Genomic DNA, 54,860 nt, shown 5'->3' with positions numbered 1-54,860 from the left:
CCGGTCGACAGGTTGATGCAGCCGTTGGTGACGTTGGTGTTGCCCTGCGCGCCCGCGCTCGCCGGGTTGGCGTGGATGAACTCGCCGTTGTTGGAGATCCGGACCGCCCAGCGTTCGTGCACGTGGCTGTAGCCGGCGGCGGGGTTGGACATGTAGAAATCCGCGTACTTCTCGGTGACCACGTGGATGCCGTTGCGGGTGACGTTGCGCGCCTTGTCGGCCTCGCCGTAGCTGCACGGGAAGTCCATGATGACGCCTTCGTCCCTGATCACCTGGATGCGGTGCGAGGTCACCTCGGCCTTGACCACCTGACGGCGGCCGATCTGGATGTTCAGCGAGATGTCGTCGGCGCCGTAGGCGCTGTCACCGAACGGCAGGCCGTACAACTTGGCGTCGACGTTGACGGTCGTGCCCGCGGGGTAGTACTCGCGGGTGCGCCAGTGCACCCGGGCGCCCGCCGCCTCGTCGGGCAGCCACGCCCAGCTGCCCTCGACGGGCGGATTCGTGGTGACCGTCAGCGCCTTCTCGACGGCGGCCTTGTCGCTGATCGGCGCGTCGAACTGGATGATGATCGGCGCCGCCACCCCGACGGTCTGCCCGTCGGCCAGCTGGAATGCCCCACTGATCTTCTTGCTCGGCGACACGGTGGTGAACTTGCCGGTGACCGGGATCGCCTTGCCGTCGTGCCCGACCGCCGAACCGCTCCAGGTGTACGTCGCGTCGTAGCCCAGCGGCTCGGTGGTGGTGTAGACGGTGCGGTCGGAGTTGAATCTGCCCGCCACGGCCTTGCCCGCCGAATTGGTCAGCGCGACGTGCTGGAACCAGCCGTCGCTGATCTCGACGCTGATCGGCGCGATCGGGACCACGTTCTCGGTGGCGTCGGCCGGTGAGAACTTCAGCTTCGGCGCGGGCTGCTCCTTCTTCTCGGCCTGTTTGGCCGTGGTTCCGCCGCACGCGGCGAGCAGGCTGGGGGCGAACACCCCCAGTCCGAGGGTCGCCAAAGCCACGCGCCGGTTGATCGGCGGCCGGTTCTGCGACGTGCTCACGAAAGTCAAAGATACCGGGCAAAATCCACCAACTCCGCCGCGTCAAATGGGCGTCGGGGCGGTCCTTGGGAGGATTCCGAGCTACAGCCTGCAGCCGAGCAGGACCGGCTCGGGCATCAATGTGACACCAAACACATCACGAACGCCGTCGCGGATGGTCCGGGCCAGCGCGATCACCTCGTCGGTGGTGGCGCCGCCGCGGTTGGTCAACGCCAGCGCGTGCTTGTCGGACAGCCGGCACCGGGCCGCCGGGTCGTGGGGATAACCCTTGGCGAAGCCGGCCCGCTCCACCAGCCAGCCGGCGGCCAGCTTGACGCCGTCCGGCGCCGGGTAGTGCGGAACCGGCCCGTCAGCCGCGCCGGCCAACCGCTCGTATACCTCGGGTGCGACCACCGGGTTGGTGAAGAACGAACCCACGCTCCAGGTGTCGTGGTCGTCCGGGTCGAGCACCATGCCCTTGCCGCCCCGCAGCCGCAGCACCGCCCGGCGCACCGCCCGCGGGTCGGCACGCTCGCCACCACCGGCCCCCAGCGCGGCGGCCAGTTCGCCGTAGCGCATCGGGGCGCTGCGGCCCGAGGCGTCCAGCGCGAACTCGACTTCCAGCACCACCCAAGGGATTTCGAGGCCGGCGCGCTTGAACACGCTGGTGCGGTAGCCGAAGCCGAGCTCGCCGCCCGGCACCCAGCGAACCTCCCCGCTGGCCCGGTCCAACAGGCGGACCCGGGTGATGGTGTCGGAGACCTCCGCGCCGTACGCCCCGACGTTCTGCACCGGGGTGGCCCCGGCCGATCCCGGGATCCCGGACAGGCATTCCAGCCCACCCAGACCGTGCTCGATGGCGCTGACCACGACGTCGTCCCACACCGCGCCCGCCTCCGCGCGCAGCAGGTTGCCGTCGACGGCGATGCCGGTGTTGGCCAGCCGAACCGCGGTCAGGTCGGTCAGCGTGTCGGCGATCACCAGGTTGGAGCCACCCGCGAACACCAAGACCGGGCGATGTTCTCCCCCAAGGCTTTCGGCATCCAGCTCCCGCACCACGTCGACCACTTGTCGCGTGCTGGTGCAGGTGATCAGGCGGCGTGCGACCGGCCCCACCCGCAGCGTCGTCAGCGGCGCGAGCGACACCGCCTCGGCGACGTGCGCGCCGGCGAATGTCGAACCGGCATCGCTGGATTTCATGGCCCGTAACGGTAGCCTCACCTGCTATGCCGCGTTCATTCGACTTGTCGGCCGACTACGACGGCAGCGTCGAAGCGGTCCATCGGGCGTTCACGGACGAGACCTATTGGCGGGCACGGCTGGCGGCATCCGGTGTCGACGTCGCCGTGTTGGAATCGATGCGGGCCGGTGGCGACACCGTCGAGGTCGTCACCGTCCAGGTGATCCACAGCCACAAGCTGCCCGGGATGGTCACGCAGTTGCACGTCGGCGACCTGCGCATCAGGCGCGAGGAGACGTGGGGACCGGTCGCCGACGGCGCCGCGCAGGGTTCGGTCGTCGGCTCGATCCTGGACGCCCCGGTGAATCTGGCCGGCACCGCGATGCTGTCGCCGATCCACGAGACGGGGGGTGCCCGACTCAGCTTCCGGGCCACCGTCCAGGTACGCGTTCCCATCATTGGCGGCAAGCTGGAGAACATCATCGGCACCCGGCTGGCCGAGCTGGTGGCGGTGGAACAACGGTTCACCGAGGAGTGGATCGGCGGAACCGCGTAACCCGTCGCGCCTAAGCTGGCGACCATGCGAATCGCGTTGGCGCAGATCCTCAGCGGCACCGATCCGGCCGCGAACCTGGACCTGGTGCGCGAGTACGCGGGCCGGGCCGCCGCCTCGGGCGCGCAGTTGGTGGTGTTCCCGGAGGCGACGATGTGCCGGTTCGGCGTCCCGCTGGCGCCGATCGCCGAGCCGGTCGACGGGCCGTGGGCGACGAGTGTGCGGCGCATCGCCACGGACTGCGGGCTCACGGTGGTCGCCGGCATGTTCACGCCGGCCGACGACGGGCGGGTGCGGAACACGTTGATCGCGGCGGGGCCCGGCAGTCCCAACGAACCGGACGCGCACTACGACAAGATCCACCTCTACGACGCGTTCGGATTCACCGAGTCGCGCACCGTCGCGCCCGGCCGCGAGCCGGTGGTGATCACGGTTGCCGGCGTCCGGGTGGGGCTGACGGTCTGTTACGACGTCCGCTTCCCGGCGCTCTACACCGAGCTGGCCCGCCGCGGCGCCCAGCTGATCGCCGTCTGCGCGTCGTGGGGGGCGGGCCCCGGCAAGCTCGACCAGTGGACGCTGTTGGCGCGGGCCCGCGCGATCGACTCGATGACGTACGTCGCGGCAACCGGCCAGGCCGATCCCGGCGAATCACTGACCGCGTCGGGCGCGCCCACCGGGGTGGGCGGCAGCCTGGTGGCCTCCCCGTTCGGCGAAGTGGTCGCGTCGGCCGGTCCCGGGCCGCAGTTGGTGGTGGCCGACATCGACCTCGACCGGGTGGCGAAGGCCCGCGAGAGCATCGCGGTGCTGCGCAACCACTCAGATTTCGTTCAGCTGGATAGGGCAGAATCGGTCGGGTGACGAACCCACAAGGACCGCCAAACCCCGACCCGTCGCCGTGGGGCCGTCCCGGCAACCAGGGCCCCTTCGGCCAGCCGCCCACCGAGCGGCCGACCGAGCGGATCAGCACCGGCGGCCCAGCACCCGCGCCGCCACCGGCTTCCGGTCCGCCGCCGGGCCAGACCGAACGGATCGGCACTCCCCCGCCGAACATGCAGCGCCCCGATTACGCGCCGCCCTCTCCGCCCGTCCCGCCCGCGGGACCCACGGAGAAGCTGGCCGCACCCGGCGGGGAGCCGGCGCCGGGCAAGAAGAAGCGGCGCTTCCTGCGCGACCCGCTCTCCGTCGTGCTGGTCTGCATCATCGTGGCGTGTCTGGTGATCGCCGGGCTGGTCGGGGCCGAGCTGTATGTCCGCCACGTCGCCAACAGCAAGGTCGCCGAGGCGGTGGCTTGCGAGGTCAAGGACCAGGCCACCGCGTCGTTCGGGGTGGCGCCGTTGATGCTGTGGCAGCAACTCACCAAGCACTACACCAACATCTCGGTGTCGACGGCGGGCAATCAGGTGCGCGACGCCAAGGGCATGAAGATCGACATCAACATCCGCGACGTCCGGCTCAAGAACACGCCGGACTCCAAGGGGACCATCGGATCGCTCGACGCGAACGTCACCTGGACGTCGGACGGGATCAAGGAATCGGTCCAGAACGCGATTCCGGTGCTGGGCCCGTTCGTGACCAACACGGTGACCACGCACCCCAACGACGGCACCATCGAGCTGAAGGGCATGCTCGACAACCTGACCACCAAGCCGGTGGTGTCGGGCACCGGCCTGCAGCTGCAGATCGTCAGCTTCAACGCGCTGGGCTTCACGATGCCGAAGGAGTCGGTGCAGTCGACCCTGGACGACTTCACCTCGCAGTTCACCAAGAACTATCCGCTGGGCATCCACGCGGACAGCGTGCAGGTCACGTCGACCGGTGTGACCAGCCACTTCTCCACCCGGAACGCGAGCATCCCCACGGGCAACAACAACGACCCCTGCTTCGCCAACCTGTGACGGTCTAAGCGAGCCCGTCGAGCACCGCCCGGGTGCCGGACAGGCCGAGCCGGGTGGCGCCGGCGTCCAACATCGCCAGGGCCGCGGCGGCGTCGCGGATGCCGCCGCTGGCCTTGACACCCAACCGGCCGCCGACGGTCTGGCTCATCAGGGTGACCGCGCGCACCGAGGCGCCGCCCGCGGGGTGGAACCCGGTCGACGTCTTGACGAAGTCGGCGCCGGCGTCCTCGGCCGCCTGACACACCCGCACCAGCGTGCGTTCGTCCGCCCCCGACAACAGCACCGCCGACTCCACGATCACCTTGAGCACGGCGCCGGGGACGGCGGCTCGCACGGCCGCGATATCCGCCCGCACCGCATCGATGTCCCCGGCCAGCGCGGCGCCGATGTCGATGACCATGTCGACCTCGGCCGCCCCGGCCGCCACCGCCCGTTCGGCCTCATGCGCCTTGACCGCCGAAATGTGCTTGCCCGACGGGAAACCGGCCACGCTCGCCACCGGGAGGCCTCCGCCGGTTCCCACGGCGACCGGGACCATCGGCGGCGAGACGCACACGGCATAGACGCCCAACTCGACGGCCTCGGCCACCAGGGCGGCGATGTCGGCGTCGGTGGCCTCGGGCTTGAGCAGGGTGTGGTCGACCATCGCCGCCAGCTGGGACCGGGTGGGTTTGCCGGCCACTAGAACCTTTCCTCGGGTCCGCCCGGGTTGCATCCGGACGCAACCATCTCGGCATCGTCGACGACGGGGCGCCAGGGCTCCAGGTTCCAGCTGGTCTTGCCGGGCTCCGCCAGCTCGGCGAACTGCCAGTGACAGACGAACTGGGCCCGCATGCCCGCGGTGTCGGCATCCGGTGACAGCGCCAGCACCTCGCCCCACGCCTCGTCGGCGAGGGTCGCGTTCCCCTGCTGGCGGGACGCCAGCCGACCCGACGGTGTCGGGAAAACCCGCAGGCTGCTCAGGCCGCGCCACTGCGCCCACGAGGTGTGATCGATGAAAGGCGGGGACGTCGAGGCCGGGTCCGCCGCCCCGGTGCCGGCCGGGCCCCACAACGCGACGACCACCGCGGCCGGCGCCGTCAGCAGGGCCCTCATCCCGCTAGCGCGACTTGCCTTGAATTTCCAGGAGTTTCGGCCGTACATCGACCAAATACACGCCGGCCGCACACGCGGCGATAGCCATCCCGAGTACCCCGAAAACAAAACTCAGGATGGATGTCAGGGCGACAGCCAGGCCGAGGATCACCAGCCACACCGGCTTGGTCAGCTTGTCGGCGGCGGTGTAAGCGTCGGGCCGCTGCAGCGCTGCGTGCACGAACGCGTATACCGCCGTGACCAAGACGGCGATCTGCAAGACCAACATGACGGTACCCACGAGGTGGCTCACGCCTTAAGGGTATGCGGGCGCCGTCCCAAACGTCGACTCAGAGTTACCCGTGGGCAACTCCGAGTCGACGTCCTGACTTACTTCTGGGTGACCTTCTTGGCGGTGGCCTTCTTGGCCGGAGCCTTCTTGGCCTGAGCCTTCTTGGCGGGCGCCTTCTTCGCGACGGCCTTCTGAGCCTTCTGGGCCGTCTCGTCGGACTTCTTGGGCAGCTCGATGCCGACCAGCTTGGCCGCGCGCTCACCGACCGCGCGGGTCTGCGATGCGACGGTGCCCAGCGCCTCCTGGGTCAGCTCGACGGCCTGGTCCACGTAGCCCTCGGCGCGCGCGGAGGCGTCGTCCAGGCCGGTCTGGCTGCGCAGCCGCTGCAGGGCGGCCTCGCCCCGCTCGACCAGCTCGTTGTAGCGGTTGGTCGCGGCGTCCAGGTAGCCCTCGGCCGCCTTGCGCAGTTCCTCGCTGGTGAAGCGCTCGCGGAGCTCGCCCAGCTGTTCGGGCAGGTCCTCCTGCAACTTGGTCAGGCGGGCGCGGCTCTCCTCCACCCGGCTGCGGGTGTCCGCGCGGGTCTCTTCGGCGCGGTCACGCAGGTTGGCGATCAATTCGTTGACCGTCGCCAGAGCCAGGTCTGCCGCACCGAGGGCTGCCAACAGGGGGGCCCTCAAGTCTTCGATGTTGGTGTTGTCCGCCATGGTTTTTCCTTTCATGGTTTTCCGTTATCGGCGTTCTTGGGTGTTGTGGTGGAAACTGAGGCAGAACCCTTTCCTGTGGCCGGCGACCGGCGGATTCTCGCCCCTGGGTACGACTAGCCGTTGAGTTCGGTTGAACACTCCTCGTCGCTTGGCTCGCTGGAATCGTTTTGTTGGGTGAAGGAGGTGTAGATCTCGAGCAGCACCTGCTTTTGGCGCTCGGTGATCGCGGTGTCGGTGATGATCGCGTCGCGCACCTGGCTCTTGTCGCTGGGCTCGAGGATCCCGGCCCGCACGTAGAGCACCTCGGCGGAAACCCGCAGCGCCTTGGCGATCTGACTGAGCACGTCGGCGGAGGGCTTACGCAGTCCCCGCTCCACCTGGCTCAGATACGGATTGCTGACCCCGGACTTCTCGGCGAGTTGGCGCACCGAGACCTGCGCGAGTTCGCGCTGGCTCCGGATGAAGCTGCCGATGTCGGAGGCCATGTCGGAGGCGGCGTTGGACACCTTGGCGGAGAGCTTCTCCTCGGGTGCCATGACGTGCTCCTGGGTCGGACGGTCGATTGTGACGGCCCTCAGACTACTACAAGTGCTTGCTTTTGCAAGCACTTGTTAGCACTGCTAGAAAAGCACCTGCGCGACGGCGTAGATGACCAGGCCCGCCAGCGAGCCCACGACCGTGCCGTTGATCCGGATGAACTGCAGGTCACGGCCCACGTGTAGCTCGATGCGCCGGCTGGCCTCCTCGGCGTCCCAGCGCTCGATGGTGTCGGTGATGATCGCTGTGATCTCCACCCCGTACTGCGAAACCAGGTGCTGGGCCGCCCGCACCATCCAGTTGTCCACCTTGTCGCGCAGCTCGGCGTCGTCGCGCAGCGACTCCCCGATGCGGACCACCGTGTCGGCGATGCGGGTGCGCAGCGTGCTGGAGGGGTCGTCCACGCCCTCGAGCACCAGCCGCTTCAGCGTCTTCCAGGCCGTCGCCGCGGCGTTGGCGATCTCGTCGCGCGCCATCAGCTGCTCTTTGATGGCGTCGGCGCGCGCGATGGTGTCGGCGTCGTTTTGCAGGTCGTCGGCGAATTCGAACAGGAAACGGGTGGCCGACCGGCGCAGCTCGTGATCGGGATTGCGGCGCACCTTGTCGGTGAAGTCCATCAGCTCGCGGTGGATGCGGTCGCCGACCAGGTGGTCGATGAAGCGCGGCGACCAGGTCGGCGAGTCCCGCTCGACCACCCGCTGGATGACCTCCCCCGCGTTCAGCGACCACTGGAAGGCCCGGTCGGCGAGCAACTGGATCAGCGCCTCCTGCCGGTTCTCGGCCAGCAGGGTCGCCAATACCCGTCCGACCGGCGGTCCCCACTGCGGCTCGGCGATGCGGCGCACGATCATCCGGTCGATCACCTGCTGGACGTCGTCGTCGCGCAGCAGCTCCACCAGGACCCGCAGCACCGTGGCCGTCTCGCCGGCCACCCGCTCGGCGTGCGCCGACTCCGACAGCCACTTGCCGAGCCGGCCGGACACCTGGGCGTCGCGCAGCTTGGTCTCCACCACCGGCGGCGACAGGAAGTTCTCCCGCACGAAGGTGCCCAGGCCCTCGCCGAGCTGATCCTTCTTGCGCTTGATGATCGCGGTGTGCGGGATCGGGATGCCCAGTGGGTGCCTGAACAGCGCCGTCACCGCGAACCAGTCGGCCAGCGCGCCCACCATGCCGGCCTCCGCGGCGGCGCCGACGTAGCCGACCCAGGCGCCCAGGTGGGCGTGGGCCTGCGCCCACCGGCAGGCGAGGAACAGGACGGTCGCCCCGACCAGGAAACCCAGCGCCACCGCCTTCATCCGGCGCAGCGCCACCCGGCGCTCCGCGTCGGCCTGCGGATCGGCGCCGGCGAAGGATTCGGCCAACGACGGGTGTGAGCGCGCGGTTTCGCTCGACGGCGTCACCGACTTCGGCCCGGCCGCTCGCGGGCCCGACGCTTCGCCTCGGGGCGAGGCTCTGTGTACCACCTCTCCATCATTCATCGTCCCGGCCGATTGGTGTGACGACACCGTTCGGCGGGCCTCCCCGGCCGCGCGGTCGAAGCCCCAATCAGGCCCGCACGCCGTAGTATCGAGGGCGTCTAGTGAATGGGATTCGGCGACAGTGGCAGAGCGAACATTGGCTGCGGCGGCCAAGACGGATGGTCGCAAGCGGCGCTGGCACCAACACAAGGTGGAGCGCCGTAACGAATTGGTAGACGGCACGATCGACGCGATTCGGCGGCGCGGCGGCACCCTGAGCATGGACGACATCGCCGCGGAGATCGGGGTTTCCAAGACGGTGCTCTATCGCTATTTCGTCGACAAGAACGACCTGACCACCGCAGTGATGATGCGGTTCACCCAGACGACCCTGATTCCCAACATGGCCGCGGCGCTGACGTCCAACCTGGACGGCTTCGACCTGGCCCGCGAGGTTATCCGGGTCTACGTCGATACCGTCGCGTCCGAGCCCGAACCGTATCGCTTTGTGATGTCCAACAGTTCGGCCAGCAAGAGCAAGGTGATCGCCGACTCCGAGCGGATCATCGCCCGCATGCTCGCGGTGATGATGCGGCGCCGCATGCAGCAGGCCGGCATGGACACCGGCGGCGCGGAGCCGTGGGCCTACTTGATCGTCGGCGGCGTCCAGCTGGCGACGCACTCGTGGATGTCATCCCCGCGCATGAGCCGCGACGAGTTGATCGACTACCTGACGATGCTGAGCTGGAACGCACTCAAGGGCATCGTCGAGGTCGGCGGATCGCTGGAGAAGTTCCGCGAAGAGCCCCATCCGTCGCCGATCGTCCCGCCCCGGGATGATGCGGATCAGTCCGTGCTCTAGATCGGCTCCCGACGCGGCGCAGCTGGCCTTTTTTGTCGATTCGGCTCGTCTCGTGTGACGCTTATGACGCGCTAGGCAGAACGACGTGCAGAGCCGCAGCGACTAGCATGCAGGGGATGCATCGGGGGTGACGCAGGGTTGCGTCGTGCTGGCCGGCTACCCTGCCTCCGCATAACGAAAGGCTCTTTCTCGACATGTCCGTGCAGCTCACACCGCATTTTGGAAACGTGCAAGCCCACTACGACTTGTCCGACGATTTCTTCCGGTTGTTCCTGGACCCCACCCAGACGTACAGCTGTGCCTACTTCGAACGTGACGACATGACCCTGGAGGAGGCGCAGCTCGCCAAGATCGACCTGGCGCTGGGCAAGCTGAAGCTCGAGCCGGGGATGACGCTGCTCGACATCGGCTGCGGCTGGGGTGCGACCATGCGACGGGCCATCGAGAAGTACGACGTGAACGTGGTGGGCCTGACGTTGTCGGAGAACCAGGCCGAGCATGTGCAGAGGACGTTCGACGAGATGGACACCCCCCGCACCCGGCGGGTGCTGTTGGAGGGTTGGGAGAAGTTCCACGAGCCCGTCGACCGCATCGTCTCCATCGGCGCCTTCGAGCACTTCGGCCGTCAGCGCTACGGCCGCTTTTTCAAGATGGCCTACCAGGCGCTGCCGTCCGGCGGAGTGATGTTGCTGCACACCATCGTTCGCCCGTCCTTCAAAGACGCCCGGGCGCGTGGCATGACGCTGACCCACGAGATCGTGCACTTCTCGCAATTCATCTTGACCGAGATCTTCCCGGGCGGCTGGCTGCCGACGCCTCAGACCGTCGGAGAGTACGCGGTCACGGCCGGCTTCGAACTGACTCGGGTCCACTCGCTGCAGCTGCACTACGCGCGGACCCTGGAGATGTGGGCGACCGCCCTCCAGGCCAATCGCGAAGAGGCCATCGCCATCCAGTCACAAGAGGTCTACGACCGATACATGAAGTACCTCACCGGTTGCGCAAAGCTGTTCCGCCAGGGTTACACCGACGTCGACCAGTTCACGCTCGAGAAGTAGTCAGCGGCTCACTTCACCAACGTGAATTGCCCCACGTTGCTGATCCCTTTGCGGAAAAAGTTCTCGCATCCAGTCAGGTAGTGCATATAGCGGTCGTAGACCTCTTGTGACTGGATGGCGATCGCCTTGTCCTTGTTGGCTTCCAGGTTGGCCGCCCAAAGGTTGAGCGTCCGCTCGTAATGCTCGCCCAGTAGCTGCACCTTTTCCACCGAGAACCCGGCGGCCTGCGCGAACGTGAAAATGTCCTCCTGCGTCGGCAACTGTCCGCCTGGGAAAATCTCTTTGCCGATGAATCGCGCGAATCGGACATCGCTCATCGTCAGCTTGATGCCGCGTGCGGGCATCTCTTGCCAGTGATAGGTCAAAATTGTGTGCAAGAGCATCCTGCCGTCGCTGGGAAGGATGCTGTGGGCGCGATCAAAAAAGGCGGCGTAACGCTCCATCTTGAACGCTTCGAAGGCGCCGATGGTGACAATTCGGTCGACCTTGTCCTCGAATTCTTCCCAGCCCTGCAGCCGCACCTCGACGTTGCGGTTGGTGGGGATCGTCGCCAGTTTGGCTCTGCTGTACTCGAACTGGTTGCGGCTCAAGGTGATTCCGATGACGTTGACGTCGAACTTCTCGATCGCCCGCTTCAGCGCGCCGCCCCAGCCGCAACCGATATCCAGCAAGGTCATTCCGGGCTCAAGGTTCAGCTTTTTCAGCGCCAGGTCGAACTTCGCATTTTGGGCTTCTTCCAGCGTCATGTCGTCTTGCTCGAAGAATGCGCAGGTGTAGCCCATGGTCGGGTCTAGGAATAACGCGAAAAACTCATCCGAAATGTCATAAATAGATTGCGACTCTTCGTAGAACGGCCTCAACGTAGTCATGGATTTGCCCGATTATCCTCTCGTTATTGATCGCGAGCATAATAACCGAACCACGCGGGGCTGTCATATGCAGTCACCGACCGTGTCGGAAGTGGCGTCAGTACGTGTAAAAGCCCTGACCGGTTTTCTTACCGAGCCGGCCCGCCTCCACCATGCGCAACAGCAGCGGCGGCGGGCCGTACTGCGGTTCCTTGAATTCCTCGAACATCTTGTCCGCGATCAGCTTCAGGGTGTCCAGGCCGACGAGATCGGACAGCCGCAGCGGCCCCATCGGGTGTGAGAGCCCGGCGACAACGGCCTTGTCGACATCTTCGATGGTGGCAAAACCGGCCTCCACCATACGAATTGCGGACAGCAGGTAAGGAACCAGCAGCGCGTTCACGACAAAGCCGGACCGGTCCGAACAGCGCACCACCTGCTTGCCGAGGACCGCGCTCGCGAATTCCTCGGTGCGCGCTGCGGCGGCCTCGTCGGTGACCAGCGTGCTGACCAGCTCGACCAGCGGGAGCACCGGCACGGGGTTGAAGAAGTGCAGGCCCAGCACCCGCTGCGGATTCTTGGTTGCCGCAGCGATCTTCATGATCGGAATGCTGGAAGTGTTGGACGCCAGGACCGCGTCCGGATCGCCGATGGCGCGGTCGAGTTCGGCGAAGATCTCCGCCTTGACGGCCTCGTCCTCGACGATCGCCTCGATGACCAGTTGGCGGTCGGCGAGGTCCTTCAGGTCGGTGGTGAAGGTGAGCTTGCTCAGCGCGCGGTCGCGCTCCCGCTCGGTGACCTTGCCTGCGCTGACGCCGCGCTCCAGCGACTTGACGATGCGGTTACGTCCGGCCGTGATCAACGCCTCGGTGGTTTCGAACACCGTCACGTCGACACCGGCGCGCACCGAGACTTCGGCGATGCCGGATCCCATCTGGCCGGCCCCGACAACCCCTACCCGCTGAATCGCTGCGTCACTCACTGTCATCTCTTTCGGTGTCGTATCGTCTTGCACCGCAATAGGCCCCGCCCAGGTTCGCTGGGCGGGGCCAATGCTACTTCACGGGGAGTAGACGCAGACTCGCACGATCTGGATCGCAGCCGCGCGATCTCGCGTCTGCTCAGCTCGTCCTAGTGGAACTGCCCCTCTTCGGTCGAGCCGGTCAGCGCGGTGGTCGACGAGGTGGGGTCAACCGTGGTCGCGATGCGGTCGAAGTAACCCGCACCGACCTCGCGCTGGTGCTTGGTCGCGGTGTAACCGCGCTCCTCGGCGGCGAATTCGCGCTCCTGCAGCTCGACGTACGCGGTCATCTGGTTGCGGGCGTAGCCGTAGGCCAGATCGAACATCGAGTAGTTCAGCGCGTGGAAGCCGGCCAGCGTGATGAACTGGAACTTGAATCCCATTGCGGCAAGCTCCTTTTGGAACTTTGCGATGGTGGAGTCATCCAGGTGCTTGCGCCAGTTGAAGGAAGGCGAGCAGTTGTAGGCCAGCATCTGGTCGGGGAACTCGGCCTTGACGCCCTCGGCGAACTTGGCCGCGAGCTCGAGGTCCGGCGTGCCGGTCTCCATCCAGATCAGGTCGGAGTACGGCGCGTAGGCCTTGGCCCGGGCGATGCAGGGCTCGAGGCCGTTCTTGACCCGGTAGAAGCCCTCCTTGGTCCGCTCACCGGTGATGAACGGCTGGTCGCGCTCGTCGACGTCCGAGGTGATCAGGGTGGCCGCCTCGGCGTCGGTGCGGGCGATCACGACGGTCGGCACTCCTGCGACGTCGGCGGCCAGACGCGCCGAGGTCAGGGTGCGGATGTGCTGCTGAGTCGGGATCAGCACCTTGCCACCGAGGTGGCCGCACTTCTTTTCCGAAGCCAGCTGGTCCTCCCAGTGCGACCCCGCGACGCCTGCGGCGATCATCGCCTTCTGCAGTTCGTACACGTTGAGAGCGCCACCGAAGCCGGCCTCGCCGTCGGCGACGATCGGCGCCAGCCAGTTCTCCACCGAGGTGTCGCCCTCGACCTTGGCGATCTCGTCGGCGCGCAGCAGCGCGTTGTTGATGCGACGGATGACCTGCGGCACCGAGTTGGCCGGGTACAGGCTCTGGTCGGGGTAGGTGTGGCCGGACAGGTTGGCGTCACCGGCGACCTGCCAACCGGACAGGTAGATGGCCTTCAGGCCCGCGCGGACCTGCTGGACGGCCATGTTGCCGGTCAGCGCGCCGAGCGCGTTGATCCATTCCAGGTCGTGCAGCTGCTCCCAGAGCACCTCGGCGCCGCGGCGGGCCAGCGTGTGCTCCTCGACGACGCTGCCCTGCAGGGCGACGACGTCCTTGGCGGTGTAGGTACGGCTGACGTCTTTCCAGCGCGGGTTGGTGTCCCAGTCCTTCTGGATCTCTTCGGCGCTCTTGGGGGTGCCCACGGCAGACATTGCGCATGCTCCTTAACGATCTTCACTACTGAGTTGGTGAACGCTTCACCAGCGGCAGCTAAAGGCTCAACTTCGCTGGTGTGCTAACTCGACGATGGCACAGCCGTTGGCGCAGGTCCACACGTTTCATTTGCCAATTTCGGCCACGACTCCGCGCGAATTAGCAAATCTTGCAAAGATGAACGGGAACTGAACCGTTTCAGAAACTACCCGCCGGTAACCGGAATCTGCAGGTCAGCCCGCAAATTAATGGGACGCTTGTCCGGTTAGAGATTGAACAGGGCGGCGACCGCTTTGGTCTCGTCGCCGACCGCATATGTGAGCGTTGTAACAGGCCGATCCGTGAGCCCGGGACCGAACTGTTCGGTCGACCCGGCCGGATGGATGTGCGAGATGATCTCCAGCTTGTCGCCCAGTGCCACCGGCGCCTCGTGCTCGATGGTGATGCGCAGCGGCCGCGCCATCAGTGCCAGGTGAGACGCCAGGTAATCCTCGATGACGCTCCAGTACACCGAGTTGTTCATGTGGTCGAACAAGTCGATATCGGTGACGCGGACGGGAAACTCGTGGATCTCGACCGCGTCGTCGCGGCTGCCCGGCTTCAGGTAGGCCTTCCACCGCAGCCGGTCGACGGACGTCGTCTTGTGCAGGCCCGCCAGGAAGTCATCGGAGATGCGCGACGGCATCTGGGTGTCCCGGTTGATGTTGATCCAGAAGGCCTCGGACTCGATCAGCCCGCCCTTGCGACCGTCGACGCGGACCCGCATCTCGCACCACCGGTTGGAGGTGCCCGAACACCAGCGCCGGCACCGCAACATGTCCTGGAATTCGATCGGGCGGATCAGGTCGACCATGGTGCGCCGGACGATCCACAGGGGGTGCGTCTCCTCGAAACCCATCTCGCGCAGCTGGTCCTGGCCGATGTCCTGGATGTGCCGCGCGGCCGCGTCCAGCCGCAGCCGGCCCGTGCGGTCGATGTCGGCCACGCGCAGCGGCCATTCGCGATCGAACACATCGGGGTGGCCGTCGGGAACCGGCATCAGTTCTTTGTCCAGGCTCACGGCTGCGCTCCCCGTTTCCTCCTCGTGGGCACCCCAGGCTTGCCCTGCGGCCTCCGTTGCGAATCATGCCAACGACCTGGGCCAAAAACCAATCGCGACGCGAACCGCGACCGTTGCGAACTCTGCCAATTTTCACTTAGCAGGGCCGGTACCCTGGGTGAAGTGTCCAAGACCTTCGTGGGCTCCCGGGTCCGCCAGCTGCGCAACGAGCGCGGGTTCTCCCAGGCCGCCCTGGCCCAGATGCTCGAGATCTCCCCGAGTTACCTCAACCAGATCGAGCACGACGTTCGCCCCCTGACGGTGGCGGTCTTGCTGCGGATCACCGAGGTGTTCGGCGTGGACGCGACCTTTTTCGCCCCCCAGGACGACACGCGGCTGGTCGCCGAGCTGCGTGAGGTGACCATGGACCGCGACCTGGACATCGACGTCGACCCGACCGAGGTGGCCGAGATGGTCGGCGCCCACCCCGCCCTGGCCCGCGCGGTGGTCAACCTGCACCGGCGCTATCGGATCACCACCGCGCAGCTGGCCGCCGCCACCGAGGAGCGGTACACGGACGGCAGCGGCACCGGCTCGATCACCATGCCGCACGAGGAGGTGCGCGACTACTTCTACCAACGCCAGAACTACCTGCACGAGCTGGACACCGCCGCCGAAGACCTGACGATCCAGATGCGGCTGCACCACGGAGACCTGGCCCGCGAGCTGAATCGCCGGCTGACCGAGGTGCACGGGGTGCACATCAACAGGCGCATCGATCTCGGCGACACGGTGCTGCACCGGTTCGACCCCGGAACCAAGACGCTGGAGATCAGCAACCACCTGTCGCTGGGTCAACAGGTCTTCAAGATGGCCGCCGAGCTGGCCTACCTCGAGTACGGCGACCTGATCGATCACCTGGTGGAGGAGGGAAAGTTCACCAGCGAAGAGTCGCACACGCTGGCCCGCCTCGGGCTGGCCAACTACTTCGCCGCCGCGGCGGTCCTGCCCTACCGCCAATTCCACGACGTCGCCGAGAACTTCCGCTACGACGTGGAGCGGTTGTCCTCGTTCTACTCGGTCAGCTATGAGACCATCGCGCACCGGCTTTCGACGCTGCAACGGCCGTCGATGCGCGGCGTGCCGTTCTCGTTCGTCCGGGTCGACCGGGCGGGAAACATGTCAAAACGCCAGTCCGCCACAGGTTTTCACTTCTCCTCCAGCGGCGGCACCTGCCCGCTGTGGAACGTGTACGAGACGTTCGCCAACCCGGGCAAGATCCTGGTCCAGATCGCCCAGATGCCCGACGGCCGCAACTACATGTGGGTGGCCCGGACCGTCGAGCGCCGCGCCGCCCGGTATGGTCAGCCGGGTAAGACCTTCGCGATCGGGCTGGGCTGCGAGCTTCGCCACGCGCACCGGCTCGTCTACTCGGAAGGACTCGACTTGTCGGGTGATATCGCCACACCGATCGGCGCGGGCTGCCGGGTCTGCGAACGCGACAACTGCCCGCAGCGGGCGTTCCCGGCCTTGGGGCGCGCACTGGACCTGGACGAGCACCGCAGCACGGTGTCCCCTTATCTGGTGAAGCAACCGTGAGCTCCGTCGGCCGCATCCCGTCGGGGCGGTTCCGCGAACTCGGCCCGATCAACTGGGTGCTGGCGAAGTTGGCCGCGCGCACGGTCCGGGCTCCGGAGATGCACCTGTTCACCACGCTGGGCCAGCACCGGTTGCTGTTCTTGGCGTGGAGCGTTTACAGCGGCCGCGTGCTGCGCGGCCGGCTGCCGGCGGTCGACACCGAGCTGGTGATCCTGCGGGTGGCACATGTGCGCGGCTGCGAATACGAGCTGCAACACCATCGCCGGATGGCCGCCAAGCAGGGCCTGAACGCGGACCTGCAGGCCGCGATCTTCGCGTGGCCCGAGCGGCTGGACCGCGTCGAGGCGCGCCTGACGGTGCGGCAGCAGGCGCTGCTGGAGGCGACGGACGAGTTCATCCAGGACCGCACCATCACCGACGCCACCTGGCGGCAGCTCGCCGAGCACCTCGACCGGCGTCAACTGATCGAATTCTGCTTGCTGGCAAGCCAATACGACGGACTCGCGGCGACGATGGCGGCGCTGGACATCCCGCTGGACAACCCGCGCTAGCCGGAGCCGGTCACAGGTAGACGTTGGCGAGCACGGCCAGGGTCAGCAGCAGCGGCGGGGCGGCGAGCCCGAACCCGAACCCCGACCACGCGTATTTCCGGCGGCGGCGCAGCAACGACGCCCACGCCGTGGCGCAGACCGCCAGCGCCAGCGACAGCAGCAACACCGTGGGGGCCCAACGCCCCACCGCCGCGTTGTCGTCGGCGATCGAAAAGGCGGCCAGCCACAGGACATAGCCCGCGGCGAGGCCGCCGACGGCCCCCAGAACGACGTCGCTGCGCATCCGGCTCAGAAGTTGATCATGTGGCCGACCAGGCCGTGGAAGCACTCCTGCAACGCCTCGGACATGGTCGGATGGGTGTGCACGTTGCGCGCCAGCTCGGTGGCGGTCAGATCCCACTTCTGCGCCAGCGTCAGCTCGGGCAGAAGCTCGGACACGTCGTGGCCGATCAGGTGTCCGCCCAGCAGTTCGAGGTGCTTCGCGTCGGCGACCAGCTTGACGAAGCCGGTGGGGTCACCCAGGCCGTGCGCCTTGCCGTTGGCGGTGAACGGGAACTTGGCCACCACGACGTCGTGGCCCTCGTCGCGGGCCTGCTGTTCGGTCAGCCCGAAGCTGGCCACCTGGGGCTGGCAGAACGTCGCACGCGGCAGCATCCGGTAGTCGCCCAGGGCCAAAGTCTCTGCCCCGGCGATGGTTTCGGCCGCCACCACCCCCATGGCCTCGGCGACGTGGGCGAGCATCAGCTTCCCGGTCACGTCACCGATGGCGTAGATGTGCGGCACGCTGGTGATCATGTAGTCGTTGATCCCGATGGCCTTGCGGTCGGTGAGCGCGACGCCGGCCTTCTCCAGGCCGTAGCCCTCGACGTTGGGTGCAAAACCGATGGCCTGCAACACTTTCGCGGCCTTGAGTTCCTGGGCGTTGCCGTCCTTGCTGACGGCGACGGTGACCTCGGAGCCGTCGTCGGTGATGGACTCGACCTTGGTTCCGGTGAGGATCTTGATACCCAGCTTCTTGAACTGCTTCTCGATCTCCTTGGAGACGTCGGCGTCCTCATTGGGCAGCGCGCGCGGCAGGAACTCCACGATGGTCACGTCGACGCCGTAGTTCTTCAGGACGTAGCCGAACTCCATGCCGATCGCGCCGGCGCCGGCGATGACGATCGATTCGGGCAGCTCGCGGGACAGGATCTGCTCTTCGTAGGTGACCACGTTGGCCGACAGCGACGTCCCGGGCACCAGCCGGGTGCTGCTGCCGGTGGCGATGATGGCGCTGTCGAACGTGACGGTCTCGGTCCCGCCGTCGTTGAGATCGACGGACAACGTGTTGGCGTCGGTGAATCTGCCGTAGCCGTTGATCTCGGTGATCTTGTTCTTCTTCATCAAGAAGTGCACGCCCGCGACCCGGCCCTCGGCCACCTTGCGGCTGCGGTCGAAGGCGGCGCCGTAGTCGAAGGTCGCCTCGCCGTTCATCCCGAACGTCTTGGCCTCTTTGGTGAAGATCTGCACCAGCTCGGCGTTGCGCAGCAGCGCCTTGGACGGGATGCAGCCGACGTTGAGGCAGACTCCGCCCCAGTACTTCGGCTCGACGACTGCGGTGTTCAGGCCGAGCTGTGCGGCGCGGATGGCTGCGACATATCCGCCGGGACCGGCCCCGAGGACGACGACGTCAAAATGGGTCACGGCCCTACCCTAGTGGCCGCCCCGGTCGGGCGTTAATACGGAACGAGGCCGAGGAGGCAGTGGCCGACGCGCGCGCAGTGGTAATAGCCGTGCAGGGGCGCCGCGGCGGCCAGGGACGCGAACGGCCCCGACATCACCGCCAGCGACAACGCCGAGACCAGCGGCCTGCCCTCGACCGTCGCGAGCAGCACACCGGCGACGGCGCAGGCCACCACGTACACCAGCACCGCGAACAGCGCCGCGGTGTTGTCGGCCGAGTGGTACCACCAGTAGAACAGGCCGAACCCGACGACGGCCGCCACCGACCACACGCCGAGGATCACCAGCAGCAGCTTCCACCACTTCAGGTAGAGGTAGCGCCCGGGAACGGTGACCGGTTGCACCGGGGTGAGGGCGGATTCGGCGCCGGCATCCTGCTCGCCGGCGGCCGGCGCGGGCGCAGCGGGCTCGTCCTTCGCGGCGGTTGCGGGCTCGTCGTCGTCGCCGTCGGAATCCGAGAAATCCGGCACCCAGGACTGCGTCCCCGTGTCCTCGTCGGAATCGGAGAAGTCGGGCTTCCAGGACTGGGTGCCCGGGCTGGACGGGGTGTCGTCGTCAGCCATGGGAGGTCACCTGGAGAGCGACGAGCACACCGAACCAGCCGGGCGCCAACGACAGGATGAACGCGCCCAGCATCGTCACCCACCGACGTCCGGAGAACAGGATCGTCACCAGCCCGGCCGCGCTGGGAATCCCGACCACCGACGCGAGGGCGAAGGCCGGGCGCACGCTCCCGTGGGCGCTTCCGGCGAATCCCACCCCGGCCAGCAACCCGACCGCGGCGCCGATCAGCATGGCCGCGGCCAGCAACCGCGGACGCGGGAGGGGGATCACGATTTCGACATTACTGCGGTCACCGGGCCGGAGGGCACGTTCGCAACGCCGCGTCGGTCACCACCTGACCGCGCGCGCAAGGGCGTTCGCCCCGTTCGTAATCGGCGCCGGTGATCACCGGCGTCCCCCGCAGCTCGGCCTGTTCGTCGTCGGTGAAGACGCGGCCGCGGGCCAGGAACCGCACCCCTTCGGGCGCCTCCAGGCTGAACCCGCCGCCGCGGCCCGGGACCACGTCGATGACCAGCTGCGTGTGCTTCCAGGTCTGGTACTGCGGGCCCGAGATCCACACCGGCACCCCATCGCCGACGTCGAGCACGCCCAGCAGCACGTCGCGGTCACCCACCAGGAAATCCCCGCGCGGGAAGCACATCGGCGACGACCCGTCGCAGCAGCCGCCGGACTGGTGGAACATCACCGGCCCGTGGTGCTCCTGCAGGCGCGCCAGCAGTTCCGCGGCGCCGGCGGTGATGACAACTCCCGCGGGAGGCCCGGAACCCATCTAGAAGAACCCCTGCGCCTTCTCGGAGTAGGACACCATCAGGTTCTTGGTCTGCTGGTAGTGGTCCAGCATCATCTTGTGGTTCTCCCGGCCGATGCCGGACTGCTTGTAGCCGCCGAACGCGGCGTGCGCGGGATAGGCGTGGTAGCAGTTCACCCACACCCGGCCGGCCTGGATGTCGCGGCCCGCCCGGTAGGCGGTGTTGCCGTCGCGGCTCCACACGCCCGCGCCCAGCCCGTAGAGGGTGTCGTTGGCGATCGAGATTGCGTCGTCGTAGTCGGAGAACGACGTCACCGCCACCACCGGGCCGAAGATCTCCTCCTGGAAGATGCGCATCTTGTTGTTGCCGGCGAAGATCGTCGGCTGCATGTAGTAGCCGCCGGACAGGTCGCCGCCCAGTTCGGCGCGTTCGCCGCCGGTGATGATCTTGGCGCCCTCGTCCTTGCCGATCTCGATGTAGGACAACACCTTTTCCAGCTGGTCGTTGGACGCCTGCGAACCCAGCATGGTCTCGGTGTCCAGCGGGTCACCCTGGCGCACCGCCTTGGTCCGGATCGCGGCCAGCTCGAGGAACTCGTCGTAGATGTCGGATTGAACAAGGCTGCGCGACGGGCAGGTGCACACCTCGCCCTGGTTGAGGGCGAACATGGTGAAGCCCTCGAGCGCCTTGTCCTGGTAATCGTCGGCCCTGGCCAGCACGTCGGAGAAGAAGATGTTGGGGCTCTTCCCGCCCAGCTCCAGGGTGACCGGGATCAGGTTCTGGGAGGCGTACTGCATGATCAGCCGCCCGGTGGTGGTCTCCCCGGTGAAGGCGATCTTGGCGATCCGATTGCTCGACGCCAGCGGCTTGCCCGCCTCGGCGCCGAACCCGTTGACCACGTTGACCACCCCCGCCGGCAGCAGGTCGCCGATCAGCGACATCAGGTAGAGCACCGAGACCGGCGTCTGTTCGGCGGGTTTGAGCACCACCGCGTTGCCGGCCGCCAGCGCGGGAGCCAGCTTCCAGGTGGCCATCAGGATCGGGAAGTTCCACGGGATGATCTGCCCGACCACGCCGAGCGGCTCGTGGAAGTGGTAGGCGACGGTGTCCTCGTCGATCTGGGACAGCGAACCCTCCTGCGCGCGGATCGCCCCGGCGAAGTAGCGGAAATGGTCGACCGCCAGCGTGATGTCGGCGCCCAGCGCCTCGCGGATCGGTTTGCCGTTGTCCCACACCTCGGCCACCGCCAGCGCGGCCTTGTTCTGCTCGATCCGGTCGGCGATCTTGTTCAGGACCGCCGCGCGCTCGGCAGGGGGCGTCTTGCCCCACGCCCGAGCCGCCCCGTGGGCGGCGTCGAGCGCCTTTTCGACGTCGGCCCCGTCCGAGCGGGCCACCTCGCAGAACGGCTGGCCGGTGACCGGGGTCGGGTTCTCGAAGTAGCGGCCCTGCGCGGGCGGAACCCACTGGCCCCCGATGAAGTTGTCGTAGCGCGCTTCGTACGACATCAACGCCCCAGCGGAACCTGGACGTGCGAAAACAGTCATCTGCTCTCACTCCTCGCTCGCCTGTGTAATACACCTCACACTACCGCCGGAGGTCACAATGGCGGTCATGACATCGCAGGCCCCCGAAGCCCCCGAAGACGACGGCGACCCCTACCTGTGGCTCGAGGACGTCACCGGCGACGAGGCGCTGGACTGGGTGCGAGCCCGTAACGAACCGACGCTGGCCGCGTTTTGCGACGCGGACTTCGAGCGGATGCGCGCCGAGGCGCTCGAGGTGCTCGACACCGACGCGCGCATCCCCTACGTCGTCCGGCGCGGCGGGTACCTCTACAACTTCTGGCGCGACGCCGCCAACCCGCGCGGGTTGTGGCGGCGCACCACGCTGGACAGCTATCGCAGCGAGTCCCCCGAGTGGGACGTGCTGATCGACACAGATGAGCTCGGTCGCACTGACGACACGAACTGGGTGTGGGCCGGGGCCGGCGTCATCGAACCCGAGTACACGCGCGCCCTGGTCGCGCTGTCCAGGGGCGGCTCGGACGCCTCGGTCGTGCGCGAATTCGACATGGCGACACGTGAATTCGTCGCCGACGGGTTCGCGTTGCCGGAGGCCAAGTCGCAGCTGGCCTGGGTGGACGCCGATACCGTGCTGGTGGGCACGGACTTCGGCGAGGGCTCGCTCACCGACTCGGGCTATCCGCGGGTGATCAAGCGGTGGCGCCGGGGCACCCCGCTCGCCGACGCGGAAACCGTGTTCCAGGGCGCCCGCACCGACGTCCGCGTGTCCGCCTCGGTGGATCGCACCCCCGGCTTCGAGCGCACCCTGCTCGGGCGCGCCCTCGACTTCTGGAACGAAGAGGTCTACGAACTGCGCGGCCTCCCGGAAAACCCGGAGCTGATCCGGATCGACACACCCACCGACGCGAGCTTGTCGATACACCGCCAATGGCTCCTGATCGAGCTGCGCACCGACTGGTTCTACGGCGCCAACAGCTATCCCGCCGGCGCCCTGCTGGCCGCGGACTACGACGAATTCTTAGCGGGCACAGCCGAATTGACCGTGGTGTTCGAGCCCGACGAACACACCGCGCTGAATCACTACGCGTGGACGCGCGACCGCCTGCTGCTGGTCACCCTCGCCGACGTGGCCAGCCGGGTGGAGATCGTCACACCGCCCTCGCATGACGACCCGCTACGCCCGGCTCCGCCGCGCTTGCGATCGTCACGGAGCAGCTGGCGGCGCGAGCCGGTCGCCGGCATCCCGGAGGCGACCAACACCGTCGTCGTCGCCGCCGACCACGCCGGCGACGAATTCTTCCTCGACTCCAGCGGCTTCGTCACGCCCTCGCGGCTGCTGCGCGGCACCGGCGACCGGCCCCTGGAACAGGTCAAGTCCGCGCCGTCTTTCTTCGATGCCGAAAACATGACGGTGGCACAGTATTTCGTGGCGTCGCAGGACGGCACGCAGGTCCCCTACTTCGTGGTGCGGCCCGCCGACGCGCGGGGGCCCGGGCCGACCATGCTGTACGGCTACGGCGGCTTCGAGTCGGCCAACACCCCCGCCTACAGCGGTGTGCTCGGGCGGCTGTGGCTGGCCCGCGGCGGCACCTACGTGCTGGCCAACATCCGCGGCGGCGGCGAGTACGGGCCCAGCTGGCACACCCAGGCGATGCGCGAGGGCCGGCACAAGGTGGCCGAGGACTTCGCCGCCGTGGCAACCGACCTGGTGAACCGCGGCATCACGACCGTCGACCAGCTCGGCGCGCAGGGCGGCAGCAACGGCGGCCTGCTCATGGGCATCATGCTGACCCAGTACCCGGAGCGCTTCGGCGCGCTGGTCTGCAGCGTGCCGCTGCTGGACATGAAGCGCTACCACCTGCTGCTCGCGGGCGCCTCGTGGATGGCCGAATACGGCGACCCGGACGATCCGCAGGACTGGGCGTTCATCTCGAAATATTCTCCCTACCAGAACATTTCGGCGACGCGGCACTATCCGCCGGTGCTTATGACCACGTCCACCCGCGACGACCGGGTCCATCCTGGCCACGCCCGCAAGATGACGGCCGCGCTTCAGGCCGCCGGGCACCCGGTGTACTACTACGAGAACATCGAGGGCGGGCACGCGGGCGCGGCGGACAACCAGCAGGTCGCCTTCAAGTCGGCCCTGACCTATGCGTTCCTGTGGCGGATGCTGGGCCGTCCCGCTTCCGGCCCATAGGATCATCGACGTGTCGGCGACCCAACGCATCGAGCTCACCCTGCTGGCGACCGGACTGATCTTCATCCTGGTTTCGGCGGCGCAGGCACGCTATCGCTTCATCCGCGACCGCCGTGCCGGCCGGCGGTTCTACTGGGCGACCGCGATCATCGGCACCGTCTGTTTCGCGATCGGCACCGGCAGGATCTGGCCCAACGCCGTCTGCGTGGCGGTGATCTTCTCCGGGCTCCTCGCCCTGTCGGCCTACCTGACGACGCCGTATCTCAAGATCGGCGACCGCATCTACGCGGCGTCGCCGGAGAACCGTCAGCCCGACCCTTAAGGACGCCATGACTGCACCCGCCTTCGAGACGCTGCTGTACACGACGGCCGGCCCGGTCGCCACCATCACGTTGAACCGTCCCGAGCAGCTCAACACCATCGTGCCGCCCATGCCCGACGAGATCGAGGCGGCCGTCGGCCGGGCGGAGCGTGACCCGGCCGTCAAGGTCATCGTGCTGCGCGGCGCCGGCCGGGCCTTCTCGGGCGGCTACGACTTCGGCGGCGGCTTTGCCCACTGGGGCGATTCGATGATGACCGACGGCCGGTGGGACCCCGGCAAGGACTTCGCGATGGTCACCGCCCGCGAGACCGGGCCGACGCAGAAATTCATGGCCATCTGGCGGGCGTCCAAGCCCGTCATCGCCCAGGTGCACGGCTGGTGTGTCGGCGGGGCCAGCGACTACGCGCTGTGCGCGGACCTGGTCATCGCCAGCGACGACGCGGTGATCGGCACCCCCTACAGCCGGATGTGGGGCGCGTACCTGAGCGGGATGTGGCTCTACCGCCTCAGCTTCGCCAAGGTCAAGTGGCATTCGCTGACCGGGCGGCCGCTGACCGGCGCCCAGGCGGCCGAGATCGAGCTGATCAACGAGGCCGTCCCGTTCGAGCGCCTCGAGGCCCGGGTCGCCGAGATCGCGGCCGAGCTGGCCCGCATCCCGCTGTCGCAGCTGCAGGCGCAGAAGCTGATCGTCAACCAGGCCTACGAGAACATGGGATTGGCGTCCACCCAGACGCTGGGCGGCATCCTCGACGGCCTGATGCGCAACACCCCCGACGCCCTGGATTTCATCAAAACCGCCGAGACCCAGGGTGTGCGGGCGGCGGTGGAGCGCCGCGACGGCCCGTTCGGCGACTACAGCCAGGCCCCGCCCGAGCTGCGGCCCGACCCGACGCACATCATCGTGCCTGATCGCGACCAATGCTGAGCTGAACTAGGAACTGTCCCCCCGCCGCCCGAAAGTGCTACCGTTACTACCATGTCTCGGCTGAACACTGGCTTGCGCGCAGGCGCCGCCTTCCTCGCCCTCGGCATCGCTGCGACGGTCTTCCCGAAGACCGCCGTGGCCGATTCCACGGAGGACTTCCCGATTCCACGCCGGATGATCCACACCACGTGCGACGCCGAGCAGATCATGGCGGCCACCCGCGACACCAGCCCGGTGTACTACCAGCGGTACATGATCGACTTCGACAACCACCCGAACGTCCAGCAGGCGACGATCGACAAGGTGCACTGGTTCTACTCGTTGTCCCCGGAGGACCGCCGCACCTACTCCGAGAACTTCTACAACAACGACCCGCTGTGGTACGCGTGGCCGAACCACATGAAGCTGTTCTTCAACAACAAGGGCGTCGTGGCCAAGGCCACCGACGTGTGCAACCAGTACCCGCCCGGCGACATGGCGGTGTGGGACTGGGCCGAGCCAACCGGGCCACCTGGCTGGCCCGGACCTCCCAAAGGCAGGGTTCAGTAATGCGGTGAAGCCGCCGGGAAATCCGCGCGTCCCCGAGGGGTACGCGCGGATTTTTTTGTGTGGCGATCGAGCGCGATCGGGTGCCGTCTCACCGCGAGGTGTCTTAACCACGCCCTGAGGCCGATTCGCAGTCCATCACGCCAGCGGTAATCCCGAGACTCACGCGCCACGTCAGATCAGCGCGGCTGTACCAATCCGCCCGCCGGGCGCTCCTCGACGTTCTTGAGGAACAGCTCGCGCACAGCGGGACGCGGTCCGTACGGTCGCAGCATGGTGCTGGCCGGCCGTGGGCGCACGTGCTGCGGCCACCAGAACCAGCGCCCCAGCAAGGTGGCCAGCGATGGCGTCATGAACGACCGCACGATCAAGGTGTCGAACAACAAACCCAGCGCGATCGTCGTACCCACCTGGGCCATCACCAGCAGCGGGCTGAACATGAACGTGGCCATGGTCGCGGCGAACACCAGGCCGGCGGATGTCACCACCGAGCCCGAACCGGCCATCGCGCGGATCGTCCCCGTCTTGAGCCCGGCGTGGATTTCCTCCTTGAACCGCGATATCAACAGCAGGTTGTAGTCCGAGCCGACCGCCAGCAGCAGGATGATCGCCATCGCCAGCACCATCCAGTGCAACTTCAAGCCCAGGATGTACTGCCAAAGGAGCACAGAGAGTCCGAATGAGGCGCCCAGTGACAGCAACACCGTACCGACGATCACAACGGCCGCCACGGCGCTTCGGGTGATCACCAGCATGATGATGAAAATCAGTGTGGCTGCGGCGATTCCGGCGATCATGAGGTCGATGTTCGAGCCGTCGTGCATATCCTTGTACGTCGCGGCGGTACCGCCGAGGTAGACCTTGGCGCCCTCCCAGGGCGTGCCCTTGATCGCCTCGTGCACGGCCTGCTTGATCGGTTCGATGTGGCTGATGCCTTCAGGAGTCGCCGGGTCGCCTTCATGGGAGATGATCAACCGGACGGCGTGCCCATCCGGCGAGATGAACTGTTTGAGACCCCGCGCGAAATCCGGACTCTTGAACGCCTCCGGCGGAAGGTAGAACGTGTCGTCATTTTTTGCTTTATCGAAGGCGTCGCCTTGGGCGGTGGCGTTGTCGGACTGGGCTTTTGCCTGTTCGTTAAGACCCATCGTGGTCGCGTAGTTCGACATGATGGTGTCGAGGTTGTGCTGCTGACTCTCGATCTGCGGCGGTATCAGCGCCACCAGCTTCGGCTGGATCTGGTCCAACTTGTCCAGATTCGCGCTGAGCTCCACGATGTTTTGAGCCACCTGGTCGATCCCGTCGAGCGCGTTGAAGACCGACCGTAGCGCCCAGCAGACCGGAATGTCGTAGCAGTGCCTCTCCCAGTAGAAGAAGCTGCGGATCGGCCGGAAGAAGTCGTCGAAGTTGGCGATGTCGTCGCGCAATGCCTCGGTGATCCTCACGGTTTCTTTGGTGAGCCTGGTGGTTTCGTGCGTCGTGTTACTGAGGTCCTGGGTCACCTGCATCTGCTCATGCAGCGTTGCCATCGTCTTGCGCAGCTCGTCCGCCTGCTTGAGCAGGTTTGCCGCCTGCTCTTCCTGATAGTGCTGGGTTTGGATCCGCCCTGCGGCTTGTGCACTCATCTGAAAACCGAGGGTGCTGTGGTCGAGCGGCGTGCCCAACGGCCGGGTGATGGTCTGCACCCGGCCGATACCGGGAATGTGGAAGACCGCCTTGGCGACCTTGTCCAGGACCAGGAAATCGGCCGGGTTACGCAGGTCGTGATCGGTCTCGATCATCAGCAGCTCGGGATTGAGCCGAGCCTGGTCGAAGTGCCGGTCCGCGGCGGCATAACCGACATTGGCCGGGGTGTCAGCCGGCAGGAAGTGGCGGTTGTCGTAGTCCGTCTTGTAACCGGGCAGGGCCAGCAGACCAACCAATGCGACCCCGATGGTCACCGCGAGAACCGGCGCGGGCCAGCGGACGACCGCGGTGCCGATCCGGCGCCAGCCCCGGGTCTGCAGCTTGCGCTTCGGGTCGAGCAGCTTGAAGAACGATGCCACCGTCAGGACCGCCGGAGCCAGCGTCAAAGCCGCCAACACCGCGACCAGCATGCCGACCGCACAAGGCACGCCCAGCGACTCGAAGTACGGCAGCCGGCAGAAGCTCAGGCAGTACATCGCGCCGGCGATGGTCAGGCCCGATCCCAGCACGACATGCGCGGTGCTGTGGAACATGGTGTAGAAAGCTTGTTCGCGGGTCTCGCCGAGACCGCGCGCCTCGTGGTAGCGGCCGACCACGAAGATCGCGTAATCCGTCCCGGCGGCGATCGCCATCAGCACCAGCATGTTGTTGGCGAACGTGGAAAGCCCCATGACGCCGTAGTTACCGAGCGTCGCGACGACACCCCGAGCCGCGGCCAACTCGACGAACACCATCGCCAGCATGATCAGCATGGTGATGACCGAGCGGTAGACGAACAGCAGCATCACCACGATCACCAAAAAAGTGACGAGAGTGACGACCATGACGCCCTTCTCGCCCGCGTGGGACTGATCGGCGAACAGCGGACCCGCGCCGGTGACGTACGCCTTGATCCCCGGCGGCGCGGGCACCGAGTCCACGATCTTGCGTAGGGCCAGGGCAGACTCGTTCGCCAGCCCGCCGCCCATGTTGCCGGCGAGGTAGACCTGGACGTACGCGGCCTTTTGATCGTGGCTCTGGGAACCCGCCGCCGTCAGCGGATCACTCCAGAAATCCTGCACGTGCTGAACGTGTTTCTTGTCTTGCTCGGCGCGCCTGACGATCTCGTCGTAGTAGCGGTGCGCGTCGGCCCCAAGCGGCTTGTCGCCCTCCAGCAAGATCATGGCCGAGTTGTCGGAGTTGAACTCTTTGAACGTCGATCCGACCTTCATCATCGACTGAAAGGACGCCGCGGCAGTCGGACTCATCGACACCGAGTGGGTTTTGGCGACGACCTCCAGCTGTGGCGAGATGGTGTTGGTGACGAAGACAATGCCCAACCACACCAGCACGATGGGCAGGGCAAGCCGATGGATCATCCGCGGCAGGAACGGCGGGATCAGCGGCTGGTCGACGCGCGGCGGAGCCGCGCCCGGCTCGCTCATGCGGACTTGTCCAGGCAGTAGACGAAGGGGTTCACGGTTTCGATGGAATCTGAGCGATTCGGAGCCTTGATGACGTCACCGCGCCCGTCGTGGTTGTTCACGACGAATCGGCAGGCGATCCAGCTGCCGTCTCCTTGCGCGATCAGGTTTGCCGGGATGCCGGGCTTCGTAGAACTCAATACGATGCTCCAGGGCAACGGCACGTTCAGGGCCTGCTGCGGATGGGAGTTTTCGTCGAGGTAGTTGATGGTTGCCGTGCTGCCCGGTGAGCCCCAGACCTCGAGCGTGATCGTCTTGGCGTTGAACTGGTCGAGGACCTCGCCCGAGGTGCCACCGCCGAACGAACCCTTGTGAACGCCGAAGACGCCGTGCAATCGGTATACGACGAATCCCGACACCGCCACGACAGCTGCGATCGTGAGCACCAGCCAGAAACGCCCCAATAGCCCCTTTTTCCTGGCGTGCTGCGGAGCGACATTGTTGCCCTCCCCGCCGGCGGAGCCCTGCTTCATCAGCGGCTCGGTCCTCGGCTCAGTCGTCGTCATGGGCACCCCAAGTCCTTCCCCCTCTTCACCGGCTGGAGTTCGCCAAGCCACGGCTCCCCGGCCTCCTTGTTCATGGCTTCTCCGCGATGAGACCGACGCACGTCGCAGTCAGCAGGCGGGTCAGGGCGGAAGTAAAGTCCAGATTCCACTCCGGGGGAAGCACTTCGGGCTCCTCGGCGTAGAGGTTAGTGAGGCGCTCGGGCGGGTTGGCGACCTGCCACAGCGTGGCCGCCAGCGAGTACGCCGCCAACAAAATGTCGAGCGACCCCGAGCGGCCGAGTTCGGGCACCGCGCTCTCGATGGAATCGGCGAGCGAGAGCGTGGCGGCGGTGCTGATCCGCTTGACCTCGATCACCCGCTCGGCGTCCACCTCGTGTTCGAGGTGCAGGTGCAGGTTGGCCAGCAGGTCGCAGAACAACGGGTCCTCGGCCAGGGCGTTGGCCAGCGTCTCGGCGATTTGCGAGGGCGACTTCGGGCCGGGTTCGGCCAGCTTCTCCGACACGGTGTTCGACCACCGCACCCACCCCTCGGCGGAGAGGTGCAGGAGCACTTCCTTGTGCGAGGTGAAGTAGCGGCGGACGGCGGAGTAGTGAATGCCGGCCCGGTTGGCGACGGCCGTCAACGTGACCGAGGCGACGCCGGTCTCCAGCGCCAGCGAACGCGCGGCTTCCACGAGTGCCTCCGCACGTTGGCGCTTCTTTTCCTCGGTGCGGGCGCGTTGGAAGGTTAACTGCGCCACCGATGGAGCGTAACGCACATTGTGTGATTTGTATAACGCACGGGGCGTGATTTGTTCCGGGTCAGTTGAACCATCCGGGCAGGTAAACGGTGTATGTAGCTATGCACACCATCGCGCTCATCGGATTCCTCGGCGGCCTCATCACCGGCGTCTCGCCGTGCATCCTGCCGGTGCTTCCGGTGGTCTTCTTCTCGGGCGTCGACGGCACGGGGGCGCGCGGTGCCACCAGCCGGCCGTACGCGGTCATCGCGGGCCTGGTCTGCAGCTTCAGCGTGGTGACCCTGGTCGGCTCGGCCATCCTGTCGGCCCTGCACCTGCCGCAGGACGCGATCCGCTGGGCCGCGCTGGTGGTGCTGACGCTGATCGGGCTCGGCCTGATCTTCCCGCCCCTGCAGCACCTGGTCGAGCGGCCGTTCGCCCGCCTGCCGCAGCGTCAACTACGCACGGGCAGACGCGGTTTCGGGCTGGGTTTGACGCTCGGCGCGCTGTACGTGCCGTGCGCGGGACCGGTGCTGGCCGCGATCGTGGTCGCGGGCGGCACCGCGTCCATCGGCGTGCCCATCCTGATCCTCACCGCCGCGTTCGCGGTCGGCACCGCCTTGCCGCTGCTGGCCTTCGCGCTGGCCGGGCGGGGAGTCGCCGAGCGCGTCGGCGCGTTCCGCCGGCGCCGGCGCGTCGTGTCGGTCGCCGGCGGACTCACCATGATCGTGCTGGCGGTCGCGCTGGTGTTCAACCTGCCCGCGACGCTGCAACGCGCGGTCCCCGACTACACGGCCGCCATGCAGAAAGCGGTCGGCGCCAACACGATCCGGCAGAAGCTTGCCGGCAGCGGTGGCGCCGGCGCGCTGGGCGACTGCGCCGACGGCGCGGAGCGCCTCGAGCGGTGCGGGCCCGCGCCCGCGGTCAGCGGGGTCACGGGGTGGCTCAACACGCCGGGCGGTGCCCCGCTCGACCTGGCCTCGCTGCGCGGCAAAGTGGTGCTGATCGACTTCTGGGCGTATTCGTGCATCAATTGCCAGCGGGCCATCCCGCACGTGATCGATTGGTACAACCGGTATCACGACGCCGGGCTCGTCGTCATCGGGGTGCACACCCCGGAGTACGCCTTCGAAAGGGTGCCCGCCAATGTGGCCGGCGGCGCCGCCGCGTTGCACATCACCTACCCCATCGCGCTGGACAACGACTACACCACGTGGAACAACTACCAAAACCTTTACTGGCCGGCCGAATACCTGATCGACGCGAGCGGGACGGTCCGGCACACGAAGTTCGGTGAGGGGGATTACGACGGCACCGAGAAGCTGATCCGCGCGCTGCTCGTCGACGCCCGCCCCGACGCGCGGCTGCCCGCGCCGACGCACTCGCCGGACACCACGCCGCGCACCAGGCTCACCCCTGAGACCTACCTCGGGGTCGAGCGGGCCGTGAATTACGGCGGCACAGGCGATTACAAGACGGGCACGTTCGGCTATCCACCGGAGTTGGGGGGCGACAGGTTCGCGCTCGCCGGCCGGTGGAAGCTGGACGACCAGGGCGCCACCGCCGAGAGCGACGACGCCGCCTTCCGGCTGAACTACACGGCCAAGGACGTCTACGTCGTCGTCGGCGGCACGGGCACCCTCACGGTGACCCGGAACGGGAACACCACCACGACGCCGATCGGCGGGCCGCCCACCCTGCACCAGATCGTGGCCGACGGGGCCGCCAGCAGCGAGCGGCTCGACATGCGGGTCAGCCCTGGTCTGCAAGTGTTTTCGTTCACCTTCGGCTAGCCGGCGGGCTTCTTCCGCAGGCCGCCCAGCATGGCGGCGAGCACACCGGCGACCACCAGTGCGGCGCCGGAGAGCAGCGCCAGGTTCAGCCACTCGTGCAGGCTCGCCTCGGCGTGGCCGACCATCACCTCGGCGATGCGGCGGATGTCGCCGGTGGTGCGGTTGAGCGCGGCGTCGACGTAGCGGCCGGCGATCTCGATGCCCGCCCATCCGCCGGCGCCGACCAGCAGCGCGGAGACGCCGAGGCTGGTGAGCGCCTTGCCGCGGCGGCGCGCGGCGACCAGCGTCAGCACGGCGCAGCCAACGCTGAGGGCGACCGCTCCGACGGCAACCCACGGCCCCCACGTGGCCAGCGGGCCGAGTTGCCCGCGCCGCAGCGACCGCGGCGCCGACGCCGTCAGCGGAACGGTCAGGGTCGCAGGCGCTTTCACGTTGTGGCTGCTCAATATGCGCTGCAGCGAGGGATCCTCGAGCATCGGGGCCACGTCGATCGCCCATGACCCACCCGCCCCGTCGGTGCTGAACAGCCAGCGGTGCGCCGCCCGGTTCGCCCGGGCGAACAGCGCCGGGAACGTCGGCCCGGCCGTGAACGCGGCGGCGGCGGCGTGCAGCTGCGCGGCGTCCGCGGGCTGGCGTCCGCCGTCGTGGGCCGCGATGAGTGCCATCGCGCGATTGGTCAATTCGTCGGCCGCGGCGGACTGCAGCGCGGGATCGCCCGCGGCCCGCTGCGCGAGCGCCGCATAGCCGCCCTCGCTGACGACGTTGCACTGCAGCCACGCCGCCGGGACCGCCACCGCCAGTGCGACGGTCGCGGCCAGCCACAGCACCGCCCGCAAGACCGCGGCCACGAATCGCACGGTGCGAGAACCCAAGCCCTAGGGGGCGATTCCGCGGACGTAGGCGGCCTGGCCCAGGTGCTGGGCGCAGTCGTCGATGATGCTCACCAACCGCGCGCTGGCCGTCACCGGCGGGTCCCAATTGGTGTCGACCACCCGCTCCAGGTCGGCGGCGGTCACGCCGGCGATGTACTCGAGGGTCAGCTTGTGCACCGCGCGGTAGTAGCCGGACAGCAGGTCCGCGGGCGCCTTGACCTTGGCGACCTGCTCGGGGCCGTGCCCGTAGCCGGTGTCGTTGCGCGGCAGGTCCAGTGCGAACCGGTCCACCCAGCCGTCGCGCAGCCACACCTGCTCGACGCCGGCCACGTCGGCCAGCTGGATGTCCTGCACCCGCGCGCTGTGCCAGATCAGCCAGGCGATGCTGTTGGCCCCGGGGGTGACCCGATAGGTGGCGACCTCGTCGGTCAACCCGTCGGCGATGTCATCGACGTGTTCGATCAACCGGGTGAAGGCGTCGCGGAGCAGTTCCTGGGCGGCGGCGTCGGGGCTGGAGGTGTTGGCCATACCAGCGACACTAGAGCCTGGCACCACCCACCGGCGCGGTCGTAGATTGATTGCATGACGTACGACCTGATCATCCGCAATGGCACCATCGTCGACGGGCTGGGCGGGGAGCCGTTCGCCGGCGACGTCGCGGTGCGCGACGGCGTCATCGCGGCCGTGGGTGACGTCAACGGGGAAGCAGCACGGCGGGAGATCGACGCCGCCGGGTTCCTGGTCACCCCCGGCTTCGTCGACCTGCACACCCACTACGACGGACAGTCCATCTGGTCGGAGCGCCTGACCCCGTCGTCGGCGCACGGGGTGACCACGGTGGTGATGGGCAACTGCGGGGTCGGCTTCGCCCCGTGCCGCCAGGAGGACCACGACGTGCTCGTCGACGTGATGGCCGGCGTCGAGGACATCCCCGGCGTGGTCATGACCGACGGGCTGCCCTGGACGTGGGAGACGTTCCCCGAATACCTGGACGCGCTGGACTCGGGCAAGCGTGACATCGACGTCGCCGCCTACCTGCCACACTCCCCGCTGCGGGTCTACGTGATGGGCCGGCGCGGCGCCAACCGCGAACCGGCCACCGCCGAAGACCTCGCCAAGATGCGGGCGCTGGCCAAGGAGGCGGTCGAGGTCGGGGCGCTGGGCTTCGCGTCGTCCCGGCTGACGATCCACAAGACCGAAAGCGGTTCGCCCATCCCCAGTTACGACGCCGCCCGCGAGGAGATCGAGGAGATCGCCCGCGGTGTCGTGGACGGGGGCGGCGGCCTGCTGCAGTTCGTGCCGGACATCCCGGCCGGTGGCTACGAGCCGGTGCTGCAGATGGTGTTCGACGTGGCCGAGGATGTCGGCCTGCCGCTCACCTTCACGCTGGTCGTCGCCAACGCCGGCGACCCGACCTGGCCGGACGCCATCACCATGATCGAGAAGGCGAATTCCCGGGCCGGCGCGGGCGACCCCCAGATCACCGCGCAGCTGTTGCCCCGGCCGATCGGGTTGATCATCGGGCTGCAGCTGTCCGCCAACCCGTTCGTGCTCTACCCCAGCTACCGGGAGATCGCGCACCTGCCGCTGGCCGAGCGGGTCGCCGAGATGCGCAAGCCGGAGGTGCGCGCCCGCATCCTGGCCGACAAGCCCGGGGTCGGTCATCCGATCCTCTACGTGGCGCAGATGTGGGACTGGATCTTCCCGCTGGGCGACAACCCCGACTACGAGCCGGACCCGTCGACCAGCATCGGCGCCAGGGCCCGCGCCCGCGGGGTCGACCCGATGGCGGAGGCCTACGACCGCCTGCTTGACGACGACGGCCGCGCCATGCTGCTGGTGGCCACCAGCAACCTGCAGGGCAACTCGCTGGACACCGTCGGCGAGCTACTGCACCGCGAGGACGTCGTGCTGGGGCTCGGCGACGGCGGCGCGCACTACGGGATGATCTGTGACGCCAGCTATTCGACGTACTTCCTGGCGCATTGGGCACGCGACCGCAAGTCGGGGCGGTTCACCGTGCCGGAGGCCGTCCGCGAGCTCACGTCGGTGCCGGCCCGCGTCGCCGGGCTGGGCGACCGGGGCCGCATCGCCGTGGGCTACAAGGCCGACCTCAACGTCATCGATCACGCCGCGCTGCGGCTGCACAAGCCGGTCATCAGCTACGACCTGCCCGCCGGGGGGCGGCGCCTGGACCAGACGGCCGACGGGTACGTCGCGACCATCGTCGCCGGCGAAGTGATCGCGGAAAACGGCGTGCCGACCGAGGCTCGCCCGGGCAAGTTGGTCCGCGGGCGCCGGCCCGGGCCAGTAGCCGCGCAATAACGCCACCAAATCGGCCGAATCCCGGGTAAGTTAAGCCGGTGACGAGCCCGCATTTTGCGTGGTTGCCGCCAGAAGTGAACTCGGCACGAATCCATTCGGGTCCCGGAGCCGGGCCGCTGCTTGCTGCCGCGGAAGCCTGGGACGGCCTTGCCGAGGACTTGGCCTCGTCAGCATCATCGTTTTCTTCGGTCACGTCAAACCTCGCCAGCGGGTCCTGGCAGGGCCCCTCCTCGGCGGCGATGATGGCCCTCGCCACGCACTACGTGAGCTGGCTCAGCGCGGCGGCGGCCCAGGCCGAGGCGGTGTCCAGCCAGGCCTCGGCCGTCGCGGCCGCGTTCGAGGGCGCGCTGGCGGCCACGGTCCAGCCCGCGGTGGTCGCGGCCAATCGCGCTCTGGCGCACGCGTTGTCGGCCAACAATCATCTGGGTCAGAACACCCCCGCGATCGCCGACATCGAGGCCGCCTACGACCAGATGTGGGCGTCGGACGTGGAGGCGATGTATGGCTACCATGCCGACGCGTCGGCGGCCGTGGAGAAATTGGCGCCCTGGCAGCAGGTCCTGCAGAACCTCGGTTTCCACTTCAGCAGCAGCGGCCAGCTCACGTTCGGCCTCCCGGCGGCGCGGGTTCCGCGCACGCTCTAGCGGCCCGGCCCGGCCTATCCTGGAGCACCATGCGCACGAAGAAGAAGGTGGACCTCGAGCGGCTCGCCGCCGCCCTCCCCGACTACCCGTACGCCTACCTGGTCACCGTGGACGACGACTACCGCGTGCACACCGTGACGGTCGAACCGCGGCTGAGCGGGGCGACCATCGATATCGGCCTCATCGGCGGCCGCACCCGGCAGAATCTCGCCCAGCGCCGCGACGTCACCCTGCTGTGGCCCCCGACCGAGCCCGGCGGCTATTCGCTGATCGTCGACGGGACGGCCGAGGTCACCGACGCCGGGGACGCCGTTCGGCTCACGGTGGCACCCTCCCGCGCGCTGCTGCACCGCGAGGCCGACCCCGACTCCCCCGGCGCGGCAAAGGGCTGCCTGCACGACTGCGTCGTGTTCAGCGAGCCGGCGTGAGCCGCGTCGCACCGCTCGCCCCGCCGTGGAGTGCGGAAGACGCGACTGGAATCAACAGCTGGGGCCACCCGGACCGCACCTATGAACCCCTGCTACTGGTGCGCTGCCTGCAGCGCCACCCGGCACTAGCCAGCCGGCTGCGCAAGCTCGGCGAATCACTCTATACCGCAGCGCTTTTGCCTCCTCGGACGCGGACGATCGCGATCCTTCGCACGTGCGCGCTGGTCGGCTGCGAGTACGAGTGGGGCGGGCAGGCGGCGTTCTGGGGACCGATCGCGGGTGTCAGCGACGACGAATGCGACGCGCTGGTGACCGGCGGGGCGGACGGCGTGCGGTGGAGCCCTTCCGAGCGGACGCTGATCGAGGCGGTGGACGAGCTGGAGCGCACCGGCTCGTGGTCGGAGGCGACCTGGATTGCGCTGGGGCGAGACCTCGACGACGAACAGCGGATCGAATTGCTCACCGCCGTCGGCTGGTATCGCACGATCTGCACGCTGTGCAACGCGCTGGCGCTTCCGGCGGAGGGCTGGATGCGGCGCTGGCCCTCAGGCCGGTGACCGGTCCGCGTCCCGTTTGAGTCCCGGATGCTGGCTCTTCAGCAGCGGCAGCAGCAACCGCCGCGGCATGAACTGGAACACCCGGGTGGTCACCCGGCTCGGCAGCCCGGCGATCACCGTTCCGCGGTCGTGCTCGAGCGCGTCGACGCCCACCCGTGCCACGTCCCGCGACGGCATCCACATGAACTTCGGAAACGCGCTGGCGAAGTCCCGCTCGTCCATGCCCGCGTTCTGCAGGAACTCGGTGCGCACCGGGCCGGGGCACAGCAGCGCGACCGTGACACCGGTGCCGGCGAGCTCGGCGCGCACCCCTTCGGTGTAGGTGTTCACGAACGCCTTGGTGGCCGAATAGCCGGACTGGCCCGGGATGGGGTGGAAGCCCGCGGTGGATCCGACGTTGAGGATCGCGCCACGTCCGCGCGGCACCATCTGCTGGACCGCGCGGGTGGTCAGGTCGATGACGGCCTCGACGTTGACGCGCACCTGGGCGATCTCCGCGGCGACGGGCGTTTTCGTCACCGAGCCCATGGTGCCGATGCCGGCGTTGTTGACCAAGATGTCGGCGGTCAGCCCGCGGTGGCCGACCTCGTCGAGGAGGCCCGCGCGGGCGGCGGGATCCGCGACGTCGCAGGCGATCACCTCGACACGCACTCCGCTGGCCGCGAGTTCGTCGGCCAGCTCGCGCAGGCGGTCTTCGCGGCGGGCGACGAGGGTGACGCCGTGGCCGCGGTCGGCCAGTTCCCGCGCGATGTCGGCGCCGATGCCCGACGACGCGCCGGTCACGACGGCGGTGCTGGTGGGTGAGGGAGTCGGAAGGGCCACGCGGTCGAACCTACCCCGCCGAGCTCGGCGGATACGAAAAAGCCCGGCCTGCAACGCAGACCGGGCTTTTCGTCGACTTCCTAGAAGTCCATGCCGCCCATGCCGCCGGTCGGGTCGCCCGCGGGTGCGGCCGCCTTCTCCGGCTTGTCGGCGACGACGGCCTCGGTCGTCAGGAACAACGCCGCGATGGACGCCGCGTTCTGCAGCGCCGAGCGGGTCACCTTGACCGGGTCGGCAACGCCGGCCTTGAGCAGGTCCTCGTACTCACCGCTGGCGGCGTTCAGGCCGGTGCCGGCGGGCGAGTTGCGAACCTTCTCGGCGACAACGCCGGGCTCCAGCCCGGAGTTGAAGGCGATCTGCTTCAGCGGAGCTTCCAGCGCCACCTTGACGATGTTGGCGCCGGTGGCCTCGTCGCCGGTGAGCTTGAGCTCGTCCAGCGTCGGAGCCGCCTGCAGCAGGGCCACGCCACCACCGGCGACGATGCCCTCCTCGACGGCGGCCTTGGCGTTGCGCACCGCGTCCTCGATGCGGTGCTTGCGCTCCTTGAGCTCCACCTCGGTGGCGGCCCCGGCCTTGATCACCGCGACACCGCCGGCCAGCTTGGCCAGGCGCTCCTGCAGCTTCTCGCGGTCGTAGTCGGAGTCGCTGTTCTCGATCTCCTGGCGGATCTGGGCCACGCGCCCGGCGATGGCGTCGGTGTCACCGGCGCCCTCGACGATGGTGGTCTCGTCCTTGGTGACGACGACCTTGCGGGCCTTACCGAGCAGGGCGACGTCGGCGCTCTCCAGCGACAGGCCGACCTCCTCGCTGATGACCTGGCCACCGGTGAGGATCGCCATGTCCTGCAGCATCGCCTTGCGGCGGTCACCGAAGCCCGGGGCCTTGACGGCCACGGACTTGAAGGTGCCGCGGATCTTGTTGACGACCAGGGTGCTCAACGCCTCGCCCTCGACGTCCTCGGCGATGATCAGCAGCGGCTTGCCGGCCTGGATGACCTTCTCCAGCAGCGGCAGCAGGTCCTTGACCGTCGACACCTTGGAGCTGACCAGCAGGATGAACGGGTCCTCGAGGACCGCTTCCTGACGCTCGGCGTCGGTGACGAAGTAGCCCGAGATGTAGCCCTTGTCGAACCGCATGCCCTCGGTGAGCTCGAGCTGCAGGCCGAAGGTGTTGGACTCCTCGACGGTGATGACGCCCTCGTTGCCGACCTTGTCCATCGCCTCGGCGATCAGGTCGCCGATCGACTGGTCGCCAGCGGAGATCGCGGCGGTCGCGGCGATCTGCTCCTTGGTCTCGACATCCTTGGCCGACTTGAGCAGGGTCTCGGTGACCTTCTCGACGGCCTTCTCGATGCCGCGCTTGAGCGCCAGCGGGTTGGCGCCGGCCGCGACGTTGCGCAGACCCTCCTTGACCAGGGCCTGGGCCAGCACCGTGGCCGTCGTCGTGCCGTCACCGGCGACGTCGTCGGTCTTCTTGGCGACTTCCTTGACCAGCTCGGCGCCGATCTTCTCGTATGGGTCCTCCAGCTCGATCTCCTTGGCGATGGACACACCATCGTTGGTGATCGTGGGGGCACCCCACTTCTTCTCCAGGACGACGTTGCGGCCCTTGGGACCCAACGTCACCTTTACCGCGTCGGCGAGGGCGTTCAGCCCCCGCTCGAGGCCGCGACGGGCCTCTTCGTCGTACGCAATTGTCTTGGCCATTGCGAAGTGATTCCTCCGGATCGGGGATGACACCGGGTGACCACGGGTGGTCACCCCATTACTTACGCTGGCCGGGTGCAGTGCCCGCGACGGACGACCCCAGGTGTCTGCTGGTCTCACCGTCCCGACCTAGCACTCGCCAGTCGCGAGTGCCAACGTCATTCTTAGCACTCGCATATGCCGAGTGCAAGAACAGCGGGGGCCTTATCGCTGCGCGCGTAAGCCGTCGATGACGACGTCGGTCGCCCGCTCGGCCAGCGCGGAGTCGTACGCCTGCATCGCCTGGCAGCCGACGAGGATCGCCTTCACGTCCCGCATGTCGATGTCGCGCCGCGCGGTGCCCGCCTGCTGCGCGGCGCGCAGCAGCTCGCCGAGCACGGCCTTGAAGGCGTCTTCGGCCTCGGGCGCCGCGCAGGCGATGTCGATTCCGTAGCCGGCCAGGGCGTCCACCAGGCCGCGGTCCGCGGCCCCCCACTGCAACACCAGCGAGCGCAGAAAGGCGAACAGCGCTTCCCCCGGCCCCTCGGACGTCAACAGGGCACGGCCGTCGTCGACCATGCGCCGCATGCGGTCCTCGATGACCGCCGCGAACAGCGCCTCCTTCGTCGGGAAGTGCCGGTAGACGGTGCCGGCCCCGACCCCCGCACGCCGGGCGATCTCGTCGACCGGCACGGCCAGGCCCTCGGCCGCAAAGGTTTCGTAGGCGACGTCCAGCACGCGCGCACGGTTGCGCGCCGCGTCGGCGCGCAACGGCCGTGCGGGCTGCGCCATCTGTTCACCGCCTAGACGTTGACAAAACGGGGCGCGCGTTCCGTATAGTGGGCAACAACCGGAGCGCTCGCCCCGTTTACTCTACTAGTTCAAGGAGCCTGTCATGGCCAAGTGGACCGCCGCGGACATCCCCGACCAGACCGGTCGCGTCGCCGTCATCACCGGGGCCAACACCGGTCTCGGCTACGAGACGGCCGCCGCGCTGGCCGACCACGGCGCCCGCGTCGTGCTGGCGGTGCGCAATCTGGACAAGGGCAAGGACGCCGCCGCCCGGATCGCCGCCAAGAGCCCCGGCGCCGACGTGGCGCTGGCCGAGCTCGACCTGACGTCGCTGGACTCCGTGCGCGCCGCCGCCGAGCAGCTCAAGTCCGATTACGAGCGCATCGACCTGCTGATCAACAACGCCGGCGTCATGTACACGCCGAAGGAAACCACCAAAGACGGCTTCGAGATGCAGTTCGGCACCAACCACCTGGGCCACTTCGCGCTCACCGGCCTGCTGCTGGAGCGGCTGCTGCCGGTCGCCGGTTCGCGGGTCGTGACGGTGAGCAGCATGGGCCACCGCATCCTCGCCGACATCCACTTCGACGACCTGCAATGGGAGCGCTCCTACAACCGGGTGGCAGCCTACGGGCAGGCCAAGCTGGCCAACCTGCTGTTCACCTACGAGCTGCAGCGCAAGCTCGCCCCCCACGGCACGACCATCGCCGCCGCCGCCCACCCCGGCGGGTCGAACACCGAGCTGGGCCGCTACACGCCCACGGCCTTCCGGCCGTTCGTCAACGTGTTCTTCTCGGTGATCGCTCAGGACGCGGCCATGGGCGCGCTCCCGACGCTGCGCGCCGCCACCGACCCGGGCGTGCTCGGCGGCCAGTACTACGGCCCGGACGGGTTCGCCGAGACCCGCGGCTATCCCAAGCTCGTGGGATCCAGCGAGAAGTCGCGCGACGTCGACGTGCAGCGGCGGTTGTGGGCGGTCTCCGAGGAGCTCACCGGCGTCAGGTATCCCCTCGGCTGAGGTCGATGGTGCCGACCCGCCGCGCCCGGCGCATGCGATCGGCACTAGGGCAGGTCGAGCAGCTGCTCGTAGAAACCGCCGAAGCCGCGGGCCCGGTCGGCCAGGTGGATCTCCAGGATCCAATGACAGACGCGGCCGGCCGGGTCCCTGCGCCGCATCGGCTTGTCCGACCCGGGCGCGATGTACCACTGCACGCCGGGCCCGGCGATCTTCTTGTGCGGGAACTCCCCGACCAGGTGCCCGGCGATGGGACTGGCGAACTCGAAACCCTCGGCGTGCGCCACCCCGACGACGAAGTCGTACAGCTCGGCGCCGGTGACGCCCGGTCGCCGGAAGAAGTACTCGCGGCCGGCCCGCCACACCCGGGGCAGCGCGTCGCGGACGGCGGTCTTGTCGGGGTCGTCGCCGAGCACGAAGGTGCGGCCGAAGTCGGCCTCCCACTCGGCGAAGATCGGGCCGAGGTCGAGGAAGACGACGTCGCCGTCGGCGACGACCCGGTCCGGCGGGCGCTCGTGGAAGGGCTGCAGCGTGTTCTCACCGGCCCGCACGATCCGCCGGTGCCAGTGCCGGGTGACCCCGAACATGTCGGCGGCGAGCCGGTTGATCTCGTCGGACAACTGCTGCTCGGAGACGCCGGGCCGGATCATGGCGCGCCGTTCGATCTCGTCGAAAAGCCGCTCCGCGTTCTGCTGGGCGTCCAGCAGCCGTTCCGCCCGAACCTCTTCCGCCGCCGACTCCGCCACCCCCGCGATGGTATAGCCGCACACTGGAAGCATGTCCCTTGTCGTGCCGCCCTATCCCCCACCCCGATACACCAAGGGGGAGCCCGAGCTCAGCGCGTGGCTGAAGCGGGCCGACTCGCCGCCCGACTACGAAGCCGGCGGCGCCAAGTACCACTACCTGGCCAACCAGCAGGCGACCGACGGCGACTACGGGCTCTACCGCGTCGACATCCCCGCGGCCGGTGGTGGGCCCGGGCCGCATTTCCACCGGGCGATGTCCGAGGCGTTCTTCGTGCTCTCGGGCACGATGAAGCTCTACGACGGCACCCAGTGGGCCGAGGGCCGGCAGGGCGACTTCCTCTACGTACCGCCCGGCGGCGTCCACGGTTTCCGTAACGAGGCCGACGAACCGGCGTCGATCCTGATGCTGTTCGCGCCGGGCGCGCCGCGGGAGGCCTACTTCGAGGGCTTCGCGGCGCTGGCGGACATGACCGACGACGAACGCCGGGAGTGGTTCGTCCGCCACGACAACTACTGGGTGCAGGGTTAATGGTGAGCGAACTTTAGGTGCCGCGCACCGGTTCCCGGCATGCGCGCGACGTAGGGTTTGGCCGTGCAGGTGAGGTCGAAGCGGGCCGCGGCGTGGTTGCGGATGAAGGTCGAGACGGCGTTCAGCGCCCCGATCAGGACCGCGGAGCGGGTCAAACGACCGAGGCGGCCGGGCCTGAGCCACGGGCTGCCCAGCCGGGCCCCCTCGACCAGGGGCCGCCGCCGGCTGCGCCCCAGGCCGTCGGCGAACTACCGGTCCCAGCGGTAGTCGGCCTCGACCGGCTCGCGGGTGCGCTCGAAGAAAGTCCGCCCGCTGTAAGGCAATTGGGTGACCACCTTCCCGCTGCGATGCCGGAAGTAGTTGCTGCACGCCAGCCACACCTTGCCCGCCATGGCCGCCTGGATCTCCTCGTTGTAGCGGCGCTGCGCGTCCTGCGTCACCTCGACGGTGCGCGCGCCGCGCCCGTCCATGACGTCGAGGACGCGGCGGACGAAGGTCGACTGCGCCTCGTGGATGTAGATGATCGAATTGACGCCGTTCGTGTTGGGGCCGTACAGCGTGAAGAAGTTCGGGTAACCGGTCACCAGCGTGCCCAGGTACGCCTCGGCGCCGTCGCTCCAGTCGTCGGCCAGACGGCGCCCGCCGGTTCCGTACACGTCGATGCTGGCGAGATAGTCGGCCGCGGTGAACCCGGTGCCGTAGATGATGGTGTCGACGCGGTGCTCCACGCCGTCGGCGGTGCGCACTCCCCGCTCGGTGATCTCGGCGATGGCGGCCGTCTCCAGGACGACGTTGGGCAGCGCGAACGTGGGATACCAGTCGCGTGACATCAGCGGCCGCTTGCAGCCGGCCGGGTAGTCCGGCGTCAGCTTCGCGCGCAGCTCGGGGTCGGTCACCTTGCGCATGAGGTAGCTGCGGGCCAGCGCGGTCGCCTCCCGCGTCTGCGCCGCGTCGACGTCGAAACTGGACGACTCGTAGGCGTCGAACGCCTCGTCGCGCAGCTTCCGCGCCGTCGCCGGGTCGCGCTCGAACAGCTCCTGCTGCTCGGGGGTGAACGGGAAGTCGAACCGGGGCGCGATCCAGATCGGCGTCCGCTGAAACACGGTCAGGTGCGCGGTCTTTGGCGCGATCGCGGGCACATACTGGATCGCGCTGGCGCCCGTGCCGATGGACGCCACCCGCTCCCCGGCCGTCGACTTGCTGTGATCCCAACGCGCCGAATGGAATCGGCGCCCGCGGAAGCGCTGCGCCCCCGGGATGTCGGGGATGTGGGGCACGTCGAGCATCCCGACGGCGCTGACCACCGCGTCGAACTCGTGCTCGCCACCGTCGCCGTCGGTCAGCGTCCAGCGGCGCCGGGTGTCCGACCAGCGCGCGCCGCTGATCGCGGTGTTCGCCCGCAGGCGCGCACCCAGCCCGTGCCGGGCGGCCACCGCCTCGAGGTACGCCAGAATCTCGGGCTGGTTGGCGTAGGTCTTGCTCCACCGCGGGTTGGGCGCGAAGGAATACGAATACAGGTGCGACGGGACGTCGCACGCCGCGCCCGGGAAGGTGTTGTGGCGCCAGGTCCCGCCGAAGCCGTCGGCCCGGTCGAAGATGGTGAACTCGTAGCCGCCCTCGGCCAGCTGGATGCCCATCGCGATGCCGCCGGCGCCCGCTCCGATGATCCCGACGGTCGGCTTCAGTCCCATTGCGCGTAGTACGGTCGCTGCGGCCGGCTCTTCTCGACCAGGATGAACACCACACCCCAGGGGTCGACGAACCACGTGGTGCGGACCCGCGCGACCTCCGCGGTCCCGCTGACCAGGAAGCGCACGCCCTTGCCCTCCAGCTCCGCCCGGGTGGCGTCGAGGTCCGCACAGATCAGCCCGACGTGGGACAGCCCGTGGTCGGTCAGGGCCCTGCCGCCGGAGCGCCCGTCTTCGCCGAGGTATTCGATGACCTCGAGCACCCGGTCGCCGTCGCCGTCGAATCCCACGATGGCCGCCTTCATGCTGGGATCTCCGACCAGCTCGCCCATGTCGTCGCGAATGGCGTCACCCGTCATGACGTACGGCGGCGAGAGCACACTCAGGCCCAACACGTCGCGGTAGAACGCCACGGCGGCCTCGCAATCCGGAACACACACCCCGGTGTGGGCCACTCCGGTAATCACGTTCTCGACTCTACGTCGGCCCCGACGCCTCACCGGGGTCGGCGCTGGAATCCGACCGGCCGATAATGGCCGGGTGCGGTCGGTAGCTGAACATCAACGTGTCGTAGCCGAACTCATCCGGGCGCGCCCGGCGGTCACCGCCGCGCTGGCCGAGGCGCAGGGGCTGGTCCTGGCCGACGACGTGGTCGCGCGGCTGGCGCTGCCGGTGTTCGACAACTCCGCGATGGACGGGTACGCGGTGCGCGCCGAGGAGACGTCCGGCGCCACGCCCGAGCACCCGGTGGTGCTCGAGGTCGCCGAGGACATTCCCGCCGGGCGCACCGACGAGCTGACGCTGCAACCCAACACCGCGCACCGCATCATGACCGGCGCGCCGCTGCCCGCCGGGGCGACGGCCGTCGTGCCGGTCGAGGACACCGACGGCGGGGTGGACATGGTGTCGATCCGGGCGCCGCGCCCGGAGGGCGCGCACATCCGCCGGGCCGGCGAGGACGTCGCCGCCGGCACCACCGTGCTGCGGCGCGGCCAGCCGGTGACACCGGCCATGCTGGGCCTGGCGGCGGCGCTGGGCATGGCCGAGCTGCCGGTGATTCCGCGCCAGCGGGTGCTGGTGATGTCCACCGGGTCGGAGCTGGTGTCGCCGGGCAACCCGCTGCGGCCGGGCCAGATCTACGAGTCCAACTCGATCATGCTGGCCGGGGCGGTCCGCGACGCCGGCGCCGAGGTGGTCGCCGTCGTGACCGCCGAAGACGACGTCACGCAGTTCAGCGCGCTCCTCGACCGGTACGCCGCCGACGCCGACCTGATCATCACCAGCGGCGGGGTCAGTGCCGGCGCCTACGAGGTGGTCAAGGACGCCTTCGGCCGCGAAGGCGACCAGGGCGTCGAGTTCGTCAAGGTGGCGATGCAGCCGGGCATGCCGCAGGGCATCGGCCGGGTGGCCGGCGCGACCATCGTCACCCTGCCGGGCAACCCGGTGAGCGCCCTGGTGTCGTTCGAGGTGTTCATCCGGCCCGCGCTGCGCAACGCCATGGGCCTGCCGGACGCGGAGCGCCCGCACCGGGCCGCCGTGCTCACCGAGTCGCTGACCTCGCCGCGCGGCAAGCGGCAATTCCGCCGCGCGGTGCTGGACCGCGACTCCGGCACCGTCACCAGCTACGGCCCGCCGGCATCCCATCACCTGCGCTGGCTGGCGTCGGCGAACGCGCTGCTGGACATCCCCGAGGACGTGGTCGAGGTGTCGGAAGGGACCGAGCTGAAGGTCTGGGACCTGACCTAGGCGGGCAATCAGGCAGAGGCCGCCGACGATGCGGCCCGCGCAGCGGGGTGAGGAGGAGGTGGGCGTTCCCCCTGCGGGCAGGAACCAACCCGCCCCCTCCTTTCGTAAGATGACCGCGTGGCACGACGCCCCCGCCCCATCGGCCCCACCGCCGAGGATCCAGCTTTCAGCCCGCAGCACGCGTTGGAGTTGGTGCGCTCGACCGTTCCGCCGGTACATCCGGCCGGCCGCCCGTTCATCGCCGCCGGGCTCGCGGTGGCGCTGGCCGGCCGCAGATACCGGTGGGTGCGGCGGGCCGGCCTGCTGGCGGCGGCCGCCTGCGCGGGGTTCTTCCGCCACCCGCCCCGGGTGCCGCCGACCCGGCCGGGCGCGATCGTCGCCCCCGCTGACGGGGTGGTCTGCGTCATCGACTCCGCCGCCCCGCCCGCCGAACTCGGCATGGGCGACACACCGCTGCCGCGGGTCAGCATCTTCCTTTCGCTGCTGGACGCGCACGTGCAGCGCGCGCCGGTGAGCGGCGAGGTGATCGCCGTGCAGCACCGGCCCGGCCGTTTCGGCTCGGCCGACCTGGCCGCGGCCAGCACCGAGAACGAGCGCACCAGCCTGCGGATCCGGACGCCCAACGGCGCGGAGGTGGTGGCGGTGCAGGTCGCCGGGCTGTTGGCGCGGCGCATCGTCTGCGACGCGCGCGTCGGGGACAAGCTGACCGTCGGCGACACCTATGGCCTGATCCGGTTCGGCTCCCGGCTCGACACCTATCTGCCGGCGGGCGCCGAGCCGCTGGTCCACCAGGGCCAGCGCGCGATCGCGGGCGAAACCGTGCTGGCCGAGCTGCCATGATCAGCAAGCCGCGCGGCAGGCCGTCGGTCAACCTGCAGATCCTGCCCAGCGCGATGACCGTGCTGTCCATCTGCGCGGGCCTCACCGCGATCCGGTTCGCCCTCGAGCACCAGCCCAAGGCCGCGATGGCGCTGATCGCCGCGGCGGCCATTCTGGATGGACTGGACGGGAGGGTGGCCCGCATCCTGGACGCCCAGTCGCGCATGGGCGAGGAGATCGACTCGCTGGCCGACGCGGTGAACTTCGGGGTGACGCCGGCGATCGTGCTCTACGTGACGCTGCTGACGAAGTCGCCGGCCGGTTGGGTGGTGATCCTGCTCTACGCGGTGTGCGTGGTGTTGCGGCTGGCGCGCTACAACGCGCTGCAGGCCGACGGCAGCCAGCCCGCCTACACGCACGAGTTCTTCGTCGGCATGCCGGCGCCGGCGGGCGCGGTGTCGATGATCGGGCTGATCGGGCTCAAGTTGCAGTTTGGTGAGGGCTGGTGGACCTCGACGACGTTCCTGTGCATCTGGATCACGGGGACCTCGATGCTGATGATCAGCAAGATCCCGATGCGCAAGATGCACGCCGCGGCGGTGCCCCCCAGCTGGGCGGCGCCGCTGCTCGCCCTGCTGGCGATCTGCGCGGCCGCGGCCGTGCTGGCTCCCTACGTCCTGATCTGGGTCATCATCATCGCCTACCTCTGCCACGTCCCGTTCGCGGTCCGCAACCAACGCTGGCTGGCCGCCCACCCCGAGGCGTGGTCGGACGAACCCAAGCAGCGCCGCGCCGCCCGCCGCGCGATCCGCCGGGCCCAACCGCACCGCCGGTCGATGGCGCGGCTCGGGCTGCACAAACCGGGTGGGCGCCTGCGATGAGCCGGCCGGGCGACGATGCGGCCCGTCAGCTCACGCTCACCGCGCGGTTGAACACCTCCGCGGTGGACTCGCGCCGCGGCGTCGTCCGCCTGCATCCGAGCGCGGTCGCCGCGCTCGGCATCCGGGAGTGGGACGCGGTGGCGCTGACGGGTTCGCGGACCACGGCCGCGGTGGCCGGGCTGGCCGGCCCGGACACCCCGGTCGGCACCGTGCTGCTCGACGACGTGACGCTGTCCAACGCCGGGCTGCGCGAGGGCACCGCGGTGATCGTCGGCGCGGTCACCGTCTACGGCGCCCGGTCGGTGACGCTGTCCGGCTCGTCGCTGGCCAGCCAGTCGATCTCGCCGGTCACCCTGCGGCAGGCCCTGCTGGGCAAGGTGCTGACCGTCGGCGACGCCGTGTCGCTGCTGCCCCGCGACCTGGGCCCGCCGTTCTCGACATCGGCCGCCGCCCGCGCGCTGGCCGCCTCGGTGGGCATCAGCTGGACCTCGGAGCTGCTGACCGTCACCGGCGTCGACCCGGCGGGCCCGGTCAGCGTGCAGCCCAACACGTTGGTCACCTGGGGCCTCGGTGTCGGCTCCGGCGCCCCGGCCGGGGGCGCCATGCCGTCGCTGGAACTCCTCGACGTCGCGAGCCCGGAGACCGTCCTCGAGGAACTCAAGGGATCGCAGCCACAGGCCGCCAAGCTCGCCGAATGGCTCAAGCTGGCGCTCGACGAGCCGCACCTGCTCAAGACGCTGGGCGCGGGCGCCAACCTCGGCGTGCTGGTGTCGGGCCCGGCCGGCGTCGGCAAGGTGACGCTGGTGCGCGCGGTGTGCGACGGCCGCCGGCTGGTGAAGCTGGACGGGCCGGAGGTCGGCGCGCTGAACGCCGAAGACCGGCTCAAGACCGTGGGCTCGGCCGTGCAGGCCGTCCGCGACGGCGGCGGCGTGCTGCTGATCACCGACGTCGACGCGCTGCTGCCGGCAACCCCCGAGCCGGTGGCCGCCCTGATCCTGGGCGAGCTGCGCACCGCGGTGGCCACCGAGGGCGTCGCGCTGATCGCCACCTCCGCGCGGCCCGACCAGCTCGACGCCCGGCTGCGCGCGCCGGACCTGTGCGACCGCGAACTCAGCCTGCCGCTGCCGGATGCCGGTACCCGCAAGGCGCTGCTGGAGTCGCTGCTGAAATCGGTGCCCGCGGGCTCCCTGGATATCAATGAAATCGCTTCCCGGACACCGGGTTTCGTGGTCGCCGACCTGGCGGCGCTGCTGCGGGAGGCCGCGCTGCGCGCGGCGTCGCGCGCCAGCGCCGACGGCCGGCCACCCGAGCTGAGCCAGGAGGACCTCCTCGGTGCGCTGACGGTCATCCGGCCGCTGTCGCGGTCGGCCAGCGAGGAGGTGGCCTTCGGCTTGCAAGTAGGGGGGGTCACCCTGGGCGACGTCGGCGACATGGCCGAGGCCAGGCAGGCGCTCACCGAGGCCGTGCTGTGGCCGCTGCAGCACCCTGACACCTTCGCCCGGCTGGGCGTCGAACCGCCCCGCGGGGTGCTGCTGTACGGGCCGCCCGGGTGCGGCAAGACCTTCGTCGTGCGCGCGCTGGCCAGCACCGGGCAGCTGTCCGTGCACTCGGTCAAGGGCTCCGAGCTGATGGACAAGTGGGTGGGAAGCTCGGAAAAGGCCGTCCGCGAACTGTTTCGGCGCGCCCGCGACTCCGCCCCCTCGCTGATATTCCTCGACGAGATCGACGCGCTGGCGCCCCGGCGCGGGCAGAGCTTCGACTCGGGCGTGACCGATCGCGTGGTGGCCGCGCTGCTGACCGAGCTCGACGGCGTCAATCCGCTGCGCGACGTCGTCGTGGTGGGCGCCACCAACCGGCCGGACCTGATCGACCCGGCGCTGCTGCGCCCGGGCCGGCTGGAGCGGCGGGTGTTCGTCGAACCGCCCGACGCCGCCGCCCGCCGCGAAATCCTGCGCACCGCGGGCAAATCCGTGCCGCTGAGCGACGACGTCGACCTCGACGAGGTGGCCGCCGGGCTCGACGGCTACAGCGCCGCCGACTGCGTGGCACTGCTGCGCGAGGCGGCGCTGACCGCGATGCGGCGATCCATCGACGCCACCGACGTGACCGCCGCGGACATCGCGGCGGCGCGCCAGGTCGTGCGCCCCTCACTGGACCCCATGCAGGTCGACGCGCTACGCGCCTTCGCCAAAGGCCCGTAGCACGGCCCGCGCCGACGCCGCCACGTCGTGTTCGAGCCAGCCGGGCATCGGGTCGTCGTGCGCGTGGCGCCGGACCACGGCGTAGGGCAGGTCCGCGACCGCCCGCGCGACGGCGTCGAGCGACCGGGGCCTGCCGTTGCCGTAGAGCTGGCGGGCCAAGACCGCGATCCGCTCGGTCAGCGGGGCGTTCATCGCGGCCAGCGTCTCCCGGAACGCCGCGTCGGGTTCGTCGTCGAGCAGGTCGGCCGGCCGGATCGTCAGCAGTAGCCGCGCGTCGTCGGGTAGCTCGCGCGCGAAGCTGACGGCGGACACCGCCATCGCCACCGCCGTTTCCAGGCCGGTGTCCGCCGCCGGCGTCTCGCCGGCCGCGGCCAGGGCCCGCGACTGAAAGCGTTCCAGCGCCCGCAACCACGCGGCCGTCAGGATGCCGTCGCGGTTGCCGAACCGGTGGTAGAGGGTGCCCGCGGGGGCGCCGCTGGCTTTGGCGATGGCCGCGACGCTGGCCGCGCGGGGTCCGCCGTCGAGCACCAGGGCCCGGGCGGCGTCGAGGATCACATCGGTTTCGTGCTTCCGCGGAGGTGCCACGATCTAGTACAGTCCTTCTATATGGAACGATTACCCTATATCGATGAGCATGCCATAACCGTCGGCGCGAATCGTGCCGACACGTGGTCGGCGCTGCTGCGGGTGCTGTGTCGCGACCCGGGCGACCCGTCGACCGTGCCGACCGGCTTCGTGCTGGACGAGGCCCGCCCGCCGGTGCGGTTCGCGCTGAAGGGCCGGCACCTTTTCGCGGTGTACCGGTGGGTATTCGAGCTGGAGGACGACGCGCCGAGGCGCACCAGGGTGCGCGCGGCCACCTGGGCGGCTTTCCCGGGTGCGCGCGGGAAGGCCTACCGGGCGCTCGTCATCGGCACCGGCGCGCACCGCGTCGTCACCCGATGGACGCTCAAACGCGTTGCGGCGGCGGCCGAGCGCGCCGATTACGAGGACGTCTTCGAAGTCCCCCTGCCGCAAGGTGACTCGCGCACCGCCGAGCAGACGTTCCGCGACGCGGTGGGGCCGGGCTCCGGCGGCGGCGTGGTCCCGTGGATCCACCGCCACGTGCTGAGATTCCGCCTCGGGCCGTATTCGTCGCCCGAGCACATCATCGGCTGGACGATGGCGCGGTCGGATCGCGACGAACTCGTTCTGACCGCGCGCGGACCGCTGATGCACGGCGAGCTGACGCTGCGACGCCAGGACGACCGGCGCGCCAGCCTCACCACACGCGTGCAGTACTGCCACAAGACCGCCGCCCGAACGGTCTGGGCCGTCGTCGGCCCTCTTCATCGGGCCGTGGCGCCGCGGCTGATGAAGCGCGCCGCGGTGTGGCAGCCTGTACCGGCATGACCGAGCATCCGAGCGCGCTGCACGTCGTCCAGGGGATCGACCTGTCCGGCAAGGTCTGCGTGATCACGGGCGCCTCGTCCGGGCTGGGGCGCGAGTCGGCCCGCGCCCTGGCCGCCGCCGGGGCGCACGTGGTCCTGGCCGCCCGCAACCGCGACGCCCTGGACCAGACGGCCCGGTGGATCGCGTCCGCCGCGCCGGGCGCGCAGACCTCGACCGTCGAGCTCGACCTCACCCTGCTGGCCGGCGTGCGCGCCGCGGCAGGCGCAATCCGTGCGATCGCCCCGGCCGTCGACGTGTTGATGAACAACGCCGGGGTGATGTTCACGCCGTTCGGCAGGACGCACGACGGCTTCGAAATGCAGATCGGCACCAACCATTTCGGACATTTCGAACTCACCCGGCTCCTCGTCCCGCAGCTCGCCGCCGCCGCCCGGGCCCACGGTCACGCCCGGATCGTCAACCTGTCGTCCGGGGGCCACGCGCTGGGCGACGTCGACTTCGGCGACCCCAACTGGGAGCGTCGCGAATACGACAAGTTCGTCGCCTACGGCGCGTCGAAAACGGCGAACATCCTGCACGCCGTGGAAGCCGACCGCCGCCTGCGCGACGCCGGGATCCGCGCCTATGCCGTCCATCCCGGCACCGTGGCGACGTCGCTGGCGCGGCACATGGCCCGCGCCGATTTCGCGCGGCTGCACGAGGTGGCCGGCGGGCCCCTCGACGTGACCACTCCCGACCGGGGCGCGGCCACCCAGGTGTGGGCGGCGGTCAGCCCGGAGCTTTCCGGCCGCGGCGGGCTGTACCTCGAAGACTGCGGGGTCAGCGACGGGGCGGCGCCCTACGCCCGCGACGAGGAGCGCGCGGCCCGGTGGTGGGAGCTCTCCGAGCAGCTCACGGCTCGGGCAGCGCCGTCCACTCCTGGGACAGCCGCGACGTGAACGCCGGCGGCCGGCGCTCGAGAAACGCGGCAACCCCTTCGCGCGCGTCGGCGGTGCCCATCACGCGGCGGTGCAGCTGCGTTTCCAGCGCGGCGACCTGCCGCGGGGTGTAGTTGTTGATCGCGGTGTCCCACAGCAGCCGCTTGCACAGCGCCGCCGACATGGGGGCCACGTTGACCGCGATGTCGCGGGCCAGCGCCACAGCGTGGTCGAGCACCCGGTCGGCGGGCAGGACCCGGTTGGCGACGCCGAGCGCCACCGCCTCGGCCCCACCGAAGGTTCGCCCGGTGAGCAGGATGTCCGCGGCCACCCCCAGGGTGGTCAGCCGCGCCAGCGTCCAGTGCGCCATGCAGTCGGGTAGCACGCCCCGGCGCACCTGCACCACACCGTATTTGGCGTCCTCGGCGACGATGCGCAGGTCCGCCTGCAACGCGATGGTCAGGCCGATGCCGATCGCGTGCCCGTTGACGGCGGCGATCACCGGCTTGCGCAGCTCGAACGCCGCCGGCGCGATCGGTGACGCCGAGAACTCGCCGGCCGGGGCGTCGAATGGGCTTGTGCCGCCGGAGAAGTCCGCCCCGGCGCAGAACGTGTCGCCCGCCCCGGTGACGACGATGGCCCGGATGCCGTCGTCGCCGTCGCAGTCGGAGTACGCCCGGCTCAGCAGCGCGCCCATCTCCGCGGTGTAGGCGTTGCGCCGCTCGGGCCTGTTGAGCGTGAGCACCGCCACGCCCGCGTCGACGTCGACCGTCAGATCCGGGCTCATGGCAGGGCGGGGGTGCGGTGCAGGGCGCCGATCAGGTCGGCGATGTCCGCGGCACGCGGCGTGTAACCCGGGAAGTAACAGCACACCTCCGCGGCGTGCTCGGCAAACCGGGCGGCGATCTGCCGCGCGCATTCCTCGGGGGTGCCGACGATCCCGATCCGCGCCACCACCTCATCGCCGACCAGCCGGCGCATCTCGGCGAACCGGCCCTGCTTGGACAGCGCGTTGAGCTCGGGCTGGACGTCGGCCCAGCCCTCGGCCTCGAGCACGGGCAGATAGGCCGGGGTCGAGCCGTAGAACGAAATCAGCGCTGCCACACCGTCGATCGCGGCCGCCAGGTCGGCCTCGTCGCGGCCGACGGCGACCATCGCCTGGGCGATGATCTGGAATCCGCCGGGGGGCCGTCCCGCGCGGCGCAGCCCCTCGCCGACCGCCGGGACGGTGCGTTCGGTGAAGTGGCGGGCACTGTTGAACGGCATCACCAGCAGGCCGTCGGCCACCTCGGCGGCGGTGCGCGTCATCACCGGGCCCAGGGCGCCCAGCAGCACCGGCGGCGGGCCAAACGCGTTGGGCCCGGGATTGAAGTTGGGCGCCATGATGGTGTGGGTGAAGAACTCGCCGCGAAAGTCCAGTCGGCGCTGCCCTTCCCAGGCCGCGAAGATCGCCTTGATCGCCGCGACGGTCTCGGCCATCCGGGCCGCGGGTCGCTCCCACTTACTGCCGTAACGCTTTTCGATGTGGGCCTTCACCTGCGAGCCCAGGCCGAGCCGGAATCGGCCGCCGCTGTAGAGCTGCAGGTCGTAGGCGGCGTGGGCCAGGTGCAGCGGGCTGCGCGGCGGGGCGATCGCCACGTTGGTCATCAGCTCCAGGCGGGTCGCGCCGGCGGCGACGATCAGCGGAAAGAACACGTCGTGCTGGCCCTCGAAGGTGAACAGGCCGTCGGCTCCCGTCGCGGCGATGTCGGCCGCGCTCGCCGCCGCATCCACCGGCGAGCCGGCGACCTGCAGATGTACCTTCATGCAATCCCCTGTCGGACAGTGTTATTCGGAGAGCTGGAACTCCACCATCTCGGCGACCGCGTCCACCGCCTCGCGGAGCGCGGCGAGGCGGTCGGCGGCCGACGGCGCCGCCAGCACCGTGTAGCGGTCGGCGGTGCCGATCGGGATGCGAGACGCCAACGCGCACAGGCGCTGTCCGGAGTCGGCCATGGCGGGGCCCAGGAGCGCCGCGCGGTCCGGCAGCGCCAACCCCCGCGCGTCGGCGATCCGCTCGAAGAGGGCCAGCACCCGGTCCTCGACCTCGCGCAGCTGGGCCGGGGTGACCGGGTCGCCCGGCTGGTCGGGCCACAGCGTCACCGTGGCGCGCGGGTAGGGATCGTCGGGCAGCCATTCGGACACCCTGATCCGCTCGCCGGTCCGGCAGTGCAGCGAGTACCGGCCCGCGCCGTGATCGACGCATTCGGTGATCTGAGACAACACGCCCACGTCGCAACGCGATTCGCCGCCGCCGACCTCGCGGCCCCGGGCGATGAGCACCACGCCGAACGGATCCCCGGTGTCCAGGCAGTGCCGCACCAGCGCACCGTAGCGCGGCTCGAAGATTCGCAACGGCAGATCCTGGTCGGGCAGCAGCGCCGACTCCAGCGGAAACATCGCCAGTTCCATCAGATTTCCAGCTCTGCCACCAGCGCGTCGACGACCGCCCGCAGGTCACCGTCGTGTTCCTCGGCGACCCGGCGCTGCCGCTGGTATGAGGCGCCGCGCCTGGGGATCTCGGCCACCGCGGCCAGCTCGTCGGCGCAATTCAACGACTTGGCGACGGGTTCCAGCCGGTTCAGCACCTCGTCGAGATCCTCGGTGACGAGCCGCTCGTTGCTGTCGGCGTCCTGGATGATGATCGCGTCCAGCCCGTAGCGGGCCGCGCGCCACTTGTTTTCCTGGTTGTGCCACGGCGGCATGGTGGGCAACGACTCGTCGGCCTCCAGCCTGCGGTCCAGGTCGACCACCAGGCAGTGCGTCAACGCCACCAGCGCGCCCAGCTCGCGCAGGTTGGACACGCCGTCGCAGACGCGGACCTCGATGGTGCCCAGGTGCGGCGAAGGCCGGATGTCCCAACGGACTTCGTCGACGTGATCGATGATGCCGGTCTTCTTCTGGTCGTAGACGAAGCCCTCGAACTCCGCCCAGGTCTGGAATTGGAACGGG

59 protein-coding genes (2 of these 59 cut by a window edge) are annotated in these 54,860 nt (G+C 69.0%); 25 read left to right on the top strand and 34 right to left on the bottom strand.

Annotated features, from left to right (window positions below; translation table 11 throughout):
• Nucleotides 1-1,055 carry the 5' portion of a L,D-transpeptidase gene (locus G6N51_RS22085; RefSeq protein WP_083172371.1) on the bottom strand. It extends 268 nt beyond the left edge of the window, so only the first 1,055 of its 1,323 coding nucleotides appear in the window; its start codon is at nt 1,053-1,055; its stop codon lies off the left edge, out of view.
• Between the two features lie 72 nt (nt 1,056-1,127).
• Complete coding sequence (locus G6N51_RS22080) at nt 1,128-2,225, bottom strand: UDP-N-acetylmuramate dehydrogenase (RefSeq protein ID WP_083172373.1); 1,098 nt, start codon at nt 2,223-2,225, stop codon at nt 1,128-1,130.
• Nucleotides 2,226-2,251: 26 nt separating this feature from the next.
• Here G6N51_RS22080 and G6N51_RS22075 point away from each other — a divergent pair, with 26 nt between their 5' ends.
• The 3 genes from G6N51_RS22075 to G6N51_RS22065 are packed head-to-tail and all read left to right on the top strand — an operon-like array spanning nt 2,252 to nt 4,653.
• On the top strand, nt 2,252-2,761 hold the full coding sequence (locus G6N51_RS22075; RefSeq protein ID WP_083172375.1) for a DUF2505 domain-containing protein: 510 nt from the start codon (nt 2,252-2,254) through the stop codon (nt 2,759-2,761).
• Between the two features lie 24 nt (nt 2,762-2,785).
• On the top strand, nt 2,786-3,616 hold the full coding sequence (locus tag G6N51_RS22070) for a carbon-nitrogen hydrolase family protein (RefSeq protein ID WP_083172377.1): 831 nt from the start codon (nt 2,786-2,788) through the stop codon (nt 3,614-3,616).
• Complete coding sequence (locus G6N51_RS22065) at nt 3,613-4,653, top strand: LmeA family phospholipid-binding protein (protein WP_083172379.1); 1,041 nt, start codon at nt 3,613-3,615, stop codon at nt 4,651-4,653. Before G6N51_RS22070 ends, G6N51_RS22065 begins: the two co-directional genes overlap by 4 nt.
• 4 nt (nt 4,654-4,657) lie before the next feature.
• Here the strand turns inward: G6N51_RS22065 and deoC are convergent, their stop codons facing one another.
• The 6 genes from deoC to G6N51_RS22035 form a co-directional block, all read right to left on the bottom strand.
• The gene (gene deoC / locus G6N51_RS22060) at nt 4,658-5,335 is read right to left on the bottom strand and encodes a deoxyribose-phosphate aldolase (RefSeq protein ID WP_083172381.1); all 678 of its coding nucleotides are present in this window, start codon (nt 5,333-5,335) and stop codon (nt 4,658-4,660) included.
• Nucleotides 5,335-5,748, bottom strand: a complete 414-nt coding sequence (locus G6N51_RS22055) for a DUF2599 domain-containing protein (RefSeq protein ID WP_083172383.1) — start codon at nt 5,746-5,748, stop codon at nt 5,335-5,337. The genes deoC and G6N51_RS22055 overlap by 1 nt, the downstream gene beginning before the upstream one ends.
• 4 nt (nt 5,749-5,752) lie before the next feature.
• Nucleotides 5,753-6,040, bottom strand: coding sequence for a DUF2516 family protein (locus G6N51_RS22050; RefSeq protein ID WP_040621261.1), 288 nt, complete (start codon nt 6,038-6,040; stop codon nt 5,753-5,755).
• Nucleotides 6,041-6,117: 77 nt separating this feature from the next.
• The gene (locus tag G6N51_RS22045) at nt 6,118-6,723 is read right to left on the bottom strand and encodes a heparin-binding hemagglutinin (protein ID WP_083172385.1); all 606 of its coding nucleotides are present in this window, start codon (nt 6,721-6,723) and stop codon (nt 6,118-6,120) included.
• A gap of 113 nt (nt 6,724-6,836) precedes the next feature.
• Nucleotides 6,837-7,259 (bottom strand): helix-turn-helix domain-containing protein, encoded by a 423-nt coding sequence (locus G6N51_RS22040; RefSeq protein ID WP_083172387.1) that lies wholly within the window; start codon nt 7,257-7,259, stop codon nt 6,837-6,839.
• A gap of 84 nt (nt 7,260-7,343) precedes the next feature.
• Nucleotides 7,344-8,738, bottom strand: a complete 1,395-nt coding sequence (locus G6N51_RS22035) for a DUF445 domain-containing protein (protein ID WP_232078447.1) — start codon at nt 8,736-8,738, stop codon at nt 7,344-7,346.
• A gap of 121 nt (nt 8,739-8,859) precedes the next feature.
• Between G6N51_RS22035 and G6N51_RS22030 the strand changes: the two genes are divergently transcribed.
• Nucleotides 8,860-9,579 (top strand): TetR/AcrR family transcriptional regulator, encoded by a 720-nt coding sequence (locus tag G6N51_RS22030; protein WP_083172391.1) that lies wholly within the window; start codon nt 8,860-8,862, stop codon nt 9,577-9,579.
• A 194-nt stretch (nt 9,580-9,773) separates the two neighbouring features.
• A complete protein-coding gene (pcaA, locus tag G6N51_RS22025; protein WP_083172393.1) occupies nt 9,774-10,637 on the top strand; it encodes a cyclopropane mycolic acid synthase PcaA in 864 nt (287 codons plus the stop codon).
• Between the two features lie 8 nt (nt 10,638-10,645).
• On the opposite strand, the gene G6N51_RS22020 is transcribed toward pcaA, so the two are convergent.
• The 4 genes from G6N51_RS22020 to G6N51_RS22005 form a co-directional block, all read right to left on the bottom strand.
• Nucleotides 10,646-11,506: a cyclopropane mycolic acid synthase family methyltransferase gene (locus tag G6N51_RS22020; protein ID WP_083172395.1), complete on the bottom strand. Its 861-nt coding sequence runs from the start codon at nt 11,504-11,506 to the stop codon at nt 10,646-10,648.
• A 97-nt stretch (nt 11,507-11,603) separates the two neighbouring features.
• Nucleotides 11,604-12,467 (bottom strand): 3-hydroxybutyryl-CoA dehydrogenase, encoded by an 864-nt coding sequence (locus G6N51_RS22015; protein ID WP_142274991.1) that lies wholly within the window; start codon nt 12,465-12,467, stop codon nt 11,604-11,606.
• A gap of 149 nt (nt 12,468-12,616) precedes the next feature.
• Nucleotides 12,617-13,903, bottom strand: coding sequence for an isocitrate lyase (gene aceA, locus G6N51_RS22010; protein WP_083172399.1), 1,287 nt, complete (start codon nt 13,901-13,903; stop codon nt 12,617-12,619).
• A gap of 266 nt (nt 13,904-14,169) precedes the next feature.
• A complete protein-coding gene (locus G6N51_RS22005; protein WP_083172401.1) occupies nt 14,170-14,964 on the bottom strand; it encodes an acyl-[acyl-carrier-protein] thioesterase in 795 nt (264 codons plus the stop codon).
• Between the two features lie 162 nt (nt 14,965-15,126).
• On the opposite strand from G6N51_RS22005, the gene ramB reads away from it, so the two are divergent.
• Both ramB and G6N51_RS21995 read left to right on the top strand, forming a co-directional pair.
• Nucleotides 15,127-16,542 carry an acetate metabolism transcriptional regulator RamB gene (ramB, locus tag G6N51_RS22000; RefSeq protein WP_083172403.1) on the top strand — a complete coding sequence of 472 codons (1,416 nt, stop codon included), beginning with the start codon at nt 15,127-15,129 and terminating at the stop codon, nt 16,540-16,542.
• Nucleotides 16,539-17,093 (top strand): carboxymuconolactone decarboxylase family protein, encoded by a 555-nt coding sequence (locus G6N51_RS21995; RefSeq protein ID WP_083172405.1) that lies wholly within the window; start codon nt 16,539-16,541, stop codon nt 17,091-17,093. The genes ramB and G6N51_RS21995 overlap by 4 nt, the downstream gene beginning before the upstream one ends.
• A gap of 10 nt (nt 17,094-17,103) precedes the next feature.
• Here the strand turns inward: G6N51_RS21995 and G6N51_RS21990 are convergent, their stop codons facing one another.
• Genes G6N51_RS21990 through exaC form a run of 6 tightly spaced genes read right to left on the bottom strand, consistent with a single transcriptional unit; the run spans nt 17,104 to nt 21,672 of the window.
• A complete protein-coding gene (locus G6N51_RS21990; protein ID WP_083172407.1) occupies nt 17,104-17,376 on the bottom strand; it encodes a hypothetical protein in 273 nt (90 codons plus the stop codon).
• Between the two features lie 5 nt (nt 17,377-17,381).
• Nucleotides 17,382-18,776, bottom strand: a complete 1,395-nt coding sequence (gene lpdA / locus G6N51_RS21985) for a dihydrolipoyl dehydrogenase (protein ID WP_083172409.1) — start codon at nt 18,774-18,776, stop codon at nt 17,382-17,384.
• 32 nt (nt 18,777-18,808) lie between these two features.
• On the bottom strand, nt 18,809-19,378 hold the full coding sequence (locus tag G6N51_RS21980) for a hypothetical protein (RefSeq protein ID WP_083172411.1): 570 nt from the start codon (nt 19,376-19,378) through the stop codon (nt 18,809-18,811).
• Complete coding sequence (locus G6N51_RS21975; protein ID WP_083172413.1) at nt 19,371-19,649, bottom strand: putative holin; 279 nt, start codon at nt 19,647-19,649, stop codon at nt 19,371-19,373. Before G6N51_RS21975 ends, G6N51_RS21980 begins: the two co-directional genes overlap by 8 nt.
• 19 nt (nt 19,650-19,668) lie before the next feature.
• Entirely contained in the window at nt 19,669-20,148 is a 480-nt protein-coding gene (locus tag G6N51_RS21970; protein ID WP_083172415.1) for a DUF779 domain-containing protein, read from the bottom strand.
• Entirely contained in the window at nt 20,149-21,672 is a 1,524-nt protein-coding gene (exaC, locus tag G6N51_RS21965; protein WP_083172417.1) for an acetaldehyde dehydrogenase ExaC, read from the bottom strand.
• A 67-nt stretch (nt 21,673-21,739) separates the two neighbouring features.
• On the opposite strand from exaC, the gene G6N51_RS21960 reads away from it, so the two are divergent.
• Genes G6N51_RS21960 through G6N51_RS21945 form a run of 4 tightly spaced genes read left to right on the top strand, consistent with a single transcriptional unit; the run spans nt 21,740 to nt 25,647 of the window.
• On the top strand, nt 21,740-23,851 hold the full coding sequence (locus tag G6N51_RS21960) for a prolyl oligopeptidase family serine peptidase (RefSeq protein ID WP_083172475.1): 2,112 nt from the start codon (nt 21,740-21,742) through the stop codon (nt 23,849-23,851).
• A 10-nt stretch (nt 23,852-23,861) separates the two neighbouring features.
• Nucleotides 23,862-24,173 carry a hypothetical protein gene (locus G6N51_RS21955; RefSeq protein WP_083172419.1) on the top strand — a complete coding sequence of 104 codons (312 nt, stop codon included), beginning with the start codon at nt 23,862-23,864 and terminating at the stop codon, nt 24,171-24,173.
• A gap of 7 nt (nt 24,174-24,180) precedes the next feature.
• Complete coding sequence (locus G6N51_RS21950; protein WP_083172421.1) at nt 24,181-25,098, top strand: crotonase/enoyl-CoA hydratase family protein; 918 nt, start codon at nt 24,181-24,183, stop codon at nt 25,096-25,098.
• A gap of 51 nt (nt 25,099-25,149) precedes the next feature.
• Complete coding sequence (locus G6N51_RS21945; RefSeq protein WP_083172423.1) at nt 25,150-25,647, top strand: DUF5078 domain-containing protein; 498 nt, start codon at nt 25,150-25,152, stop codon at nt 25,645-25,647.
• A 176-nt stretch (nt 25,648-25,823) separates the two neighbouring features.
• Here G6N51_RS21945 and G6N51_RS21940 read toward each other — a convergent pair whose 3' ends face one another.
• From G6N51_RS21940 to G6N51_RS21930, 3 genes are all read right to left on the bottom strand, one after another.
• Nucleotides 25,824-28,754 carry an MMPL/RND family transporter gene (locus G6N51_RS21940; protein WP_083172425.1) on the bottom strand — a complete coding sequence of 977 codons (2,931 nt, stop codon included), beginning with the start codon at nt 28,752-28,754 and terminating at the stop codon, nt 25,824-25,826.
• Entirely contained in the window at nt 28,751-29,299 is a 549-nt protein-coding gene (locus tag G6N51_RS21935) for an MmpS family transport accessory protein (RefSeq protein ID WP_083172427.1), read from the bottom strand. Before G6N51_RS21935 ends, G6N51_RS21940 begins: the two co-directional genes overlap by 4 nt.
• 70 nt (nt 29,300-29,369) lie before the next feature.
• Nucleotides 29,370-30,056 (bottom strand): TetR family transcriptional regulator, encoded by a 687-nt coding sequence (locus G6N51_RS21930; RefSeq protein WP_142274992.1) that lies wholly within the window; start codon nt 30,054-30,056, stop codon nt 29,370-29,372.
• Nucleotides 30,057-30,139: 83 nt separating this feature from the next.
• Here G6N51_RS21930 and G6N51_RS21925 point away from each other — a divergent pair, with 83 nt between their 5' ends.
• Entirely contained in the window at nt 30,140-31,810 is a 1,671-nt protein-coding gene (locus G6N51_RS21925) for a cytochrome c biogenesis protein DipZ (RefSeq protein WP_083172431.1), read from the top strand.
• Here the strand turns inward: G6N51_RS21925 and G6N51_RS21920 are convergent.
• The gene (locus G6N51_RS21920) at nt 31,807-32,667 is read right to left on the bottom strand and encodes a hypothetical protein (RefSeq protein WP_083172433.1); all 861 of its coding nucleotides are present in this window, start codon (nt 32,665-32,667) and stop codon (nt 31,807-31,809) included. The two genes, G6N51_RS21925 and G6N51_RS21920, sit on opposite strands and share 4 nt — an antisense overlap.
• Before the next feature lie 18 nt (nt 32,668-32,685).
• The gene (locus G6N51_RS21915; protein ID WP_083172435.1) at nt 32,686-33,210 is read right to left on the bottom strand and encodes a mycothiol transferase; all 525 of its coding nucleotides are present in this window, start codon (nt 33,208-33,210) and stop codon (nt 32,686-32,688) included.
• A gap of 54 nt (nt 33,211-33,264) precedes the next feature.
• Here G6N51_RS21915 and G6N51_RS21910 point away from each other — a divergent pair, with 54 nt between their 5' ends.
• From G6N51_RS21910 to G6N51_RS21895, 4 genes are read left to right on the top strand one after another with little or no spacing between them, the layout of a single operon-like run.
• A complete protein-coding gene (locus tag G6N51_RS21910) occupies nt 33,265-35,007 on the top strand; it encodes an N-acyl-D-amino-acid deacylase family protein (RefSeq protein ID WP_083172437.1) in 1,743 nt (580 codons plus the stop codon).
• Nucleotides 35,008-35,045: 38 nt separating this feature from the next.
• Nucleotides 35,046-35,651 (top strand): PPE family protein, encoded by a 606-nt coding sequence (locus tag G6N51_RS21905; protein WP_083172439.1) that lies wholly within the window; start codon nt 35,046-35,048, stop codon nt 35,649-35,651.
• A 29-nt stretch (nt 35,652-35,680) separates the two neighbouring features.
• A complete protein-coding gene (locus tag G6N51_RS21900) occupies nt 35,681-36,079 on the top strand; it encodes a hypothetical protein (protein WP_083172441.1) in 399 nt (132 codons plus the stop codon).
• Nucleotides 36,076-36,636, top strand: a complete 561-nt coding sequence (locus G6N51_RS21895) for a carboxymuconolactone decarboxylase family protein (RefSeq protein WP_083172443.1) — start codon at nt 36,076-36,078, stop codon at nt 36,634-36,636. Before G6N51_RS21900 ends, G6N51_RS21895 begins: the two co-directional genes overlap by 4 nt.
• Here the strand turns inward: G6N51_RS21895 and G6N51_RS21890 are convergent.
• The 3 genes from G6N51_RS21890 to G6N51_RS21880 all read right to left on the bottom strand — a co-directional run bounded on the left by G6N51_RS21890 (nt 36,625) and on the right by G6N51_RS21880 (nt 39,935).
• Complete coding sequence (locus G6N51_RS21890) at nt 36,625-37,458, bottom strand: SDR family NAD(P)-dependent oxidoreductase (RefSeq protein ID WP_083172445.1); 834 nt, start codon at nt 37,456-37,458, stop codon at nt 36,625-36,627. The two genes, G6N51_RS21895 and G6N51_RS21890, sit on opposite strands and share 12 nt — an antisense overlap.
• Before the next feature lie 80 nt (nt 37,459-37,538).
• On the bottom strand, nt 37,539-39,164 hold the full coding sequence (groL, locus tag G6N51_RS21885; RefSeq protein WP_077099793.1) for a chaperonin GroEL: 1,626 nt from the start codon (nt 39,162-39,164) through the stop codon (nt 37,539-37,541).
• Between the two features lie 204 nt (nt 39,165-39,368).
• Nucleotides 39,369-39,935 carry a TetR/AcrR family transcriptional regulator gene (locus G6N51_RS21880; protein WP_083172447.1) on the bottom strand — a complete coding sequence of 189 codons (567 nt, stop codon included), beginning with the start codon at nt 39,933-39,935 and terminating at the stop codon, nt 39,369-39,371.
• Between the two features lie 103 nt (nt 39,936-40,038).
• On the opposite strand from G6N51_RS21880, the gene G6N51_RS21875 reads away from it, so the two are divergent.
• On the top strand, nt 40,039-40,953 hold the full coding sequence (locus tag G6N51_RS21875; protein ID WP_083172449.1) for an SDR family NAD(P)-dependent oxidoreductase: 915 nt from the start codon (nt 40,039-40,041) through the stop codon (nt 40,951-40,953).
• Between the two features lie 44 nt (nt 40,954-40,997).
• Here G6N51_RS21875 and G6N51_RS21870 read toward each other — a convergent pair whose 3' ends face one another.
• Nucleotides 40,998-41,729, bottom strand: coding sequence for a M24 family metallopeptidase (locus tag G6N51_RS21870; protein ID WP_083172451.1), 732 nt, complete (start codon nt 41,727-41,729; stop codon nt 40,998-41,000).
• Between G6N51_RS21870 and G6N51_RS21865 the strand changes: the two genes are divergently transcribed.
• Nucleotides 41,728-42,225 carry a cupin domain-containing protein gene (locus G6N51_RS21865; RefSeq protein ID WP_083172453.1) on the top strand — a complete coding sequence of 166 codons (498 nt, stop codon included), beginning with the start codon at nt 41,728-41,730 and terminating at the stop codon, nt 42,223-42,225. The two genes, G6N51_RS21870 and G6N51_RS21865, sit on opposite strands and share 2 nt — an antisense overlap.
• 63 nt (nt 42,226-42,288) lie before the next feature.
• Entirely contained in the window at nt 42,289-42,492 is a 204-nt protein-coding gene (locus tag G6N51_RS21860; RefSeq protein WP_142274993.1) for a hypothetical protein, read from the top strand.
• On the opposite strand, the gene G6N51_RS21855 is transcribed toward G6N51_RS21860, so the two are convergent.
• Together G6N51_RS21855 and G6N51_RS21850 are read right to left on the bottom strand one after the other, a co-directional pair.
• Nucleotides 42,474-43,916 carry a flavin-containing monooxygenase gene (locus tag G6N51_RS21855; RefSeq protein WP_083172455.1) on the bottom strand — a complete coding sequence of 481 codons (1,443 nt, stop codon included), beginning with the start codon at nt 43,914-43,916 and terminating at the stop codon, nt 42,474-42,476. The genes G6N51_RS21860 and G6N51_RS21855 overlap by 19 nt on opposite strands.
• Nucleotides 43,907-44,380: a VOC family protein gene (locus G6N51_RS21850; protein ID WP_083172457.1), complete on the bottom strand. Its 474-nt coding sequence runs from the start codon at nt 44,378-44,380 to the stop codon at nt 43,907-43,909. Before G6N51_RS21850 ends, G6N51_RS21855 begins: the two co-directional genes overlap by 10 nt.
• 73 nt (nt 44,381-44,453) lie before the next feature.
• On the opposite strand from G6N51_RS21850, the gene moeA reads away from it, so the two are divergent.
• From moeA to G6N51_RS21830, 4 genes are all read left to right on the top strand, one after another.
• A complete protein-coding gene (gene moeA / locus G6N51_RS21845) occupies nt 44,454-45,659 on the top strand; it encodes a molybdopterin molybdotransferase MoeA (protein ID WP_083172459.1) in 1,206 nt (401 codons plus the stop codon).
• Nucleotides 45,660-45,776: 117 nt separating this feature from the next.
• Nucleotides 45,777-46,499, top strand: coding sequence for a phosphatidylserine decarboxylase (locus tag G6N51_RS21840; protein ID WP_163750795.1), 723 nt, complete (start codon nt 45,777-45,779; stop codon nt 46,497-46,499).
• The gene (gene pssA / locus G6N51_RS21835) at nt 46,496-47,359 is read left to right on the top strand and encodes a CDP-diacylglycerol--serine O-phosphatidyltransferase (protein WP_083175611.1); all 864 of its coding nucleotides are present in this window, start codon (nt 46,496-46,498) and stop codon (nt 47,357-47,359) included. The genes G6N51_RS21840 and pssA overlap by 4 nt, the downstream gene beginning before the upstream one ends.
• Nucleotides 47,356-49,560: an AAA family ATPase gene (locus G6N51_RS21830; RefSeq protein WP_083175609.1), complete on the top strand. Its 2,205-nt coding sequence runs from the start codon at nt 47,356-47,358 to the stop codon at nt 49,558-49,560. Before pssA ends, G6N51_RS21830 begins: the two co-directional genes overlap by 4 nt.
• On the opposite strand, the gene G6N51_RS21825 is transcribed toward G6N51_RS21830, so the two are convergent.
• A complete protein-coding gene (locus G6N51_RS21825) occupies nt 49,534-50,145 on the bottom strand; it encodes a TetR/AcrR family transcriptional regulator (protein ID WP_083175607.1) in 612 nt (203 codons plus the stop codon). The genes G6N51_RS21830 and G6N51_RS21825 overlap by 27 nt on opposite strands.
• A gap of 21 nt (nt 50,146-50,166) precedes the next feature.
• Between G6N51_RS21825 and G6N51_RS21820 the strand changes: the two genes are divergently transcribed.
• Together G6N51_RS21820 and G6N51_RS21815 are read left to right on the top strand one after the other, a co-directional pair.
• Complete coding sequence (locus G6N51_RS21820; protein ID WP_083175604.1) at nt 50,167-50,952, top strand: DUF2867 domain-containing protein; 786 nt, start codon at nt 50,167-50,169, stop codon at nt 50,950-50,952.
• The gene (locus G6N51_RS21815; protein WP_083175601.1) at nt 50,949-51,890 is read left to right on the top strand and encodes an SDR family NAD(P)-dependent oxidoreductase; all 942 of its coding nucleotides are present in this window, start codon (nt 50,949-50,951) and stop codon (nt 51,888-51,890) included. Before G6N51_RS21820 ends, G6N51_RS21815 begins: the two co-directional genes overlap by 4 nt.
• On the opposite strand, the gene G6N51_RS21810 is transcribed toward G6N51_RS21815, so the two are convergent.
• The 4 genes in view from G6N51_RS21810 to G6N51_RS21795 are tightly spaced (at most 21 nt apart) and all read right to left on the bottom strand, a layout consistent with a single transcriptional unit that may run on beyond the window.
• Complete coding sequence (locus G6N51_RS21810; RefSeq protein ID WP_083175599.1) at nt 51,844-52,656, bottom strand: enoyl-CoA hydratase/isomerase family protein; 813 nt, start codon at nt 52,654-52,656, stop codon at nt 51,844-51,846. The two genes, G6N51_RS21815 and G6N51_RS21810, sit on opposite strands and share 47 nt — an antisense overlap.
• Nucleotides 52,653-53,675, bottom strand: a complete 1,023-nt coding sequence (locus G6N51_RS21805; protein WP_083175596.1) for a TIGR03617 family F420-dependent LLM class oxidoreductase — start codon at nt 53,673-53,675, stop codon at nt 52,653-52,655. The genes G6N51_RS21810 and G6N51_RS21805 overlap by 4 nt, the downstream gene beginning before the upstream one ends.
• Nucleotides 53,676-53,696: 21 nt before the next feature.
• Complete coding sequence (locus tag G6N51_RS21800; protein WP_083175594.1) at nt 53,697-54,320, bottom strand: LON peptidase substrate-binding domain-containing protein; 624 nt, start codon at nt 54,318-54,320, stop codon at nt 53,697-53,699.
• Nucleotides 54,320-54,860, bottom strand: the end of a protein-coding gene (locus tag G6N51_RS21795) for a glutamate--cysteine ligase (protein WP_142275234.1). The gene runs 587 nt beyond the window's last position; only the last 541 of its 1,128 coding nucleotides appear in the window; its start codon lies off the right edge, out of view; its stop codon occupies nt 54,320-54,322. The genes G6N51_RS21800 and G6N51_RS21795 overlap by 1 nt, the downstream gene beginning before the upstream one ends.

This window comes from Mycobacterium paraseoulense (assembly GCF_010731655.1).
Lineage (GTDB): Bacteria > Actinomycetota > Actinomycetes > Mycobacteriales > Mycobacteriaceae > Mycobacterium > Mycobacterium paraseoulense.
This window is presented reverse-complemented; position numbering and strand designations above follow the sequence as displayed.

What these genes read in the sequence shown, in the direction of transcription:
- G6N51_RS22080 (WP_083172373.1), bottom strand. Translation starts at nt 2,225, where the DNA reads ATGAAATCCAGCGATGCCGGTTCGACATTCGCCGGCGCGCACGTCGCC.
- G6N51_RS22075 (WP_083172375.1), top strand. Translation starts at nt 2,252, where the DNA reads ATGCCGCGTTCATTCGACTTGTCGGCCGACTACGACGGCAGCGTCGAA.
- G6N51_RS22070 (WP_083172377.1), top strand. Translation starts at nt 2,786, where the DNA reads ATGCGAATCGCGTTGGCGCAGATCCTCAGCGGCACCGATCCGGCCGCG.
- G6N51_RS22055 (WP_083172383.1), bottom strand. Translation starts at nt 5,748, where the DNA reads ATGAGGGCCCTGCTGACGGCGCCGGCCGCGGTGGTCGTCGCGTTGTGG.
- G6N51_RS22045 (WP_083172385.1), bottom strand. Translation starts at nt 6,723, where the DNA reads ATGGCGGACAACACCAACATCGAAGACTTGAGGGCCCCCCTGTTGGCA.
- G6N51_RS22040 (WP_083172387.1), bottom strand. Translation starts at nt 7,259, where the DNA reads ATGGCACCCGAGGAGAAGCTCTCCGCCAAGGTGTCCAACGCCGCCTCC.
- G6N51_RS22035 (WP_232078447.1), bottom strand. Translation starts at nt 8,738, where the DNA reads ATGAATGATGGAGAGGTGGTACACAGAGCCTCGCCCCGAGGCGAAGCG.
- pcaA (WP_083172393.1), top strand. Translation starts at nt 9,774, where the DNA reads ATGTCCGTGCAGCTCACACCGCATTTTGGAAACGTGCAAGCCCACTAC.
- G6N51_RS22020 (WP_083172395.1), bottom strand. Translation starts at nt 11,506, where the DNA reads ATGACTACGTTGAGGCCGTTCTACGAAGAGTCGCAATCTATTTATGAC.
- aceA (WP_083172399.1), bottom strand. Translation starts at nt 13,903, where the DNA reads ATGTCTGCCGTGGGCACCCCCAAGAGCGCCGAAGAGATCCAGAAGGAC.
- G6N51_RS21990 (WP_083172407.1), bottom strand. Translation starts at nt 17,376, where the DNA reads ATGCGCAGCGACGTCGTTCTGGGGGCCGTCGGCGGCCTCGCCGCGGGC.
- G6N51_RS21980 (WP_083172411.1), bottom strand. Translation starts at nt 19,378, where the DNA reads ATGGCTGACGACGACACCCCGTCCAGCCCGGGCACCCAGTCCTGGAAG.
- G6N51_RS21970 (WP_083172415.1), bottom strand. Translation starts at nt 20,148, where the DNA reads ATGGGTTCCGGGCCTCCCGCGGGAGTTGTCATCACCGCCGGCGCCGCG.
- exaC (WP_083172417.1), bottom strand. Translation starts at nt 21,672, where the DNA reads ATGACTGTTTTCGCACGTCCAGGTTCCGCTGGGGCGTTGATGTCGTAC.
- G6N51_RS21960 (WP_083172475.1), top strand. Translation starts at nt 21,740, where the DNA reads ATGACATCGCAGGCCCCCGAAGCCCCCGAAGACGACGGCGACCCCTAC.
- G6N51_RS21950 (WP_083172421.1), top strand. Translation starts at nt 24,181, where the DNA reads ATGACTGCACCCGCCTTCGAGACGCTGCTGTACACGACGGCCGGCCCG.
- G6N51_RS21945 (WP_083172423.1), top strand. Translation starts at nt 25,150, where the DNA reads ATGTCTCGGCTGAACACTGGCTTGCGCGCAGGCGCCGCCTTCCTCGCC.
- G6N51_RS21940 (WP_083172425.1), bottom strand. Translation starts at nt 28,754, where the DNA reads ATGAGCGAGCCGGGCGCGGCTCCGCCGCGCGTCGACCAGCCGCTGATC.
- G6N51_RS21935 (WP_083172427.1), bottom strand. Translation starts at nt 29,299, where the DNA reads ATGACGACGACTGAGCCGAGGACCGAGCCGCTGATGAAGCAGGGCTCC.
- G6N51_RS21925 (WP_083172431.1), top strand. Translation starts at nt 30,140, where the DNA reads ATGCACACCATCGCGCTCATCGGATTCCTCGGCGGCCTCATCACCGGC.
- G6N51_RS21915 (WP_083172435.1), bottom strand. Translation starts at nt 33,210, where the DNA reads ATGGCCAACACCTCCAGCCCCGACGCCGCCGCCCAGGAACTGCTCCGC.
- G6N51_RS21910 (WP_083172437.1), top strand. Translation starts at nt 33,265, where the DNA reads ATGACGTACGACCTGATCATCCGCAATGGCACCATCGTCGACGGGCTG.
- G6N51_RS21900 (WP_083172441.1), top strand. Translation starts at nt 35,681, where the DNA reads ATGCGCACGAAGAAGAAGGTGGACCTCGAGCGGCTCGCCGCCGCCCTC.
- groL (WP_077099793.1), bottom strand. Translation starts at nt 39,164, where the DNA reads ATGGCCAAGACAATTGCGTACGACGAAGAGGCCCGTCGCGGCCTCGAG.
- G6N51_RS21880 (WP_083172447.1), bottom strand. Translation starts at nt 39,935, where the DNA reads ATGGCGCAGCCCGCACGGCCGTTGCGCGCCGACGCGGCGCGCAACCGT.
- G6N51_RS21875 (WP_083172449.1), top strand. Translation starts at nt 40,039, where the DNA reads ATGGCCAAGTGGACCGCCGCGGACATCCCCGACCAGACCGGTCGCGTC.
- G6N51_RS21865 (WP_083172453.1), top strand. Translation starts at nt 41,728, where the DNA reads ATGTCCCTTGTCGTGCCGCCCTATCCCCCACCCCGATACACCAAGGGG.
- G6N51_RS21870 (WP_083172451.1), bottom strand. Translation starts at nt 41,729, where the DNA reads ATGCTTCCAGTGTGCGGCTATACCATCGCGGGGGTGGCGGAGTCGGCG.
- G6N51_RS21855 (WP_083172455.1), bottom strand. Translation starts at nt 43,916, where the DNA reads ATGGGACTGAAGCCGACCGTCGGGATCATCGGAGCGGGCGCCGGCGGC.
- pssA (WP_083175611.1), top strand. Translation starts at nt 46,496, where the DNA reads ATGATCAGCAAGCCGCGCGGCAGGCCGTCGGTCAACCTGCAGATCCTG.
- G6N51_RS21830 (WP_083175609.1), top strand. Translation starts at nt 47,356, where the DNA reads ATGAGCCGGCCGGGCGACGATGCGGCCCGTCAGCTCACGCTCACCGCG.
- G6N51_RS21820 (WP_083175604.1), top strand. Translation starts at nt 50,167, where the DNA reads ATGGAACGATTACCCTATATCGATGAGCATGCCATAACCGTCGGCGCG.
- G6N51_RS21815 (WP_083175601.1), top strand. Translation starts at nt 50,949, where the DNA reads ATGACCGAGCATCCGAGCGCGCTGCACGTCGTCCAGGGGATCGACCTG.
- G6N51_RS21810 (WP_083175599.1), bottom strand. Translation starts at nt 52,656, where the DNA reads ATGAGCCCGGATCTGACGGTCGACGTCGACGCGGGCGTGGCGGTGCTC.
- G6N51_RS21805 (WP_083175596.1), bottom strand. Translation starts at nt 53,675, where the DNA reads ATGAAGGTACATCTGCAGGTCGCCGGCTCGCCGGTGGATGCGGCGGCG.
- G6N51_RS21800 (WP_083175594.1), bottom strand. Translation starts at nt 54,320, where the DNA reads ATGGAACTGGCGATGTTTCCGCTGGAGTCGGCGCTGCTGCCCGACCAG.